Here is a 57,671-nt window from a genome sequence, read left to right on the forward strand (position 1 = left end):
CAATATTCAAAAGGACGGCGGTAAAGCTTCCGGCGACGATTCCGTTTGTGGTCAGCAGATTTAAGTAAGAAGGCAGGTGCTTAAACATATCGGGAACGACGGTTACACCGAGTCCCAATCCGACCGAACACGCAACGATCAGAAGGTTTTCCTGCTTTTTAAAGTCAATTTGACTGAGCATTTTAATGCCGTAGGAAATGACCATGCCGAACATGGCCACCATCGCGCCTCCCAGTACTGAAGACGGGATGATGGTCGTGAAGGCTGCGATTTTCGGAAAAAGGCCGAAGAGCATTAAAAGTGCGCCCGTGACACCGATGACTGCGTTTTTCTTAATCCCCGTCAGCTGCACGAGGCCGACGTTTTGGGAATAGGCCGTATACGGAAAAGCATTGAAAATGCCGCTGATGAACACCGCCAGACCTTCCGCGCGGTAGCCTTTTGCTAAATCACGTTCAGACAGGCGCCTGTTTGTCAGGTCACCGAGAGCGAAATAGACGCCGGTTGATTCAACAAGGCTGACAATGGCAACGATGGACATCGTAATAATCGGTGCCGCATGAAATGTCGGCGTCCCGAAATAAAACGGTTTAATCATTTGAATGGCGTCAGCATTCGCCACATTGTCAAATTGCACTTTTCCCATAAAATATGCGATGGCCGTCCCGATGACAATGCCGATTAAAATTGAAATGGATTTCAAAAATCCTTTTGTAAACCGATAAAGCAGCACGATAATGACGAGCACCGTAAATCCGAGGGCAAGGTTAGCCGGATCACCGAAATCCTTGCTGCCTTCCCCGCCGGCAATATGATTCATCGCGACCGGCATTAAGGTCATCCCGATAATCGTCACGACAGATCCGGTTACGACAGGCGGAAAAAAGGATACGAGCTTGCCGAAGAAAAACGACAGCAGAATGACAAGCAGCCCCGATGCCAAAATGCTTCCGTAAATGGCTGAAATTCCGTACTCCTTACCGATGGAAATAATCGGCGCTACCGCGGTGAACGTACAGCCGAGCACAACAGGCAAGCCGATGCCGAAACATTTATTCCTCCATACTTGAAGCAGCGTAGCCGCCCCGCACATAAAAATGTCAATTGATACGAGATATGTCAGCTGTTCTGCGTTCAGTCCCAATGCCGCTCCTACAATTAAAGGGACGACGACGGCGCCTGCATACATGGCAAGCACATGCTGGATACCGAGGGAAAGTGTTTTGGCATAGCCGTTTTTCATGAACGGACCTCCTGTACAAATGTCACTTTTCCGTCTTCAAGCGATTGAATTCTCGCCAGTGATTCGACCCGGCATCCTTTTTTCACCAGCTCGTCTCTTCCCGGCTGAAATGACTTTTCAATGACGATTCCGATCCCGCAAACCGCTGCGCCTGCTTGTTTTACGATGGACAAAAGTCCTTCTGCCGCCTGTCCGTTCGCTAAAAAGTCGTCAATGATTAACACGCGGTCTTCTTGCGAGAGATGATTTCCGGAGATTGCAATCTGACTTTCTGTTTTTTCGTGAAAGAATAGACGGACGCCGTCAGCAGATCATCCGTTAACGTGAGAGACTTCCTTTTTCTCGCAAAGATGACGGGAACGCCGAGTTCAAGACCGGCCATTACCGCAGGGGCAATGCCCGAAGATTCAATTGTGACGATTTTGGTTATCTCGTCTTTTTCAAAACGGCTCGCAAATTCCCGGCCGATCTGCTGCATGAGAACCGGATCAATTTGATGGTTTAAAAAAGAATCCACTTTCAGCACTTGATCAGAAAGAACGATTCCGTCTTCTGCTATTTTTCGTTTTAATGCTTCCACAATGATTACCCCCGCTTATAAAAAATAAAAAAAGCATTGCCCGCTCTCCAAAAAAAGAGCAAGCAATGCCGAATGATCTACACGTAACGGCCGAATAAAGCCGTCCCATTGCTCACTCATAGTCGGACATTTACGGTGACCGGTAGAAACTTGCGTGCCATATCCACGCGATTATATGAGTGTTCGTATGATATTAATCAAATTATAACAAGATACACTTCTTTTGCATAGTGAAATTTGAATATTTCCGAACTTTTACAAAGAATTAGTTTTCGATTATTCGTCTTTTTAGAATTTTTAGAAAAACGCCCGGTGTATGCCGGGCGTTTCGTTTATAAATATAAATTTGAATATTTGCCGACGAGATACTCAATGAGATATTGAACGTTCAATTCTTCTCCCGTTGCATCTTTTATGATATCAAGCGGCATTTTGCGTCTTCCGTGCTGATGAACCTTATCTGTCAGCCATTGTTTGATCGGCTCAAAGTCGCCCCGTTCTATTAATTGATCAAATTCAGGCAGATCCTCAAGCATGGTATGCTTCAGCTGTGCCGCATACATATATCCGAGCGCATAGGAAGGGAAATAGCCGAAATCGCCGCCCGCCCAATGTACGTCCTGCAAAATGCCTTTTGCGTCAGATGGCGGCGTAATGCCTAAATAATCATGATATTTTTGATTCCACAATGCCGGCAGTTCTTCCACTGTCACTTCATTGCTGAAAATTGCTTTTTCAATTTCATAACGGATAATAATATGAAGCGGATATGTCAGCTCATCGGCTTCAATTCGGATAAAGGACGGTTTCGCCTCGTTTACGGCGCGTACAAAATCCTCTCTTTTTACATTTTGAAATTGATCAGGTGAAGCCTCAACCATTTTTTCATAATAGGCGGTCCAGAATTGTTGATTTCTGCCGATAAAGTTTTCATAAAATAACGATTGGGATTCATGAATTCCCATGGATGCACCGTCAGATAAGTTCGTTCCGCTCAGGGCTTCGTCAATATTCTGCTCGTAGATCGCATGCCCGCATTCATGAATCGTTCCGAAAATCGCCGTGCGGAAATCGTTTTCGTCATATCTGGTCGTCACCCGCACATCGCCGCGGTTGATCGTCGTCATAAACGGATGAACCGTTTCGTCCAGGCGGCCGCCGTCAAACTCATACCCAAGTTCTTTTAAGAAATACAAGGAGAGATCTCTTTGTTTTTCTTTCGGAAACGTTTTCGTTATAAAGGAAGTGTCCGGTTTATTTCCGGATGCCGTCACTTTTTTGACAAGCGGAATGATCGCTTCCTTCAATTCAGAAAACAGCTGATCCAGCACCTTTACCGTAACGCCCGGTTCGAAAATATCGAGCAATGCGTTGTATGGATGATCTTCATAGCCCCAATACGAAATAAACCGCTTATTAAAATCAATCAGCTTCTCAAGGTACGGAGCAAACATAGAGAAATCAGAGGCTGCCCTTGCCTCCTCCCAAGCCGTTTCCGCTTTCGATGTCAAAATGACATATTCTCTATACTCATCTTCAGGTATTTTTTATTATGATCATAATCTTTTTTTGCAAGTTCCGCAGCTTTCACTGTATCTTCAGAGAGCTCTTCTGCATGCGCGAGAAGGATGTCAATCAGCTCTTTCATCCGGTCGGATGTCTGGATTTGAAAAACGTCAGCCGACAGCTGCCCGATGCTTTCCGCCCGGTCATCAGAACCTTTTTTCGGGGCTCCCGTTCTTGAGTCCCAATGCATGAGCGCAATGGCTTCTTCATAGTGGGATACTCTTTTTAACAGATCAAAAAACTCTTTTTCATATGTATGTAAATCCATATCCGTTCCCCTCCCTTTTCACTATCAATTACAGGCTAATGGAACGCCGTAATAAAGTCAACTTCCCGGATTTAAAAAAGCCGCAGGATAAGATTCCTGCAGCTTTTGTTTTTATATGATTTTCGGTGTAACAGGCAAGACCTTTTTGACTTCGGCCAGGACCCGTTCACTTTCTCCGCCCGCATAAATGGATATGGTTCCGCTGTCCTGATTAGAACGGATGAGGCGGCCGATTCCCTGCCGGACTCTCAAAAGCATGTACGGCAGATCAACTTCCTCAAACGGATCTTTTTTCGCTCCGTTTCGCTTTGCGGTAAACACAGGATCATGAGGCGGATACGGCAATGCCCAAATGGTCACATTCCGGAGCGAGTCACCGGGAATGTCAAGACCTTCCCATAAGTGGACGGAACAAAGCACGGATTCTTCATCCCGCTGGAATTTTTCGACCAGACTGCTGATCTCCTCGTCGCCTTCGTAGTAAATCGGATACGGCAGCTCCCACGCGGCAGCCTGTTCTTTAAATTCCTTCATGTCTTCAAAGGAAGGGAAAAGAACGAGAGTGCGTCCTTCATTCTCCTTAATGGTTTCAATCGTTTCGGCTGTTTTCTGCTCAGACGTCATGTCACCGTGAAGCGCAACAGACATTTGCTCCTCGTAATCGTACGGAGATTCAACGGTAAATGATAAAGGTTCACGGATTCCGAGACTGTCAGCGATATAATCAAATGAACCGCCCTCAGAAAGAGTGGCCGATGAGAAGATATAAGGAATCTTTTTAGAAAAGACCTTTTCCCCCAAAACTTCGGCTACAGTTCTCGGCATAACGACAAACGTTGAGTCTGTATCCCGCGTTTCAAGCCAGCTGATGGCATCCTTTTGATACAGCGACAGCGAATATGCCATTTGTTCGACGTATTCTTCTACGACTGACAGCTCGTACTTATCGATCGTATACATTTCCGATTCAAATACGAGCGCCTCGCCGATTTTATCGAGCAGACGGCACAGTTCGTCAGCCGCACGCTTAACACGCTGGTCGTTTTGGATGTCCAATCGGTGAGAGCCGGCGATTTCCTTCGATTCCTCTGACAGCACATAGAAAAACTCATCGTTTGCGGCAAGGGCATCTTCAATCAGTTCGGCAAATTCCTCTCTGATGTCATTTTGAAGCAGACGCTCTAAAAACAGCTCAAGCGTCGACTGCTTCACACGATACGTTAACGCTTTTTGCGCGGCGAATTCCAGCAGATGTCCTTCATCAAACACGACGGCGCTGTGATCCGGCAAAAGCGGCAGCTGCCCTTCCCTTTTGCGTGATTCTTCCGTCCATACATGCTCCATGTAGAAATCATGGGAGCAAACAATCAGATCCGTTGATTTTCTGTAATGATCTCTTGAAAGTGTTAAACCGCATCTATGTCTCATATCACATGTTAAACAATCTTGGAAGGAATCATAGCTGACGCCTGCCCACTCTTCATTTGTCAAATCAGCGTACTGTTTGCGGTCGCCGTACGGATAAAAGCGCTGCATCGCTTGTGATTCGTGTACGAATGAAGGCAGCGACTCATAAAGATCCAGCCACTTTTCATCATCAGAACGCTGCATCGTTTTCTCAAGCTTTTTCAGACACAGATACTGCTCATGGGATTTGGACAGCCGTGTATCAATCTGCAGATCCAAATGTTCTGTCAGCTTGGAAATGTCGCCTTCTTTTTTGACAAGCTGTTCTATTAACGTTTCATCGGCGCATGCGATAATGGCCGGTTTACCCGTATATCTTGCATAGCTGATGGCAAACAGCAGATACACCAGCGTTTTCCCCGTACCGACTCCTGCCTCAGCGAACATGACCTTTTTCTCTTTAAAAGCCCGTTCAAGCTGAAACGCCATAAATACCTGCTCATCCCGAAGGTCAAAGCCTTTCTCGGGAAGGATATCGTAAAACACGTCACCAATCCAATTGTTCAATTCTTCGTAAAAATTCTTTTCTTTTGTTAAAGCAAAAGGCAAACGTGATGTTGTCACCCAACTCCAACCCCTAACTATTCGGCATTCAGACCATCTATAATATCATTTAACCCTTTTCACTACAACAAAAAAACTTGGCCACGCCAAGTTTTTGTCATTACTCATTTCCGGTTAATGATATGTGTACATAGGAACGGATGGTCTGTTGAATGTGTATGTTTTACCGCATTTTCAAGTTCTTCCTGTGCGTGTGTCATGGCGGAAGGACCGAACTCCGCTCCGGCTTCCTCCAGCCGGAAAGCAGTTGCGTCTAACGCCTTTTGTATTTTACTGAAGTGCTCGCTGTTCAGCATAAAATAAGATCACCTCTCAAATAGAAATAATCATCATTCTATGCCGATGCTTCACTTTCTATACATGCCATCCTGAATGATCCGCACCTGACCTGCACAAACTACAACAGATATTCGATCGAATATCCATCTTCACAAAATTATTCTATCCGGGAGTGATGGTTACATGAGTTATAAAGATCGATTAGATCAGCATTCTGAATTGTTTCATCACAATTGGACGCGGCCGAAACGCTCTAAATCGCAGGTGAACGGCCACACCGAAATGTCCCAGACCAACATTATTTTACGGAGCAACGCAAAAGCGCACCGCTGGTAATGGCAGAATAAAACGTAAAGATGCCGGAGAAGACGCTGTTTCAGGCGTCTTCTCTTTGTTACGGCTTTTTCCGCTGCGGCCGCACTTTAGCCCAGTACTGATAATAATCCGTTTTGATAAAACCGTTAAAGAGCTTCCGTTTTTTTGTTGCTTTTCTTCCGTAGACCTCTTCAAATTGTTCATTTGACGTTAACATGTAGACAGACCATGTATCAAGAGATTCAAATGCCCGGCCCATTTCTTTATACATCTGCTCGACTTCCTTTTTTTCGCCGAGCCGTTCGCCGTACGGAGGGTTTCCGACGATAACGCCGAATTCGAGTTTCGTCGTAAAATCCTGCACTCGCATCTGCTTGCATTCGATCAGGTCCCCAAGTCCCGCTTCTTCTGCATTTTCTTTGGCGATGTTTACCATCCGGTGATCTACGTCACTGGCAAAGATCTGCAGCGGCTGATCATAGTTCGCCTTTTCTTCCACTTCAAGGCGCGCCTTGTCCCATAGTTCTTTTCCGATCCATTCCCAGTCTTCTGAAGCAAAATCACGGTTAAAACCCGGAGCAATGTTTTGCCCGATTAAAGCGGCTTCGATGGCGATCGTGCCGGAACCGCAGAACGGATCGACGAACGGACGGTCAGGCGTCCAGTTGGTTAACAGAATTAACGCGGCAGCGAGCGTTTCTTTAATCGGAGCTCCGCCCTGATCAACCCTGTATCCCCGTTTGTGAAGGCCTGTTCCTGATGAATCCAGCGTAAGCACCGCTTTATCTTTTAAAAGGGAAATCTCTACCTTATACTCGGGTCCCGTTTCTTCAATCCATTCATTTTGTTTTCCTGATTGAAGTTTCAGCTTTTCCGCTATCGCCTTTTTGACGATCCGCTGGCAGTCGGGCACACTGGCAAGCACTGATTTCACGGACTTTCCGATAACGGGGAACTTTGCGTTTTCGGGAATGTACGCGCGCCAGTCAATCGCTTTTGTTTTTCAAACAGCTCATCAAACGTTTTTGCCTGAAACTCGGCGACCTGTACTTTAATGCGGTCAGCCGTCCGCAGCCATAAGTTAGCGCGGCAGATCGCAAGCGCATCTCCTTCAAAAATGACTTTTCCGTTGTCTACTTTGCATTCATAACCTAAATCACGCACTTCTTTGGCGACGATCGCTTCAATTCCCATCGGCGCCGTCGCTATTAGTGTGTACTTCTTCATCGTATCACCCTGTCTCTTTTAAGCTTTCGTTTCATTCAAGATAAAAGCTCCCCTTTAAAGGAGAGCTCTAATTTGTCATATCAATAATGTTTAACGTTCTGTAAGCCATGTTTTGTTCCGTCGTACTGCAATCGGCTCATCACCTCGTACTCAGGCGGCAATCATCTATCTACAGAAAGTATTCTGTCCTTCTATCTGTTCAGTTCCTTCAAGAAGGTTCCCCTACCAAAATTTGGGTTTCTCGCTCGAGGGGTTTACCGCGTTCCACTCTCACCATTTCTGATGAGACTTCGTCACTGTGGCACTTTCAAGGATACTCAGCCATATCCGGAGACGTAGGCTTTTTTCCTGCCGTCAGCCTATCAAGGCTGCCCTAGCTTATTTCTTCGCTAGGCACGAACACTACGGGCATCTCAGCACCGTGCGAGCATGGACTTTCCTCTACAGATTCAAAGATCTGCAGCGATTACCCGAACGTTAAGAACACTTGTTCATTATAAAGCAACTTGTCTCATTTGACAAGTGCATCTGCCTTATTCGTCATAAAGTTTGCTGCCGAATACATGTTTCTCAAGGTTGGACAGCCTTTTCAGAATGTCAAAGTTGGTCGTATTGGACTGCACCGGCTGTTTTTTGCTTGCTTCTTCAAGCTGTTTTTTCAGCTGCAGATTTTCCTGCTGCAGTTCTTCAATTTCTTGATGAAAGGTTTCATAATCCTTAATAATCATATCTAAAAATTTGTCAACGTCTTCTTGTCTGTAACCTCTAACGCCTGTTTTAAATTCTTTTTCCAAAATGTCTTTCGCAGAAAGCTTTACTTTATCAGCAAGCATCTTTTTCACCTCATATCGTGAATCATCATGTTATATTTTATTCAGAAACACGTCCCGTTGTCAAATATTCTCTGACGTGTTATGTAAAGAAATCTTCTTCTTCAACGGCGGCACGGAGATCATCCATCGTAATCGAATAAATCGGATATCCGTCGGTTTCACGGCGTTTTTCTGCCTGCTGCAGCATATATTTCGGCGACCCTTCCACCTCCGGATCATATAAAAGCAAAAGCGCATCTGACTTTTCAATAAAGAACGCGTTTTTCTGCCGGAATTGGAGAGGACTTTCGTACGGCCGATGCGTCAGGCTCTCCTCATAATCTGCCTGAGCAAGCACCGCTTCATACATTTCTTTATTCGGCTCCTTCCACTTTTCCTCCTGGCCGTAGAAAGGCGTGATAACGGCAACCTTTAATTCCGGATACTCTTCTCTGAGATCATACGCCGTTTCTGCCGCCCAAAGCTCAGTCCCCAGCTGTCCGGATATGAGAATCCATTCCAAGCCTTCGTCAATAAAGCTTCTGAGTCTGGTTTCTATCGCCTTTTTTATATAAACAAGCGCCCGGTCATCCTGTTTAAAAATCCCGAGTTCAAACGGCTTGTACCCCGTTACGGCTAATACTTTCAATTGATCACCTGCTTAAAAAATGGGGCTCCCCATCGGGCCCCATTTTGATTTGCTGATATCCTAACCGATCTTGCTTAAGCATTCAATACTAATGATCGCAGCAAGGGCTTCCGCACTGAAAATGCTGGTGAGTTGTCGGGTCAACATTTGAAAAAGTGTGCGGATAGTAATGAACGTGCTCAAAGTTGTGGTGATTTACGTTAGTTGTATGTTGCGGATGAATATGCGGCACAACCGTGTTAGAAAAGCAATGGTGTTCACAGCAATGAGTCGGATGGACAATCGGCGGCATCACGTTTGGTCTGCAACAATGATGATGAAACATGCTAAATCCCCTCTCCATTAACTTTTATTACACTGTTAGGTTATGAAGAAAAGAGGGTGCATGTTCTAATTCAATCACCCAATTTAAAAGTGCGTCAGCAAGCTGTCTTTAAAATTCGAAAATACAAACGCAATCAAAAAAACCACGACAAAGAACAAGTAAAAAACACCTTTATACATACCAACTCTCCCCTATAAATAACTAACGCTATTTTACAAGATGCGGCACCATTCTACAACAAAATCGATGCGGATTCAGAAAAAAATATTTTTGGCGAAACAGCTCGGCTTTTGCGCTTTCCCGGGCAATATTTTAAGAGGAATATTTCCTCTTGAGCCGGGCAATTCTTACATGGAGCTTCTCGGCTTCTTTTTCCGATATTTCCCCGTCTTCTGCCGCCTGCTGTGCGGCCTGCAGAGCTTTTTTGTAATCTTTTGCATGATGCTCAAAATAGATCGCCAGCTCAACCGCTGATTGGTGTCTGCATGTGTGAAGATCAGAGCCCGTCAGTTTCTCCCAAAGGGGCACGGCGTCTTGCCTGCGGTTTTGTTTTTTATAAAGCATCGCTAAGTCAAAAAGGGCCCGATCCGAATCTTCAAAGTCTTTGCCTTGCAGCGCTTCCAGCTGCGAAACGGCGCGATCGGTTTCTTTATGAGCGATAAACCATTTCGCCATGGCGTATGCTTCCTGACGTTCTGACGTCTGATCAGAAGATGCAAAAATCTTTTTTGACATATGGATGTAAAGAGCGATGAGGGAAAGCACATCTTGTTCATTATGCGAGAGCACTCCCTTTAAAAGAGCCGGGTCCTCCGCCTTTAAAAATTGAAAATACAGCATCGGCGCCAAATAACCAGGGGTGTCTTCGTCCCTTTTAAAAGCAAGCTCTTCATTTTCAACCGTCGAAAGCGATACACGCTCTAACTTATGTTTCCAAAGCCGTCTCGCCCCGTGCAGAAGATCAAAGTGCCCGAAGTCAGGAAGTTTCGGAAGCCTGTCCCGCAGCAATGTATGCCTGGTTTTTACCTGCGGCCAGTCAAAGGCTTTTCCGTTATACGTAACAAGGGACGTAATGTCAACCTCACTTAAAAAGCTTTTGTAAAGAGCCGTCTCGTTTCCCGGTTTAGGGAGCAGATGCTGTTTAACCGCGACACGGTCTTCATACACTCTTGCATGGCCGAGCAAAAAGATCATATTGCCTGCCCCGCCGCCGAGGCCGGTCGTTTCAGTATCAAAGAAGAACAGCTGGCTTTTTTCGTATCCTTCTGCTGATAAAGTATGTGTCAAACCGCCTTTATTCCATAATGCCATGACGTCATCAAGTTCACTGAAGCTGTACCGTCCGTGGCGGTGCGAAAGCGGATAGACGGTTTCGCGGATAAGACAGTATTCATCCTCAAAAAAGAAAGGCTTCACTCCGAATGCCTCCCATTCTTCTCTAAACGGGACTTGAATATCCGGGACCGAAAGTTGTGAAGCTGCCGGCTTTTTTTCAGCTTCCGGCACATTCAGGTGGTTTTTCATCCGCTTTAATTTATTTTTCAAGGACATCTTTCGTCCCCCTTTTCTTTTACACGTAATTCAAGAGCTTGAGTATCGCTTTCTTTGCATCTATTCCTTCTATTTCGGAGCCGATGCAGGAAGGACATCCGTCTTGACATGGACATTGTCTGATCAGGCGCTCAGCCCCTTCATTGATTTCATCAAATCGCTTATATACTTCATCGGCAAGTCCGATTCCGCCCGGATAATGATCATACAGAAAGATTGTCGGAAGTCCCGTATGTGCGGCTTTGATTTGCGGCACGACATGCACGTCATTTCGGTCGCACATGACGTATACAGGCACGATATGCTGCAGGACGTGGGCAATGCCTATAAGCAGCTGTTCAAGCGTTTTTTCGCCGATCTCCGAATCCGTTTCTTTTAATTCAAGCCAGGCTGCACTGGTATGCAGTTCTTCTTCAGGAAGATGAATCGGTCCTGATCCTATATTTTCAAATGTCGTCATTTTAATTTTTTAAATATTGTCGGAAGTGCGTTCACGGTGACGTCGCCGAAATGTAAGGCCGTTTTCTTTCTGCTGTCCGTTCTGTCAATGTCCAGCACTTTCAGCTGCACCGCTAAATTGGCATCTGTATAATATTCGACATCGACCTTTCGCACGTACGCTTTTTTATGATCCCAATCAAGCTTTTCAACCTGATACTGCACCCCTTCATGAAGATAAATCGCTTCGTCATGAAGAAGCGTCATCGCGCTGAAGCGGTCCATTTCTCCGATGATTTTTACATCAGCCGTCTCTGACCGGTCAACGATGACCACGTTTTCCTGTGACGCCGAACGGAGACTGATGTTGGAGGCGGGAAAAGATTCGCTCGCCCAGTGATAGCGTTCGCGGTTTTCGTGAAGCACCCCTTCTTCCTCTAAATACTCGAGAATGTCTCTCGCATCATTTTCTCCGAATGTTTCATCGGCTCTGAAAGGCAGCTCATACGCGGCGCATTTCAGGTGATCGACCAATATAATGAGATTATCGGGATTAATCCGTGCAGATTCAGGCGAGCGTTTAAAGAAATAATCAGGATGGCGCACAATATATTGGTCAATCGGATCAGAGTTCGCCACCATCACGATAAGCGCCTCACCCTGCCGCCGTCCGGCCCGGCCCGCCTGCTGCCATGCGCTCGCGACACTGCCCGGGTACCCCGTCATCACGCAGACCTGAAGCTGGCCGATATCAACGCCGAGCTCCAGCGCGTTTGTGCTGACAACGCCGAGAATGCTGCCGTCTCTTAACCCCCGCTCTATTTCTCTTCTTTCTTTCGGAAGATATCCGCCGCGATAGCCTCTGACAGACTTCGCGCCGATTTCTTTTTTTACGATCTCCTGAATGTGGCTTAAAATAATTTCAACCCGGACACGGCTTCTGGCAAAAACAATCGTCTGGATCTTATTTTTTAAAAAAGTTTTGGCAAGTTCGTTCACTTCCACGGTGGCGCTTTTTCGAATATGCAGCGGTTTATTTACAATCGGCGGATTGTAAAAAGCAAAGTGCTTTCTTCCTGCCGGGGCACCGTTGTCGTCAATCAGGCGCACAGATTTCCCCGTCAGCTGCTCCGCCAACTCCCTCGGATTGGCGATTGTGGCGGATGTGCAGATAAATGACGGCGTGCTTCCGTAAAAAGCGCAGATTCTCATTAAACGGCGGATGACGTTCGCCACATGGCTGCCGAATACGCCGCGGTACGTATGTAATTCATCAATGACGATATATTTCAGGTTTTCAAACAGACTCACCCATTTTGTATGGTGGGGAAGAATGGCTGAATGAAGCATATCGGGATTTGTGATCACAATATGCCCTGCCTTTCTGACTTTCTGCCTGATGGCCGGAGACGTATCGCCGTCATAGGTGAAGCTTTTAATGTCCATACCCGTCTCGTCTATGATTTCATTCAGCTCGCTTTTTTGATCCTGCGCGAGCGCCTTTGTCGGAAATAAATAAAGCGCGCGGCTTGAGGCATCTTCCGCGATAGACTGAAGAACCGGAAGATTATAGCAAAGTGTTTTTCCGGAGGCCGTCGGTGTGACGGCGACAATGCTTTCTCCGTTTTGAACCGTCTGAAAAGCGGAGTATTGATGTGTAAAAAGCCGCTCGATCCCCCTCTTTTCGAGAGCAGCCCGAATGTTCGGATCTACTTGCTCCGGCATCGGCATGGTTTTCGCCTCCCGCGGTTCCTCTTCATGCCAATGCACAATATTTTCATGATTTTTTAATTCCTGAATCAGTTCGCTCAGTGATTTTTTCTTCATCGTTCACACCTCTTTATGAGGTACAGTTTACCGAATATTTGTTTGCCTGGCTAGATGAAAATCCTGCACAAGAAAAAAAGCAGGGAATCAGCCCCTGCCTACTTCATTTTTATCGTAAAAAGCTCTGTTTGTCCTTTTTTCGCTTCATTTGCGCCTGCAAATTGCAAAGGTTCTGCGGCATCGCCATTCATAATCACCATAGGGATGACGGTGCTGCTTGCTTTTTCTTTTATTAAATCCAGCCGGCACGTTAAAAGCAGATCGCCTGTTTTCACTTTGTCTCCTTCTTTTACATGCGCTTCAAAGCCTTCGCCGTTCATATTGACGGTATCCAAACCGACATGTATCAAAAGTTCCGCTCCGGAAAGGGTGCGGATGCCGACAGCATGTTTTGTATGGAACAGCTGAATCACTTCTCCCTCAACCGGTGAAACAACGTCTCCGTTTGCAGGCTCGACGGCGATCCCGTCCCCCATCATTTTTTGTGAAAATACGGGATCCGGCACTGAAGCCAAATCCATCACCGCTCCGTCAGCCGGAGAAAAAATCACTTCCTCGGCCGGCTTTTTCCGGCTGTCTCCCAATCCGAATAATTTTTTCAGCAATGTGTTGTGCTCCCCTTCCTAAATGTGAATCCGTTACCAGTTTATTCTCCACTATTTAACCATACTTTCTTTTTCCTTCAATTCTTAACCATACGGCATAACATCGCATAGTCTGTTTGTAAAAAGGCGGTGGTCATATGGATCAATCACAAAACGATAAACTTGATCCGCAAAGAAATGAGGACATCATCAGCCATGCGATGGACCAATTTTTTCACTCAGGTCCCTTCGCAGAATTGATGCAGGGTTTTCAGCACCTTGTCAATTCGGCTTTTACTGAAGCGCAAGTGACGATTGACGTCAGAGAAGAGCCGACGGGCCTCGCGGTTGATATCGGCGTTCCCGAGACGTTCCGTGACGGGGATATGCTGGTGGAAACGAAAGGGTGCTACCTTCACGTTACAATCCGCTACGATCATAAACAGGCTCATTCATCCCATGTATCTTCAAGCATGACAAGAACCGTTGTCCTCCCGTATAAGGTAAATGAAGAAGATATGGAAACATCCTGGAATGAACAGACGCTTACCCTCTTTTTCCCCAAAAAATAAGCATGAATGATGAATATCATTCATGCTTTTTATTTGAAGATACTGGTGAAGCCTTTCACCAGCGATCCGACCTGATTTACGGCGCTTACCATCTGCCCCGTTGTATCCATCATTTTATTAAAGTCAAACTGTCCGTTCGTTTTTTAAACTGGGAGAGTATGCCTGAGAATTGGGAAGACTGCTGCTGATTCGGTCTGGGAACGGGGTAAGGATTCACAAACTCCGGCTGGCCCCCGGGCATGCCTGCCTGAGGAGGAGCGGGAGCATACGGCGGCTGTATATGACCGTATTCCTGATTCGGATAAAATTGCTGCGGGTACTGCCCTTGCTGATGATATGGCGGCTGCTGCAATGGCTGTATCTGCTGCGGATACGGCGGCTGTAATGGTTGTATCTGCTGCGGGTAGAAATATCCCGCCGGCTGCTGGTACATATTTTGATATGGCTGCGCTCTCCATTGCATATGACATTCCCCCTTGTCTCTCACTAAGTTTCTGCTATATATGTATGAATTCCGCCTTGGTTATGTGCTTTGGGTGATTCTGATTTTTGTCAAATGCTGTCGAAAGTCTTAATTTTTTAAAAACAGAAAAAAGTCGAATCGTTATGTTAACATAATCTCAACATACATGAGAGGGGATGCACCATTATGAACGTATCATACTTAAGAAAGCGTTTTGCTGAAGTGAAAAAATATGAAACAGATTGTGCAGATAAACTGATGGACTTTGCAAAATTTCTCTATATTCAAGGCCATCTCACCGCAACCGAATTTCGAAACAGTATGAAGGTTCTCGAAGCAAGTGGAGCAGAAAACCCGGCGTATGAATAACATACCCGACCCCTTTATATAAAAGAAGGCAGCCGTTTTCAGCTGCCTTCTTTTTCAATTTCATCCCTTAATATACGAAGCGTATATAAAACAGATTCAGTTAAATCCCTGTATCTTTTTTTATGAATATGATGAACATATGATTGGAGCATCAGCTCCCCGAAATTTTCTGTAACGGCCTGAATTTGTGCATGATGAACGTATTTCGGACGGTTTTCCTGAATAAACGCAAGCGCTGCTTCTGTCCAAAGCGCGCAAAGCCGGTCTCTTTTTTCAACATCGGGTTTAATCGTCTCAAAAAAATCATATGAACGGCCTGACTCTTTTCCATCCTGATACCTTTTTTCGGCTTCCAGAACCGCCTCTATCATTTGTTCTGTCAGCTCCAATAACGACTGTGTCTGCAAACGGACTCACCTCAGTACATATGGTACCAAAGTTTTTGCACAAAATCAGCTTATCCGGCAGGCTCTCGGCAAATCCTTTTTACGCCGGTCAGTCAAAAACAGGTCATCAATACAAACATGAAGCTCCCGCGCCTCTTCCTCAAGACGGGAAAGTTTCTCCTGCCTGATTTCTTCTGCTTCCGCCTGACAGGATCTGACTGCTTGAGTAAGCGTCTTTTCAGCAGCAAAAATCCGGGTTTCAATATCAGAAAGCAGACGGAGAATATCAGCCTTGCTCGTGTAAACAGACATTCATGTTCCTCCCTTTTATCACTTGCGTCTCTTTCAAATATAATTCTCGTTTTCATACCGCTCTCCTCTGCACATGACAAAACTAGAAGCAGTTCGGCAAACAAACAGAGATTATCCTAAAAGGCGTGCCTTTCGACAAAAAAAGTGCCGCAAACTTTGTATGAACCGGCACGTTAATGCAAACGATACAGTTGAGGAGGTGCCGTATGAAAACGAGACCGAAAAATGCAGGTAAACAGCAAAAAACCGAAGCAAAAACAACTGATACGCTTGATAAAAAATTAGGCGGCCCAAACCGCCCTTCCACGTAACACACCAGCAGCCCGAAACCCCATCGAACGGTTTCGGGCTTTTTCATTTCTTCAGCCACTCTTTAACCGCGAAGAGCGCATGGAGCTCCCGTCTTTTCTGGAAGTACCAGTCCGTCAGTTCAAGCTGTTTCGGCATTTTCTCCTGTAAGAAAGCCCCTTTTCTTAACCTTTTTTGAAACCAATCCGCCCTTTCGCCGTCTAATGAGTGGGCAACAATGGGATAGGTTGTCCTAAGCATGGGTGATGTTCTTTTTTTGATGCCGATCATTTTCTCCATATCAAAGCGTGAACCGGTATGAGGAACGGTATTAAGAAAACGGTAAAAAGAAGCGTGAAGATCAGGGCTGAACAGAAGGCGGGCCAGCTGTTTTCCGAGCGTAATTCTCTCTTCGGTTTTTGAAAACCGTTTGACGGAAATTCCGTATAAATGTCCGTCAAATGAAGGGAATATCACCGTATTAAAGTGAAACCAATCACTTAAATAAAAAGGAATCGTGCCAAAAACATTCTTTTTAAACGAAGGATTTTGTATAATAGGTGCTTGGATAGTGTTTTGTTCATTTATAATAAGAGCATACATGAGCCGTTCCGTATCTCCGTCACGCCAAAAGCGGAACCATTCTTCCTGCATAAAAGCCGAGACGCGGAAATGAGGAAGATGACGGAAAAGAGGTTCGCCGATTTGTTTTGACCACTGGTAGACCAGAAGCTGAGGATAGGCATCAGAAAAAATCAGCCAATTCGCCCTTTCATACGAAAGGAAAAACCAGTTTTTCTGACTGCTGTCAAGGCCCTCCTGATAAAGGACGCCTCTTAAATCAGTCATCGACCAGCCCGCATTGCGGGACACAAAGGATGCCAAAAGCGGCCACTTGATCTCTGGATGGCGGTCATAATATGCTTTATAGGCATTCGTCCGGGAAATATTATCGGCATTTTTATTTTCGTCTCTTTTTCGATCAGGCGAAGAATGGCGGTTACGGTCTGTCGTTTATGCACGTTCATTCACTTCCGTCACTATTAGTTTGATAAGGAGGATGGAAAAAGTGATTCGGTACCCGAATGGAAAAACTTTTCAGCCGAACAAAACGGTTTCATCCCAAAACAGCCAGAAACGGTCTCATTCATACAGTAATCGCGGCATGACCCTCGAAGACGACCTGAATGAAACGAATAAGTATTATCTGGCTAACCAAATTGCTGTCATTCACAAAAAGCCGACACCCGTCCAGATTGTAAACGTCCACTATCCGAAAAGAAGCGCCGCAGTCATTAAGGAAGCTTATTTTAAACAGTCTTCAACAACTGACTACAACGGCATTTATAAAGGACGCTACATTGATTTCGAGGCAAAAGAAACAAAAAACAAAACGGCATTTCCCCTGCAGAATTTTCATGATCATCAGATTGAGCATATGAAGCAGGTGGTCAGGCAAGACGGCATTTGTTTTGTTATTATATCCGCTTTCGGAAAGGTTTATTTCCTCGAAGCCGACAAGCTGTTTGTCTTTTGGGAGAGAAAGGAGAAGAACGGCAGAAAATCAATTCGCAAAGACGAATTAGAAGATGCTTCCTTTCCGATTTCCCTTGGATACTCACCGAGAATTGATTATATTAGTATTATTGAACAGCTTTATTTTTCGCAGGAACAGTAGACTGAGCGAAAGGTTGATAAACGAAAGGTTGAGATGTTATGTCAGATCAATTTACGAGCCGTGAAGAACGCCGTAAGGCAAGGCAGACGAAAAGCACTAAGCCCTCTTCACCGAAAAAAGGCAAGAAACAGCGTAAAGGCGGTTTATTCAAAAAGATTGTGCTGTCCTTGGTTATTCTGTTTGTCCTTGGCATAGTCGGCGGAGCCGCGGCATTTGCCGTTTTGGTTTCCGGCGCGCCGTCTTTGGATGAAGCCAAGCTGAAAACGCCTTACTCTTCAACGATTTACGATAAAAACGGAAAAGAAATCGCGGAAGTAGGCGGTGAAAAACGAACCTACGTCCCGATTAAGGATATACCCGATGTTGTGAAAGAAGCATTTATCGCAACTGAAGACGCCCGTTTTTATAAGCACCACGGTATAGACCCGATTCGGATCGGAGGCGCTTTGGTCGCCAACTTTACGGATGGGTTCGGTTCAGAGGGAGGAAGCACAATCACCCAGCAGGTTGTGAAAAACTCGCTTTTAACCCATCAGAAAACGATTAAACGGAAAGCACAGGAAGTGTGGCTTTCCCTGCAGCTGGAGCGCCATTATTCTAAAAATGAAATCTTAGAAATGTATTTAAACAGAATTTATTTCTCACCGCGCGCCTACGGCGTCGGAAAAGCGGCTGAAGAATTCTTCGGCGTAAAAGACTTAAGCAAGCTTACGGTTGAACAGGCGGCAACGCTTGCCGGAATGCCGCAAAGCCCGACCGGATATAACCCGGTTAAAAACCCGAAGGCTTCCGAAAAACGCCGAAACATCGTTCTCAGCTTAATGGAAAAACAAGGATTCATTTCAAATGCTGAATACCAAAAAGCGAAGAAAGTGTCCATGAAAGATGAAGGCGTCGTCAGCCAAAAGGAATACGATAAAAAGGATACAAATAAATACAGCGCTTTTGTCGAAGAAGTTATGAAAGAAATTGAGACAAAAGAAAAGAAAGACGTCGATATTTCAACTGACGGACTGAAAATTTATACGACTCTTGATACGAAAGCACAAGATTATCTTGATCAATTGATGAACGGCGACACAGCCGGCTTTACCGAAGGCATGCAGGGCGGCGTCACGCTCCTTGATACGACAAACGGAGAAATCCGCGCCATCGGAGCAGGACGGAACAGAACTACCGGGGGATTCAATTATGCAACACAAGGTAAAACCCAGCCCGGTTCAACGATAAAACCGATTCTTGATTACGGCCCGGTCATTGAAAATAAAAATGGTCGACGTATGAGCAGATTGACGATTCTGCATATACGTACTCTAACGGCACACCGATCCATGATTATGACAATAGATACAGAGGCCAGATATCAATGCGAGAGGCCCTCGCAGACTCACGTAATATCCCTGCTTTAAAAGCATTCCAAGCAGTTGGAAAGGATAATGCCGTGGACTTTGCAAACGACCTGGGATTAGGTTTAAACAAAGATCAAGTATATGAGCCCTATTCTATCGGCGGTTTTGGGGATGAAAATCGCGGTGTATCTACTATGACCATGGCAGGCGCCTACAGCGCTTTCGGAAATAACGGAACGTACAATGAACCGCATGCGGTCACATCGATTGAATTTAATGACGGCACTAAGCTTGATTTAACACCGAAACCGAAAAGTGCTATGAGCGATTACACGGCATTCATGATTACCGATATGCTCAAAACAGTCGTGCAGTCAGGAACAGGCAGACTGGCTCAAGTACCGAACGTGGAAGTCGCCGGTAAAACGGGTACGACTAACTTTACTAAAGAGGACATTCAAAAATATAATATTGCTCCAGGCGGAGTTCCGGACTCCTGGTTTGTCGGATACACCCCTCAATATACTGCGGCGGTTTGGACCGGAGTTGAGTCTGGCAACAAAGCAGGCAAGAAATCACTGTCTTCTGCAGACCAGCAAGTCGCAAAACGGATTTTCCAAAAGCTGATCTCATACGTTGATGACGGTAAAGGAAGCTTCAAGCAGCCTGACAGCGTCGTAAAAGAAACAGTTGAGAAAGGCTCGAATCCTGCCGCTTTAGCCGGACCGAATACGCCGGATGATAAAAAAGTGACGGAGTACTTCGTGAAAGGAACGCAGCCAACTGCCGTTTCTAAAACGTACAAGAAAGAAAAAGCCGATAAACCGACAGGATTGCAAGTGAAATACGACAAAGATAAAAAATCATTAACCTTAAGCTGGAATTATGACGGTGATGCAACATTCAATGTCAAACAATCCGTTGACGGCGGAAGCTACAGTGACATTCAAAACAGTTCGGCAAAAGAAGCCGTCGTCTCGGATGTCACGCCAGGCTCCACATACAGCTTCCAGGTGACAGCGGAAAACGATGACGGAAAAAGCGATACGGCATCAGCATCTTTCAAAGTCCCGAAAGATGAAGAAGACGATGCGGATAAAGATAAAGCGACTGACGATGAACAGAAGACTGATGAAGATAAAGATAAGGACAAGACGCAAACCGATGATTCAAACAAAGATGACAATCAGACAGATACGTCTGACGGATCGGATCAAACACCAACTGATGACCCGGATAAAAATCAGGATCAATCCGATAAGGATCAAACAGATAACAACAATCAGAATCAGCCCGGCAACGGGACCGATAACAACGGACAGCAAGATAACGGCTCTGATAATGATTCCGATTCCGGTTCAGACGGCTCAAATAAACCTGACAGCGGTCAAACGGATAAAAACCAAGACTCATCTTCAAATATCAACGGGCAGTCCAATTCGTCAACCATCCAGTCAAATCCCGCTCATTAGCGGACGAAATCCTTCACCCCAAACAGGTGAAGGATTTTTTTCATACAAAAAAACCTCCTTATAAGAAAAGGAGGTTTTTAACATTTGTTCATGGCTTCATATTTATGATATTGCTTCTTCATCTCCGTCATCAATTCATCCAGCTGAATAAACGAGTGAAATTGAGTCGGTTTTGTTAAAATAAACGCCATTCGCTCCGCCCAATTGATCGGTTCGGCGGGAAAATGCTTTGTTTCAAGCACAGTCCAGTCGAGTGATGTGACCCGCTCCCCTGCCGTCCAATGAAAAGCGGCAATCAGACAGGCTATTCCCTTCAGCATGTCATTTTGATCACATCTCGATTTTCTTGTTTGAAAAACGGGAAGCAGCGTTTCTTTCGTTTCATTCCAAATCTGAAACAGAAACGGGACATATTCGCCCCTTTCCCTCCATGGCTGCACTGTTGGCTGACCGCTGAAATCCATATACAGCGGATGTCGGCGCAGCGCCGCTTTGATCTCGAGGCTTTCCAAGTCCGTAAGGCTGCGCAGGTATGTTTCATAGTCTGCCAGAATGTCAATCGCCGTCACCGTTTCACCAGCCCTTTTTTGTCACGCTTCTGCCCTTCTCTGCATAGCGGAAGCAAAGGACATTCCGCACAGCGGGGAGATTGCGCTTTACAATGATACCGGCCGAAAAATATTAACCTGTGATGCGTAACAGACCAATCCTCTTTCGGCACTTTTTTCATTAATGTTTTCTCTACTTCCAAAACAGAGTCCTTCCACCGGCAGATACCGAGCCGTTTAGAGACCCGCTCCACATGAGTGTCTACTGCGATCGCAGGTACGCCGAAAGCAACAGACACGACCACATTTGCCGTTTTCCGTCCGACACCCGGCAGCTTCACAAGCTCATCCCGGTCTTTCGGCACTTCTCCGCCGTACTCTTCGATGATCATTTTGCTCAGCTTTTGAATATTTTTGGCTTTATTACGGTACAGACCGATTGATTTAATATCCTGCTGGAGTTCTTCCAGCGATACGGCAAGATAATCTTCGGGCCGTTTATATTTTTGAAATAGCGTTTTTGTCACTCTGTTGACGAGAGCGTCCGTACATTGCGCGGATAATGCGACTGCCACAACCAATTCGAAAGGATTTGAATGGACAAGTTCACATTCTGCGTGCGGAAACATATCGCCGATTTTTTCAAGACAATATTCAATCTGCTTTAAATTTAACACGTTTCTCCCCTTCTCATGTTATTGTTCCAGCCAATTGTAAAAAGGCACCTGCCTCGTATACTCTTTTTGCGGATCATTTTGTTTCGTTTGAACACGCCGGAATTTTTGGCTGTGCGCCTTCGCCTGCTCAACCGTTTTGAAGCCGTTCTTTTTCCATTCAAATAAAATCCGGTCAATATAGCGAAAACTGAGTTTCCCCGATAAAACGGCTTCTTTTAAGGCGTGTTTAATCAGAATCGCATCATGCTGATCCTGATCCTGCCATATGGCCAGCGTCTCGCATTCAAGCGGCGACAGCGGTCTTCCGAACTCTTCTTCAAAGATGGTATACAGGCTTTTTTGTTCTCTTTCTGACGTTCTTTCCTGCGTTTCATTTTGAGAATGCTGCATGTAATCATACAGCTTCGCCCATAACGGTTGCAGAGAATATTTTTCAAACTTTATGCCGTTATGGTCTTCACATTCTTCAATAAACAGAAAACCTTTTTGAATAAACATTCTCAGGCAGCTTGTACATTCTTCAGCAGAGATGGACATACCTGATTGAAGTTCAAACGGCGTCGGAAAATAAGAGCCCTTTTCCAAATGCATTTTAATCTTCAAAAGCAGGATCAATTCGGTTTCATTCAGCCCGAGCTGCCGGTAATGTGTCAGCAGCAGGTTGGGAATGCTTGAAATGCCGAGTTCCTGCATATCTATAAATTGCTGTTTTTTCATCCTTACACCTCTTACTGTAAAAGGTTATCTCCGGGAGCTTTCCCCTTTACTTAGAAAAAGTCTCCCTTGCAGGAGACTTCGTTTTTCATAACTATTACGGATACAGACGGTTCAGAAGTCTCGGGAACGGAATCGTTTCACGCACGTGAGGCGCTCCGCTGATCCAAGCCACTGTCCGCTCAAGTCCGAGGCCGAAGCCGGAGTGCGGAACAGAACCGTATTGTCTGAGTTCAGCATACCATTTGTAAGCATCTGAATCCAGACCGTGTTCTTTTAATCTTTCTTCCAATAAATCCATATCATGAACGCGTTCTGAACCGCCGATGATTTCCCCGTAGCCTTCCGGAGCGATTAAGTCGGCACATAACACGACATCGTCACGATCTTTGGCAGGCTGCATATAGAACGGTTTTAATGACGTCGGGTAATGAGTGATAAACACCGGTTTGTCATAGCTTTCTGCGATCGCTGTTTCATGCGGCGCACCGAAGTCATCTCCCCACTCAATATCGTCAAAGCCTTTTTCTTTCAGGAATTCGATCGCTTTATCGTACGTAATGCGCGGGAATGGCGCTTTGATTTGTTCAAGCTTCGATGTGTCTCTTCCCAATGTGTTCAGCTCGATCTTACAATGTTCCAGCACACTTTGTACGATGTATGCAACATAATTCTCCTGAACTTCAAGGTTTTCTTCAAATTCAACAAATGCCATTTCAGGCTCAATCATCCAGAATTCGATGAGATGGCGTTTCGTTTTCGATTTTTCCGCTCTGAACGTCGGTCCGAAAGAGAATACTTTTCCGAGCGCCATTGCAGCTGCTTCCATATACAGCTGGCCGCTTTGAGACAAGAAGGCGTCTTCATCAAAATATTTCGTCGCGAACAGCTCAGTCGTGCCTTCGGGAGCGCTTCCCGTCAAAATCGGCGGATCAACTTTCACGAAGCCTTCTTTGTTGAAAAATTCATAAGTCGCACGGATGATTTCGTTGCGGATTTTCATAATTGCATGCTGGCGTTTCGAACGGAGCCATAAATGTCTGTGATCCATTAAGAATTCCGTACCGTGTTCTTTAGGCGTAATCGGATAATCAGTCGCTTCGTGAATGACTTCAATGGATGTAACAGCAAGCTCATAGCCAAGCGGTGAACGCTCGTCCTCTTTCACAATTCCTTTTACATAAAGTGACGTTTCCTGCGTCACTGATTTCGCAATTTGGAAGATGTCTTCTTCTACTTCAGCTTTGACGACAACTCCCTGAATGAAGCCGGTACCGTCTCTCAGCTGTAAAAATGCGATTTTACCGCTTGAGCGTTTATTAGCGACCCAAGCTCCAATCGTTACTTCCTCGCCTGTGTGTTTATACACTTGGTTGATTGTTGTTTTCAAACTCTTTCCCTCCAGAACAAGAAAGACATTCAGGAATCTGCCTGAATCTCTTTTTTCATCACTTTATTATACCCGTTCTACTCTAACGGGGTCAATGCAAGTGAAAAGCGGCTTTAAAAGCCGCTTTTTCAGAATCAGCTGTGTTTTTCCGTAAAGCGGCGGATTCTCTTGACCGCTTCTTCTAAAAGATCGAGTGACGTTGCGTAAGATAAGCGGACGTTGTCCGGTGAACCGAAACCCGAGCCCGGCACGATGGCGACTTTTTCTTCTTCCAGAAGCGCCTTGACGTATTCATCGACATCTTTGAATCCGCAGTTTTCTGCGGCCGCTTTGGCGTTAGGGAACAAGTAAAACGCTCCTTCAGGTTTGACACAGGTGAATCCGGGAATCTCACTGATCTGAGCGTAAATGGTATTCAGTCTGTGCTCAAATGCCTGTCTCATCTCTTCCAGCGGCTCAGCCGGCCCGTTATAGGCCGCAATGGCGCCGTATTGAGCGATGGACGTCGGATTTGATGTGCTGTGGCTTGCAAGGCTCGTCATCGCTTTAATAATCGTCTCCGAACCCGCTGTATAGCCGATCCTCCAGCCCGTCATGCTGTGAGATTTCGAAACGCCGTTAATGATGATCGTCTGCTCTTTCAATTCACTTGAAAGCTGTGCGATTGAGACGTGTTTTTTTCCTCCGTATGTAAGCTTCTCATAAATCTCGTCAGAAACGATCAGAATGCCATGCTCCAGACACACTTTTCCGAGTTCCGCAAGCTCTTCTTTCGTATACATAACACCTGTCGGGTTGCTCGGTGAATTGATAATGAGCGCTTTTGTTTTCTCGGTGATAGCCTGCTTCAGCTGCTCCGGTGAAATTTTAAACTGATTGGATTCCAGCCCTTCTGCATAGACGGGACGCCCCCCTGCCAGTTTCACCTGCTCAGGATAGCTGACCCAGTAAGGAGTCGGTATAATCACTTCATCCCCTTCATCGAGAATGACCTGAAATAATGTATACAGAGCGTGTTTCGCTCCGGTGCAGACAATGATTTCTGACGGCTTATATTCAATCCCCTGATCGTTTTTGAATTTTTTTGCGATACTGTCTTTCAAGGCCGGCAGACCGCCTGAAGGCGTATATTTTGTGTGGCCTTCATTCATGGAACGCACCGCGGCATCTATAATGTGCTGAGGCGTATTAAAATCCGGTTCTCCTGCTCCGAGGCCGATGACATCATGGCCTTCTGCTTTCAGCTCTTTCGCTTTTGCAGTAATTGCAAGTGTTGCAGACGGTGTTAATGCGGATACTCTTTTTGCCAATTTCAACTTGAACTCCCCCTAATACGTCTCACGGTGTGATGTTTTTGAGAATCTTGCCGCTTGTAAAGTCCACATAGCTAAAGCTATACTGCCCGCTTTTGTTGATATAGGTCACTTCCCATAACGGAACATTGTTTTCTCTCGCCGGGTGAACGCCATTCAGCTTGGAAACAAGCCCTTCGTCCCGAACGATCTTGGCAGCCTTGCCGCTTGAAATGCCGTCACTGGCTTTTTTTGAGAGAATTTTTGCTTTTTTGTCGGCCGGAACCCATACATACATATCTTTTCCATGTTTATCCGTTCCGGTAACAACATAATATTTCTGTTTGCCGACAAAGGTCTCCACTTTCTCAGCATCTGTCAGATTCGTTTTTCTTTAGCGGCTGCGGCAGCTGTTTCGTGGCCTTCTTCTTTTTGAGCCATTGCAGATTTAAAAATGCTGGCCGAAAATAAAAGAACTGCTAAAAAAATAATACCAAATACGGCTGTAAATATTAACGCTTTTTTTCTCATCTTTTTCACCTATGTGCGATAAATGGTGAAGACCGCTTCATTTTGATTTTCTTCGTCGAGCGCAAGGCCGAACATCAGGTTGTCCCGTTTCAAAGTCCGGTTTAATGTATCGACGATTTTATATAAATCATCTGAATGCTCCACATTAATCGTTGACAGAATTTCAATTTTGCTTTCCATTTTTATACCCTCCATCGGTCGAACAAATTTTGTTAGTCATAACGGGATGCGCCCGCGGCATAATAAAATCACAAGGCGGCATGAACCCGCTTTTACTATAAAAACAATTCCTCATCCCACACCACGAAAGCCGCGTTTATGCGGCTTTTATTCCGTTTGGCTGACATAAGCCCCGAGTTCGGCATCCGTCAGCTCCAAAAGGGATGAAGTCGGGAGCGCTTCAAGAAACAGCCGTCCGTATCCCGCCGTCTTTACACGCTGATCTAAAAGAACGATCGTTCCCTTGTCTCCCGCCGTACGGAGCAGGCGCCCGATCCCCTGTCTGAACGTTAACACGGCCTCAGGCAGGGAAATCGTCTGAAACGGATTTTTCCCCTGCTTCTTGGCAAATTCGCATTTTGCGGCGTGAAGCGGATTATCAGGCGCCCTGAAAGGAAGTCTTGCGATCATGACGGTTGACAATTCATCCCCCGGAAAATCAACACCTTCCCAGAAATGATTTGTCCCGAGCAAAATCGCCCGGCTTGCCGTTTTAAAGGTTTTCATTAATTTACCGGGACTCCCGCCTGAAATACCTTGGGCGAGAAGCTGAATGCCTGAGATCTCCATACTGAGTTTCAGTTCCTGATACACTTTTTTCAGCATATCATGAGAGGTAAACAGGACAAGGATCTTCGGCTGTTTTCCCTTTGACATGATTTCTGCATACTTGGCAATATGCTCAATGACTTCCCGCTCCCCGTCATATTTAACGGATTTCATCTCTTTCGGAATGATGACGTTCATCTGATCATCGTAAGAAAAAGGAGACGGGATGCTTTTGGTGCGCGGATAAAAATCCGCAAGTCCGAGCCTTTCAATCATATATTGAAAAGACTGCTCCACCATTAAGGTCGCTGATGTGAGCACAACGCTTTTTTTGCGGGCAAAAAACTGGTCTGCCAGCATTTCACCGGGCTCCAAAGGCTGCGCATAGATGCTGACGGCATTTTTTGCGCCCTTCGCATCAATTTCAACCCAAACGGCTTCTTTCTCATCATTTTCAAACAGCAGCCTGCTGAACGTATCGCGATATTCTTTCAGCCCCCAGATACACTTTACATATTCGCCCGCTAAAAAAGCCGCTCCGCTTTTCATCTGATCAAGCTTTTGATGTAACAGTTTCTCCTGTACGGAAAACATGTCAAGCAGCTGATCCAGCATCGCACAAAGCCGCTCCGCTCCGTCCGTTATCATGTGAAACCCTTTATCCTGGCTTTTATGATTGAGACTATAGACGAGACGGTTCAGATCGTCTTTAGGTTTTCTTCGTTTGACAAAAGAATGCACTGAACTGAAAAATGCGTCGCTTTCCGATTGAATATGCTTCATCCACTCATCGGCGTCAAAAAAACTTTCCGCCGGCAGTTCATACGTATAAAACAGTTTTCTCATCCGCTTTAACAGTCCGTGTTCCTTTAAGGTCCCGATTCGGCTGAGCTTTGTGTGCAGTCCGATGTATGAAGCTCTCTTCCCCAGGTGCTCGCTGGCGGCGCGTTCGAAATGATGCGCTTCATCAATGATGACCGTTCCGCTTGCAGGCAGTTTTTCGTTTCACTGCTTTGATCTGAAAACAGCAAAGCATGGTTTGTGATAATCAGATCTGCGGCCTGCGCTTTTTCTTTAGCCCGTTCATAAAACCCGGCAGCCGAGTCCTTCCCTTTTTTCATAAAAGAATTCTCATCGTAAGCCATGCGCTCCCACAGCAATCTGCCGCCTGATGGAAGATTCAGCTCAGCGGCGTCGCCCGTTTCAGTCTCCGTCAGCCAGACGAGAAGCTGCGCTTTCGTCAAAACGGCATCATAGTTGTCATCTTCCTCATGCAGAATATGTTCAAACTTCGGCAGGCACAGATAATGTGATTTCCCTTTTAAAATAGCGGCTTTGACCGGCCAAGGAAACATACGCTCCAAAAGCGGAAGATCTTTAGACATGATCTGCTGCTGCAAAAGAGTAGAGTACGTGCTGATAATGACGGGAGTTTGTTCCGCTTTGGCAAATAAAACAGCCGGAACGAGATAACCGATCGTTTTTCCGATGCCGGGTGCCGCTTCAATCAGCGCATGCTCCCGATTGCGGAAGGCGCCAAGCACTTCATCCATCATCGAAAGCTGTCCTTTCCGCTTTTCATAGCGGGGGATGATGCCGGACAAGATCTGTTCTTTTTCTTCGTTCCACTTTTCAAGGTCAATGGCCGCATTCACCGGACGGGAAACCGGAATGTGATCGGGCTCTTTAATTGAAAAAGAGGCGTAGGGAATGCAGCTCTTTTCTTCCGCCGGCCTGTTTTCATGTATAAAGGAATCCAAAAGCAGCGTCAAATCGCTGATAAAATGCTGTGAAAGCCTTCTAAGCTGCTTTAACGTCGGTAAAGGCAAATGTTTCAGTTTATGTAAAATGTCTAAAAAGACCAGGCCCGTAACCTCCGCATCGCTGTCTGCGCGGTGAGGGCGGTCATGAACAATATTCAGCTCTGCGCACAACTCACCGAGCTTATATCCTTCAAACCCCGGGAAAACAATACGCGAAAGCTCAACCGTATCAAGCACTTCACAATCCGGCAGCTCATAGCCCGCTTCGCTCAGTTCATGCCGGACAAATCCGAGGTCGAAATGAATATTGTGGGCAACAAAATACGCGCCGTCAAGCAGATGAAAAATCTCCTCTGCGACCGCTTCAAACGGCAGTTCATTTTCAACCATTCCGGACGAAATTCCGGTCAGCTGTTCAATAAACGGCGGGATGGCCTGATTCGGATTGATATATTTTGAAAACCGCTCAGTTATTTGTCCATTTTCAATGACAACCGCTGCGATTTGAATGATTTTATCGCCCTTTTTCGGCGAATTTCCTGTTGTTTCGACATCTATGACAACGAACCGTTGTTTGTTCATTAAAATGGACACCTCAATTCTTGCATACGAGAAAAGTGTAACACGTTTTGTTGAGAAATGGAGCGGAAAAACAGCTTTTGCCCCTAAATCTTAAAAGAAAACCCCCATGAAGGGGGCTCTTTTACAAAATCGTGTGTGCCGGCTCCTGGCCCAGCATCTGCTCGATTTTATTCTGATCATCCAGAACGGCCACCTTCGGCTGATGGCTTTTTGCTTCCTGATCAGACATCATTTGATAAGAAATAATAATGACTTTATCTCCTTCTTGGACGAGACGGGCGGCAGCTCCGTTTAAACAGATGACGCCGCTCCCCCGCTTACCGGGAATAATATACGTTTCAAGTCTCGCTCCGTTGTTATTATTCACAATCTGAACTTTTTCATTAGCGAGCATTCCGACGGCATCTAAAAGATCTTCATCAATCGTTATGCTGCCGACATAGTTTAAATTGGCTTCCGTCACGGTAGCGCGGTGCAGTTTTCCGGCCATCATAGTGCGGTACATATTATGATCTCTCCCATTCATCAATATCAATAATGATATTATCAATCAGTCTGGCTTTAGAAAATTGGACGGCGCAGGCCAGAATGACCTTGCCGTTTAATGTTTTAAGCGGAGTCAGCTCCGGATAAGCGTACAGTTCGGCATAATCAATGACGCCGCTTGTGTTTTCGATGATACCGGTGACGGTTTTTATAACGGTTTCCGGATTTCTTTCACCGTCTCTGATCAGTTCGGCACCTTGCTGCAATGCTTTATAGATCATCGGCGCTTCTTTGCGTTCCTGCTCAGTCAGATAGACGTTGCGAGAGCTTTTGGCAAGTCCGTCTTCTTCTCTGACCGTGTCCACTGCAACCAATTCGATATCCATAAAGAAATCCTCAATCAATCCGTCCACAACCGCTGCCTGCTGGGCATCTTTCAGGCCGAAGTAGGCGCGGGTCGGTTTAACGAGATTGAAAAACTTCGTCAGCACAGTGGCCACTCCGTCAAAATGGCCGACGCGGGAGGCGCCGCACAACACGTCAGTTCTCCTTTTCACTTGCACGGCAACATTTTGCTCGCCTTTATACATGTCACTTGGAGACGGCGTAAACAAAACATCTGCTCCCGCCTGTTCTGCAAGCCGGGCATCGCGCTTTAAATCTCGCGGATATGCTTCGTAATCCTCGCCCGGTCCGAATTGAGTCGGATTGACAAAGATGCTCATCACGACAATATCGTTTTCTTTGTTTGCTTTTTCAACCAGCGTCAGGTGTCCTTCATGAAGAAAACCCATTGTCGGGACGAATCCGATCGTCCGGCCTTCTGAGCGGTATTGTGCAATTAATTCTTTCAGCTGTTGAGTTTCTGTCAGTTGTTTCATCGCTTACTTTCCTCCGTACAAGCCTTGCAGCACAGTTTGGTTTATCTGAAAGGAATGCTTTTCTTCCGGGAAAACCCGTTCTTTCACATCACGGACATAATCGCTGAGGGCCGACTCAATCGTGCCGTCGATTTTGGCGTATTGCTTCACGAACTTCGGTGTTCTGTCCACGCCGTGGCCGACGATGTCATGATAGACAAGGACTTGGCCGTCCGCTTTTGAACCGGCTCCGATTCCGATGACGGGAATGGATACTTCTTCTATTATTTTAGCAGTCAGTTCAGCAGGCACACATTCAAGCACGAGCATCATCGCTCCCGCCTGCTCGCATTTGATGCTGTCTTCAATGAGCTTTTTCGCGCTTTGCTCATCTTTTCCCTGCACTTTATATCCGCCTAATACGCCGACAGACTGCGGTGTGAGGCCTAAATGGCTGACGACGGGAATTCCGCCGAGAGTCAGCGCGCGGATGGATTCGAAAACGCCGTCTCCGCCTTCCAGCTTTAACGCGTCCGCGCCGCTTTCCTGAATAATGGCCGCGGCGTTTTTCAATGTATCCTCTTTTGAAAGGTGGTAAGACATAAACGGCATGTCAGTTACGATAAACGTATTTTTCGCACCGCGTTTTACCGCTTTTGTATGGTGAATCATGTCACTGACCGTTACGCCGACGGTTGAATCGAGTCCGAGCACGACCATTCCGAGCGAATCCCCGACTAAAATCATGTCGACTCCCGCCTGTTCCGCAAGCTTTGCCTGCGGATAATCGTAAGCGGTCAGCATCACGATCGGCTCTCCGTTTTCCTTCATTTTCATGAAATCCAGTTTTGTTTTCATTCTGTTTCTCCTCCTCTAAACGGTGAGGAGATGAGCCGCCAATTCTTCGCAAGCAAAAAAGCCTTCTGTAAAATAAGAAGGATTCCCACTTGTTTAACGTTCGGCGAATGTCATCCCTCTGTCCCAGTCCTTTTTTGGATCAAGGCAGACTTTTCGTAATCTCTGTTCTGCTGATCAGGTGCAGTTCATTATGATACTGCCCATAGGAAGTATACCAAATTCACGAGGCTTGTACCAACTAAGATTAATTGAGCTCAATATCGGCAGAATAGATCTTCTTTATACCGTCTCTCGTTTCCAAAAGAAGAACTCCCTCATCATCAATGCCGAGCGATTTCCCGTAAAACGTTCCTTGCAGCGTTCTCGCTCTGAGCTCGTTCCCCAGTCCGACCGCATAGCTTTCCCATAGCAGCTTGATCGGTGTAAAGCCGTGGTTCAAGTAATCCTGATAGCGTTTTTCAAAAGTCAGCAGAATCTCTTGTATCAGACCCGCTCTGTCAATTTTTTCGCCGGCTTCCATGCTCAGGCTCGTCGCAATGTCCTGAAGCTCGCCGGGAAAATCGGTTTCCTGCTGGTTCACGTTGATGCCGATCCCGAGAATAACCGAACGGACACGGTCTTCTTCCGCCTGCAGCTCAGTTAAAATCCCGACGGCTTTTTTGCCGTGAATCATTAAATCATTCGGCCATTTAATGGCGGCCTGTACACCTGTAAAAGCCTCGATGGCCTGTACGACCGCAACGGCGGATAACAGGGTGAGCTGCGGCGTTTTTTGCAAAGGAACGTCGGGTCTCAGAATGAGGCTCATCCAAATCCCATTTTCCTCCTGTGAATGCCATACTCTGGCCATTCTTCCTCTGCCTGCCGTTTGTTTATCGGCGACTACGAGCGTCCCTTCCGGCGCGCCGTCATTGGCAAGTTCATGAGCGGTTTTTTGGGTGGACGGCAGGACGTCCCGGTAATGAAGCTGTTTGCCCAAAACCTCTGTTTTCAGCCCGAAACGGATTTCGGATTCACTGAGTTTCCCCGGTTTTTTAATGAGCCTGTACCCTTTTCGTCTGACCGCCTCAACCTCATAGCCCTCTTTGCGGAGCTCCTCTATATGTTTCCAAACGGCGGTTCTCGAGCAGCCGAGCGCGTCACTTATTTTCTGCCCGGAGATAAAGCCGTCACCCGCCTCAGAAAATAAATCAATTAATCGGGTTCTTAATGTTGATCCCATGATGCGAGCCACTCCTTTATGTCATGTTTTCGGTTAGGGAGCTTCCCTGCCAATACCGCTTCTTCAATCCGGCGAAGTTCTTCGGCCACCCATTTACCCGCGCGGCGGTTTCTGAGCTCCATCAGATCAGCGCCTGAAATGTCGAGGTCTCGAAGGCTTTTGATCGGCAGCTGCTCATACAGGCTCTGAACTTCTTTCAGCTTTTGTTCATCAATCGTCCTATGCTTTTTCAGCATCTCGATTTTAACGGCTGAAAACAGCGCCTCTCCCGCCCGGTACATCGCTTCTGCTTCCAGCTGCGCCGGATAAACGCTTATGATCTGCACCGCTTTTTTTATGACTTTTCCCGGCAGTTTCCATTGTTTTAAAAACGCCTCGGCACTTTTCGGACAAAGACCAAGAAACAATAACAGCGCTGCCCAGTGTTCTTCGCGTGCATCTAAAGAAGAAAACGGAAAGCCGCTTGCTTCAAGCATTTGCTGCTCATAACCGGAAAGGCCGGGCAGCTCTTGTATCAGACCTGTCTGCACCATCGTTCGAATCGCTTCTTGTGAGAAAGCGCCCTGCATCAGCTTTTCAAACTCGACGGTCTTTCGTTCTACTGATACATGTGCCATAAGCTCCCTGTCTTTTATGACGGCCTCTCTTGTATCTTTTTCTAAAAGAAAGCCGAGCTGACTCATAAAGCGGACGGCTCTCATCATCCGCAGAGCGTCTTCCCGAAAACGGTCTTCAGGGTTACCCACCGTACGGATCAGCTTTTGTCCGATATCATGTGCGCCTCCGAAATAATCAAGCAGCTCTCCTTCGGCAGACATCGCCATCGCATTAATCGTTAAGTCTCTCCGCTTTAAGTCTTCTGATAAAGAAGTAATGAACCGCACAGCTTCAGGGCGCCGGTAGTCCTTATATTCTGATTCGGCACGAAAAGTGGTGACTTCATAGGTTTCATCTTCCCACAGGACGATGACGGTGCCGTGCTCTTTTCCTACATCGACAGTCCGCTTAAAGAGGCGCTCCACCTCATTCGGCAAAGCGCTGGTTGCGATGTCCACATCACCTATTTTTCGTTTCATATAGCTGTCTCTGACGGCTCCCCCGACAAAGTACGCCTGATGGCCCGCCTTCATCAGATGATGAAGGATGGGGAGGGCTTTGACAAATTCCTGTTCCATAAGATCACTCCGGTCCTGCCAATTCGTCATAAATCCGTTCATACTGACTGACGATTCTTTGCGAAGAAAAGGCGGTCTCCACCATTTTCAGAGCATGATCAGTCAATCGTTTGCTGAGCTGTTTATCTTCTAAAACAGCAAGCGCTTTTTCAGATGCCGCCTGAATATCGCCGACTTCCACCAGAAAACCGCTTACTTGATCTTTAATCACTTCGGGGATGCCGCCGATATTTGTTCCGATGCACGGCACGCCGCAGGCCATCGCCTCAAGGAGGACGAGTCCGAAACTTTCTTTTTCAGACAGAAGAAGCTTAAGATCGCTGATGGAATACAGCTCTTCCACCCTGTCCTGATTTCCGAGGAGCAGCACTTGATCCTGCAGTCCGTATTTTTCGACAAGCTGCCAAGCGACGCACTTTTCCGGCCCGTCACCGACAAGCAGGAGCTTCGCCTTTGTGTTGGCTGCGATATTACGGAAAACGCGGATGACATCTTTAACACGTTTTACTTTTCTGAAGTTCGAAACATGGATGACGACCTTTTCATCCGGCAAAATACCATGTTTCTCTTTTATACTCTCTGTATTTTTCTTAAGATAAACACGTTCATCAATAAAGTTGTAGATGGTCTCAATTTTTTTATCCGGCTTAATTAAGTCATATGTTTCTCCGGCAAGCGCGGTTGATACCGCCGTCACTCTGTCGGACGCTTCGATGGCAAAACGGATTAAATCTTTTAATGACGGATCATATCCTAAAACGGTGATGTCCGTACCGTGAAGCGTCGTCACGATGCCGATGTCACGCTTGAGCATCTGCTTGGCGAGATAAGCGCATACCGCATGCGGCAGCGCATAATGCGCGTGAATGATATCAAGATTTTCCCTCGCGGCCACCTCGGCGATTTTGCTCGCCAGCGTAAGGTCATAAGGCGGATATTTAAATACCGCGTATTGGTTGACTTCCACCTCATGAAAATGAATATTCGGATGATATGTATTTAATCTGAACGGGATGCTTGATGTGATGAAATGAACCTGGTGCCCTTTTTCCGCAAGCAGCTTGCCGAGTTCCGTCGCAATAATACCCGAGCCTCCGACACTCGGGTAGCATGTAATCCCTATTTTTAATGGTCTCATTGTCCGCCCCCAAAAACATCATCATTCAAAACGGGAAGCTGTTTTGAAAAGAAGCCTTCAGCATACCCCGTCCCGGCTTCTTTGCCATACAGTCTTTCCCGCGCTTCCACCATTTCGATATAACCGTTGGTCAGCGGTGTGTTCACTGACTGCGCCGTAGGAATAAACTGGCTTTGATAGGCGTGCAGGCTTTCTTTTTTCAGATCGATGGTTTCCGTTATGTCGATTACAAAGTCCGGACGGTGAAACCCGTTGATCATATAATAGTATACGCGCTGAGCCTTATGAGCCGGCAGTTCCTGATGATCTCTGTATTTATGAATTCCCGCCGAGAACACCGCCTCTTCGACCAAAGCCGCCGCATTGCCGTGGTCAGGATGGCGGTCTTTCGGATAAGGCATGAAAACGGTTTTCGGCCGGCAGGCTCTGATGACACTGACAATCCGGCGGATGCCGTCCTCACTTTTCAAAAGCCCGCGGTCGGGAAGCGTAAGCTGGATTCTCTCTTTTACGCCGAGAATTCGTGCCGCCTCTGCCGCTTCTTCTTTTCTTATCCCTACCGTTCCGTTAGATGATAGTTCGGCCTCGGTCAAATCGCATATCACCGCGGTTTTCCCTTGAGCCGTAAATTTTGCGATCGTGCCGCCCATACCGATCTCGACATCATCACTATGGGCGCCGAACGCCAGGATATCAACGTGTTCAGACATTCGGCTCTCCTCCGCGCACAAGATTGCGGAAATCAAATGCCCCGCCGTCCAGCGTCCGGACGAGGATTTCCGCTGTTCCCATATTTGTGGCGAGCGGGATCGCGTATACGTCACACAGCCGGATCAGCGCCGAGACATCCGGTTCGTGAGGCTGCGCAGTTAACGGATCGCGCAGAAAAATGACGAGATCCAGGGCGTTTGCCGCAATCAATGCGCCGATTTGCTGATCTCCGCCGAGCGGGCCGGATTGAAAACGTTCAACGGACAATCCGGTCGCTTCCTGGATTTTTAAGCCTGTCGTACCCGTCGCGTATAACTCATGATGGCTCAATATATCTTTATATGCGGTCGTAAACTGAACCATATCCTGCTTTTTTTTATCGTGAGCAATCAAAGCAATTTTCATTGATGTTCTCCCCCTTGCCGATTCAGTCGATAATATTTTCGAGTCCGTATACAAGCTGGTCGATTTTCATCACTTGCTCCACTGACAGCTTCACTCCTGACATAAAGGAAGCCCGGTTATAGGAGTCATGGCGCAGTTTCAGCGTCTGGCCGTCCATGCCGAACATGACTTCCTGGTGGGCGATAAGGCCCGGCAGACGCACGCTGTGAAGGCGGATGCCGTTTAATTCAGCACCGCGGGCGCCCGGCAGAATTTCTTTTTCATCAGGATGGCCCTGCTGCTTTTCTGTACGGACGCTTGAAATCATTTCCGCTGTTTTCAGCGCCGTTCCGCTCGGGGCATCCAGCTTTTGATCATGATGAAGCTCAATGATTTCTACATCTTCAAAATAGTTGGCGGCCATTTGTGAGAACTTCATCATCAGCACCGCGCCCAATGCAAAATTCGGAGCGATGATAGCGCCGATTCCTTTTTCTTCAGTCAAGCCTTGAAGCTCCTCTAAATCCGCTTCAGAAAATCCGGTCGTTCCCACAACGGGGCGTACGCCGTGTTCAAGAGCGGCTTTCGTATGTTTTTTGCCGATTTCAGGCGTTGTCAAATCGATCAGCACATCCGGTTTTGTTTCTTGGAAACATGCGCGGATATCCGTATAAATAAGTGCGTCTGAATCAGCTGACATCACTTCCCGCAATGTTTGCTGATCGTATGTATGGTCAATGGCGCCGACAAGCTCAAAATGAGGCGTGCGGACGGCAAGTTTTACGGCCTCCTGGCCCATTCTGCCTCTCGGTCCGGCAATGACGACTTTAATGGTTTCATTTGACATGGTTTCTCCTACTTTCCTTCTTCTTTTCTAGTCCAGCGGTCTTTATCACGTGTATTAAATTTATGCATGACGCGGTTATGAGCTTCCTCCAATGAAATATCAAGGGAGTTGGCGAGGCAGATCAGGACGAACAGCACATCGCCCATTTCCTCTTCCATGCTTTTCTCATTTTCCGTCGTTTTCTTCGGCTTTTCCCCATAATAATGGTTGACTTCTCTTGCAAGTTCGCCCAGTTCTTCCGTGAGACGGGCCATCATGGCAAGCGGGCTGAAATAGCCTTCTTTGAATTGGCCGATATATTCATCGACCTCAGCTTGTAAGTCTTTCATCGTTTTGTCACTCACTGTGCGAATACCTCCTGTCATCTCTTCCATGTTAGCTAATTCAAGTACATTTGACAAATGTTAAAAACGGCAGTTTGCTGTTTTCTTTTGTATCCACTATAATATTTACGCAATCTTATGGAAGGAAAAGGGGTTTGATGCAATGCTTGGAGAAATCAGAATCAAAAACATTTGCTTTATTTTAATCGGCGCCGCTGTTTTTTCATTCGGACTGGTTCACTTTAATATGCAGAACAATTTGGCGGAAGGCGGATTTACCGGCATTACGCTGCTTTTATATGCGTTATTCCACATCAGCCCTTCTATTTCCAACCTGGTATTAAACATTCCTATCTTTTTCATCGGCTGGCGTATGCTCGGCCGGACGATGTTTGTCTATACCCTGATCGGCACCGTCTCTCTTTCCGTTTTTCTGAGTGTTTTTCAGCGCTACGAAATTCATATGCCGCTGTCGCATGATTTAGCGCTGGCCGCCTTGTTCGCCGGTGTTTTTATCGGCGCGGGTCTCGGCATTATTTTTAAATACGGCGGCACGACGGGCGGGGTCGATATCATCGCCAGGCTGATCAACAAATTTTTCGGAATCCCGATGGGCCGGACGATGTTTGCCTTTGACGCCTGTGTCATTCTGCTTTCTTTGTTTACGTATCTTTCTTACAAGGAAGCGATGTACACGCTTGTAGCCGTTTTTGTCGCTGCGAGATTGATTGATTTTATACAGGAAGGCGGCTATGCCGCAAAAGGGGCAACGATTATTTCTTCGAAAAACGATTTGATCCAGCAAAAAATCATTGAAGAGATGGAGCGCGGCGTCACCGTTTTAAAAGGACAGGGATCATATACAAAAGAAGACAGGGACGTTCTTTACTGCGTCGTTCCGAAAAACGAAATTGTGCTTTTGAAAAGCGTCATCACTTCCGTTGACCCGCACGCCTTTGTTGCAGTAAGCGACGTCCATGATGTGCTCGGCGAAGGATTTACGCTTGATGAAAATAAAAATCCGATCAGACGATAATAAAAAGGCGGCTTTTGCCGCCTTTACTGTTCGTGTTTCCATTTGACAACCGGTGATTTTTTCTTTTTCAATCGGCGGGCGAATGCCGGACTGACATTGAGCGTCTGCTCGACGAAGCGCTGCGGCGTCAGTGCCAGCCATTGATTTAAGGAGACGTCTTCGAAACGGTCGCTTTTGAAGATTTCCAGAAAGCGAAGCACGGTGTCACCGGTATTCTGAACATAATGTCCCATTGCAAAAGGAACATATCCTACGTCACCCGCTTGATAGTTAAATGTCCGCGCTCTTCCCTCCGCCGCAAACACCGTCATTTTCGCTTCTCCTGAAAGATAATACTGCCACTCGTCCGTATTGGGATGCCAATGCAATTCTCTCATGCCTCCGGGTTCGACCTCCACAAGAGCTGCGGCAATCGTTTTTGACACCTTAAACGTTTTTGAATCGACAATCTTTACTCTTCCCCCGCCGGTAACAAGAGGCTCCTGCCGGGAAAGCTTGTAGCTGAACGGCTCCAAAACGGGGCCTTCCGGGGAAGAAACTGCTGCCCGCTCAATAGGGGGAGGCGGTTCCAGCTGGAACATGTAACGCTCTTTCTTGTGAATGTAAGCCAGCTCATAACCCGGAACACCGAAGTTCGCCTCCAGCACGCTGCGCGGGGTATGGGCAAACCAGTCCGTTACTGAAAAGGTGCTGTTTTCTGAAAAAGAGCCGTCATCAAAGACGAGCAAAAACTCACTTCCCTGCTCTAATCCTTGAATGGAATGAGGAATGCCGGAAGGAAAATACCACAGGTCCCCTTCACTTACGTTATCAATAAAATTCCGCCCATTTTGATCGACCGCAGTTAAACGTACTCCTCCGTTAATCACATATCCCCATTCGGCTTCTTTATGCCAATGAAGCTCCCGCACAGCTCCCGGTTTCAGCCTCATGTTCACCGCCGCGATGTTTTTGGATACCGGCAGTTCCCTGACCGTCACCTCTCTGGACCATCCGCCGTCTTCAAGCCTCATATGCGTATCAGAAAATGAGAATTTCAAGTTTTGAACCGTTCCTGAATCCGTTGAAGGCGGAACGAGCATGTCAGGATTCTGGAAGTCACGCGCGAGGTTTCGCGGTCCTTCGTCAGTCGCCCCTTTTCTGCCTCTGATCGGCTGCGGGAGGTGTTTTGAAGCCAATTGCTGGATGAGTTTTTTCACTGGCTTAGCTCCTTTACAGCAATTTGTGTTTATTTAGACTTAGGATACTCACGCTTTTTCTCTTTCTTTTTTTCCGCTCTGTATTTTCGGTAGCCGACATATGTCAGCGCAGTAATAATGATACCGCCTGTTGTCAGAATGACCCAGAGCAGCGAAGGGTCAGCGTCATCCCGCTCCACCTTGTCAAAAACCCGCTTTAAATCCTGCTGCAGGAGCGTCAGACGCTCAAGCTTTGTTCCTTTTGTCATCTGCTGAAACCCTTCCTGCTCAATCACCTCGATATGTTTCGCCACCGTATCAAGCTGGCCGGCCGACACATCCATTGTCAGGCTGGGATAAATTAAATCATATAATGATATAAATTCATTCCACTTTTCATTGAAATTTTCACTTCCGTTTCCGCTGACATCTTCTTTTAAGGCGCTGAATGTCGCCATAATCGGTCTTTCAAGCGAACCCCACAGCGGATCGGAGTGGTCTTCCATCGCATCCATTACCAACCTGAACTGGGCGGCTGCACGGATTTTTTCGGTATCTGAGGCGTCTGCCTGTTTCAGGACGCGCACTAAATCATTAAAGCCCAGAGTCACCTGCCTGACTTCGGCGCCGCTCAGTGAGTTTACGTGTGTCATTTTTTCTTAAAGTAGCCAAGCACTTGCAGAGCCTCATCATACTGCGAATGCCGCGTCATTTGGAAAACGGTATCCGAAAGGTCGTTCAGTTCCTTGAGACCGCCCTCATCTTCAGCTTTGGCAGTTGTGATGAAACACATAAGAGCAAGTAAAAGACAGATCGTCAGCTTTCGTTTCATAGAGGTCCCTCCCACTCCTTCTCTTTACAGAATATGAGGAGCGGGACAAGGTTAGACCAAGATTCTATCAGTGTAAGTCAAGCTTTATCCGTCTTTTGGAAATCACCAAATAGTATGCAAGGCCGAGTGAAAATATGCTCAGCCAGAATGTAGCATACCCGACCTCTTGCATATAGTCATTGAGCATTGAGTAGCGGGGCATCATGCCGAAAAGATAATCAATGACGTCATTATGAAGCGTCCAAACAGCGGCAACGGCAAGATGCCATAACCGGAACCGAAAATACGGGCTGTATAAAACGCCTTGAACGGCCATGGCAAAATGTGAAGCAATCAGCATGTACCCTTCCCAAGGCATCTGCCCCATTTTGACCAGCACAAAGACATTCATTCCGACCGCCCACAGCCCGTATTTTACAAGGGTTACAAGAGCCAGCGCTTCAAACAGCGGCGCGTTTCTTCCCATGAGAAATGCCAGAAGCACGAACAGGAAGAAAAACGTCGCCGTCGGGCTGTCAGGCACAAATATCAGAAATCGGAACGGCGTGTCCGCAAGCTGCGGCACATACCAATAATAGCCGTACACCGTACCGATAAAATTAACGGCAAGAACAAGCAGAAGCATGCCGCGCAACCCTAAAAGATAAGAAATCCACCTCATACCATCAACTCTCAGTCCGTAAAAAGTATGTATCATGCAAAAAAAAGCTGACATCCGGTCAGCTCTTTTCATAAAAGTATATCCTGCTGTTGTCTACTTCACAATACGTTATTTCGCTGTCGTTTCAGAAATGAACTTCGCCAGCTGATCAAGCTGTTTGTCATTCCCTTTAAAAATACCGGCTGGCATCTGCCCTTTCCCTTTGACGGCGATTTTTTTAATTTCTTCCGGGCTCAGCCCGTTATCGACCAGGGACGGACCGGCGCCTCCCCCTTGAAGATTATCCCCGTGACAGGAAATACAGCCTTGTTCTTTAAATACCTTATAACCGTCTGATTCAGTATCAATGGCGGCTTCTTTTTAATTTTCCCTTGCTCCTCCGCCTTCGCCCAGTCATGTGTCGCGACTGACTGCCACGTTAAAAAGACCGTAGCGCAAAGCGCCAAAAGCATCATCCCGACGGCAACCGGACGCTTCCACGGCCTTCTTTCAGACCCCCTGTCGAGAAACGGAGCCAAAAGCAGCGACCCGAAGGCAAGCCCCGGTATAATCATCGCTCCGATAACGGTGTAGCTCCCTGCGGCATATTCATATTTTAAAAGCTGGTATAAAAATAGAAAATACCAATCCGGCAGCGGAATATACCCTGTATCCGTCGGGTCCGCCACCCGTTCCAAAGGCGGCTCGTGCACAATCGTTAAAACGAGAAATCCGACGAGGAAAACGGCTCCGACCATCCATTCTTTCAGCAGGAAGTTCGGCCAAAACGCCTCTGTCTTTCCAGGATACTCTGAATAGTCTTTCGGTATATTCGGTTTTTTTTCAGCCGGTATCCTTGAATCTCCTACAAACTTCATTCCTTTCCCCCGGTGCATGTCATCCCCTCCCTTTTATATCAGATTTGTATTAAAGCGGTCCTGAAATTCCCTGCTTGCGGATCATGACAAAGTGGGCGCCCATGAGCGCAAACAAAGCGGCAGGGAGAAAAAATACGTGAATCGCAAAAAATCTCGTCAGCGTTTGGGCGCCGACAATATCGTGGTGGCCGGCAAGAAGAGTTTTCACCTGCGCTCCGATCAATGGCGTCGCCTCCGCAATCTGAAGACCTACCTTTGTCGCAAACAGCGCCTTCATATCCCACGGAAGCAGATACCCTGTAAAACCGAGACCGAGCATCACAAAAAAGATCAGAACACCGACGATCCAGTTCAATTCCCGAGGCTTTTTATAAGCTCCCTGAAAGAAAACCCGCAGCGTATGTAAAAACATCATCACGATGACTAAACTTGCGCCCCAATGGTGCATACCCCTTACAATCTGCCCGAAAGCGACTTCATTCTGCAAATAATACACAGATTCCCACGCGTTTTTATATCCGGCACATAATACATCGTTAAAAACATCCCGGAGAGCACTTGGATAACGGTTACAAAAAACGTCAAACCGCCGAAACAATAGACAAAAGCCGAGAAATGGTGAGCGGGATTTACATGTTCCGGCACTTCATGGTCGGCGATATCCCGCCACATCGGCGTAATATCGAGACGTTCATCCACCCAGTCATAAATTTTATTCAGCATGTCACCCTTCCCCCCTAGGCTTTGCTTTTCCAAGATACAAAAAGCCGTCCTTTACTTTTTGCTCATAACGGTCAAGAGGCGCGAGCGGCGGCGTGCCCGGAACGTTCGTGCCGTCTTTTTCATACAGACCGTAATGGCAGGGACAAAAGAATTTGTTCGGATTTTTAGGATCATTGTTCCAGTTTACGGTGCAACCCAAATGCTTGCAGATCGGAGAAAGCGCTATAATTTCATCCCCATGCTTGTAAACCCAGGCTGATCTGGATTCTTCCGATTCGTACCAGGCGTCGACTTGATGAATTTTAAAGTCAAACCGCTTCGGCTCCTTCGTCAGCTCATCCACACTGACAACCTGCACCATTTTTTGATCTCCCGTCGGTTTTAATACCGGATCCAGCGCAAAACGGACCATAGGCATAAGCGCACTGGCGGCCATAAATCCCCCCACGCCGGTGAGCGCATAGTTTAAAAATTGTCTTCTTGATATATCTTGTTTTCCTCCCATCTCTTCCCCCCCTAAAGATTGACCAAAAATTAACTAAAATAGAAAATAATTCTGAGATTTGACACCCTCATAATATATGAATCTTTCAGCAAGGTCAACAGAGGCAAAACGGGTGTTTTGTAGGATGCCTGGAGTTTTTAAGAATTGTTCCACTTCTGTAACAAAACGTTCAAAATTTCTCCGCACTTGTCATCCGCTATTTTTCTCTTTAAAGAGTCTTTCATATGTTCAAACGGGACGGCAGGTATGTATATGACATCAGACCCTATTTCAGAATCCTTCCATTTTTCGTCTGCCGTCAGGAACAAGGCGTGCCGGAAGTTGGTCATCACCTCTTCTTTGAGTTTTTGAAGCAGGGCGATTTGTGATTGGTCTATATCAACATATGTATAAGAGGGGAATAAATATACCCGTCCCTTCAATTGGCGCTCAAGCTCTTCAGAAAGCAATTGGGTGCTTTCCCCCTGTTCAACGGCCTCTTTTAAGCCTCCTGAAGACGTTATGGAAATTAACGGAATGACAGCGGTATCAATGTAATCCACAGATTGTAAATAGGCATCGGCATCAGCGGCCCTCCATCTCATGTCTCGTTCCTCCTCTTTACGCAACAAGCCTTGCATATTCTGCAAGGCTGTCATTTATGTGAGCTGATTCAATTGGCGGGAAAGCTTTTCAAATGTTTCTTTGTCGTGGCGGTCCAGCGCCTCGTCGATATCTTTAAGCAGCTTTTCCCGCTGGAAAGTGGAAATGGCATGTTCTAATATTTTTTCAGCCATCCCCTGATCCTGTTTATTTTCAAACAGGTCTTTCGGCAGATGCGGATTTGATTCAAGAACAGCGGCATATTCCGGTGAGCTGTAGGCCGAACGGAAATTCAGCTGGATAAATAAATCCTGCTGTTTATTTAACCGGATGTCGTGAAAAGATTTTTCCGCGTCCGTAGTCATGACATTTTCTTTGTAAAACCTAAACGGCACCTCATCAACGCAATGAGTAGACATGATAATGCCTCTCGGGCAAAATTCGGCTTGTTCTACAAAATGGACTTTTTCCATTAATGAATCATGACTCATTAAATAATTTAAAATCCAGACGCACTCCCGGCGTTTAAGCTGATAATGATTTAAAAACCAACGGATAAAATCCTTTTTTTCATTGACAGAAACAGGGGTCTGCATGTAATTCCCTCCTCTATCGATCGTATAATCTGACATCACTTATACATTCAGCAAGCATGGTCCAAAATCCTGCTTATCTTAAAAATTCATCCTCTATCCGTAAGATTGTTTCTTCAAGCTCTTCGTTTGTTCCATCCATTGAAAGCACTTGTTTTAAAAGCGGCAGCGCTTCTTTCTGGAGACCCTCTTCCAATAAGAAGTGAGCGTATTCATATAAGAAATCCCGATCATCCTGATAATGGAGATACGCAGCTTCGAAGCTTTTTTTCGCTTCAGCGTATTGCTCAAGGCCTGTATAGGCCCCCGCCAAATACCAATTGTATTTCGGATCTTCTTCCCCGTAGCCGCGGACCTCCTGAATCAGATCAATAATCTCTTCAAAGCTTTCTTCTTTATGATAGACGGCTAAAAGCGTATGGAGCGCTTCCACGTAACCCGGATCGAGCGCCAGCGCTTCCTGAAGAAGCTTTTTGCCTTCCTCTTCGCTGCCGAGCTTTAACGCCATTTTCGCCGCATAGAGAAAAAGCTCTTTATTGTATTCATCGTAAGTAATACCTTCTTTAGCGGTTTTAATGCATCTTCATACATGCCTTCTGCCTCGTAGCTTTTTGCAAGCGGCATATAAAGTGATGAATAGGAAGGATCGAGCCCTTTTAAATCAGACAGCTGCTTGATGGCTGTTTTGACCATTCCCGCTTGATAGGCTGTGAACCCGTACCCGAAAATCGTATTCGGTTCTGTATGTTCTGCCGCCGCTTTTTCATACCATGAAATCGCTTCCTCAAATTCACCCGCCGCGCTCAATGACTCAGCCAGCCTCTGATGAACATTTACGCCGCCGATTTCGTGCCGTTCTTTTGCCGTCTCTTCATAGTAAGGAACGGCTTTTGCGTATGATCCCTGAGTGAAGTATAATTCCCCCAGAGCGAAATCAATAACTGGTTCATCTTGTAACATCGCTTTCGCCTGTAACAGCTTTTGCTCACTTACTTCAAATAAGCCCTGCATCTGATACAGATCAGCCATTAAAAGAAGGCTTTCCGCGTAAGACGGATCTTCCGGAGAAATCGTCTCCAGCACCTCAAGAGCTTTTTCTTCTTCATCAATATCTATTAACAATTCGGCGTAAAAATTCGTCAGCTCAGACTCATCCGGATAAAGGTCATGCAGATCACTGATCAGCGCTAACGCTTTTTCGGCGTTTCCCCATTCATAGTAGAGCTGGGCTGCAATGGCTTTGTCTTCGTCATGAAGCTCTGTTTCAGCTTTTGAAAGCGCTTTGAGTCCCTTTTCGGTTTCACCTGCTTCAACTAATTTTATGGCTTCTTGAATCAATGTATTCAAATCAGACCGGTCCTTTCTTTTCCTATACCTCATCAACCAAATGAAAAGGGTTTTTATTCGGGTTATTCTTATCATAATTCAGACAGGGCCTGCCCGCAAATAAGATGCTTCACCCGGCATTATAGTTTATCAGAAAATGGTTAAGAGGAAAACGGCAAAAAAGGGGACGGCATCTTTATACGCAAACAGCGCAATTTGTTCCGGCTGTTTCTGTAACGAAAACGCATTCCCCCTTTCTGTTATTTTTCTGTTTAAGACAAGCTATGTCAAAGCCCAAGATTTTATGACACATGAAGAAAAAAGCCCGAAGAACAGTCTTCAGGCTTTTTTGGCTAATTGATCTAAATGCTCAAAAAATGTCGGATATGAGACATGGATCGCCTCTGTATCACGGATGTCAATCGGCTCTTCTGTCAGGCATGAAGCGATACCGAGCATCATGCCGATGCGGTGGTCGCCGTGGCTTGACACATCGGCTCCGCCCGCAAGCGTTTTTTTGCCGTGTATTTTCATGCCGTCTTCAGTCGGTTCAATGTCTGCGCCGATTTTCCGGAGCTCTGATACGACGGTGTCGATCCGGTTCGTTTCCTTCACCTTCAGCTCCGCAGCGTCTTTAATGACAGTTGTGCCTTCAGCCTGCGTTGCCAAAAGGGCGATAATCGGGATCTCGTCAATTAAACGGGGAATGATTTCTCCGCCGATTTCTGCCGCTTTCAGAGCTGAGGTTTCAATAACCAGGTCTCCGTAAGGCTCTGCGCTGTCCGCTTCTGAAGGAATCACTTCAAGTGAAGCCCCCATTTGCTTTAAGACATCAATCATCCCCGTGCGTGTCGGGTTCAGGCCGACGTTTTTCAGCACAATCCGGCTTCCGGGAACGACAGCGCCTGCCGCGAGGAAAAAGGCCGCTGAAGAAATATCGCCAGGCACGAAAATATCGGCTCCCCGAAGCTTCTGACCGCCCGTTACGGAAGCGCTCGTCTCCGTTTCCGCAAGCTCGGCGCCAAAAGCGTTCAGCATCCGTTCCGTATGGTCTCTTGATTTATGAGGCTCAGTGACGGTCGTCATCCCTTCAGCCTGCAATCCGGCAAGCAGCACGGCAGATTTGATCTGCGCGCTTGCAACAGGGGAGACGTAATCTATGCCTTTCAATTGTCCGCCTCTTACGGATAAAGGCGTAAACCCTCCGTCCGCTCTTCCGTCAATCGCGGCTCCCATCTGTTTTAAAGGCTCCGTCACCCTCTTCATCGGGCGCTTTGCAATGCTTTCGTCACCCGCTACCGTACTGTGAAATGGGCGTCCGGCTAAAATGCCGAGCATCAGGCGGATGGTCGTGCCGGAATTTCCGACATCAAGAAGGCTGTCAGGCTCACAAAGTGCGTCAATGCCCTTTCCGTATATCGTTACATCACTTCCGTTTTGTTCAATGGAGACACCCATTTTTCTGAAGCAGGCAATGGTGCTCAGACAATCGGCTCCGGGCAAAAAGTTTTTTACCGTTGTCGTTCCTTCCGCAAGCGCTCCGAACATAACAGAACGGTGGGAGATGGATTTATCCCCCGGAATATGAATTTCACCGTTTAAAGACGTCACTTTTTCTCTTTTCAATGTTTTCCACCTCAGTCAGCGTAAAATGTGTCATATTTGGCGCGGGATTGAATGCAGGTTTCCGCGCGCTTCCGGTCATCATCAGTCTGGAAACTGATTCTGAGAATTCCGTTAATATCTTCTCTTGTTTCGATAATGCGGATGTTGGTGATACTGATTTTTTCTTCTGCCAGTATCGCCGTAATTTCCGAAATGACCCCCGGATGATCGGGAACATCGACATAAAGGTCATAAAAGGACGGGATCGCTCCTTTTTGACGGAGCGGCAGACCGTCGCGATAATCTTTCGCTTTTTTAAAATATCCGAACAGGCTGTCCGCATCTTCATTTTCTACATAAGATTCGATCGTGTCAATCTCCCGTTTCCATTCTTTGAAGCGGTCAAGCAGTTTATCTTTGTTATGAAGAAGTATGTCCCTCCACATCGCCGGACTGCTTGAGGCGATTCTGGTGATGTCCCGAAAACCGCCGGCTGCGAAACGCTTCAAAAACGGATAATCTTCTTCAGAATGATGAGCCTGATGGACGAGGCTTGCAGCAACGATATGAGGGAAATGGCTGATAACGCTCGTTACGCCGTCATGCTCCTCGGGAGTCATCTCCACAAAGTGGGCGTTTGCCGCTTTCAAGAGTTCCTTCAGATGCGTTACTGACTCTTTAGAAGTTGATTTTCCGGGTGTTAAAATGTAAAACGCATTTTCGAATAAAAATTCTTTCGCGGCAGCGGCCCCGGATTTATGAGATCCCGCCATCGGATGGCCGCCGACAAATTGATAGTGAGCTGGAAGCACTTTGTCGGCGTAGCTGACGACTTTCTGTTTCGTGCTGCCCACATCCGTAATCAGGAGTTCATGGGTGATGTCTGATGCGGCCAGCATATCGAGCATTTTCAGCGTTTGGGCGACAGGCGTGGCGATAATGACAACAGACGCTTGCTGCGCCCCTTCCGTCAATGAGCCGGCCCGCTCGTCAATAATTCCGAGCTTCAGCGCGGCAGTGAGCTGTTCTTCCGAAATATCCACACCGATAATCCGTTTATGCGGATGCTCCTTTTTGATGGCCAGTGCGATCGATCCGCCGATCAGTCCGATCCCCGCAAGCAATATAGTATCCTTCATTTCACTCATTTCCTTTTTCATCTATTTTAATAGAGCAAAGAGGTGATGCTTGATCACCTCTTATAATATTTCAGCTAAAATTGTGAGAATTTCCTCATTCTGCTCTTTCGTACCGACCGTAATCCTTAACGCTGTCGGAAATCCGAGCGCCTGTCCTGAGCGGACGATATATCCTTTTTCCAACAGGGCTTGGAACAGTTCATCCGCCGGGCGGTTAAAATCAATGAGCACAAAGTTGGTTTGTGAAGGATAACAAGTTAATCCGTGAGTTTCCGCAAAATCATAATACTGCTTAAGGCCGGCTTTATTTTTCTCGACGCATTCCTGAATAAATGTCTGGTCGTCAAGCGCTGCCAGTGCCGAAGCCTGACCGATTCTGCTCGTATTGAACGGCTCTCTCGCCGGTTCAATCTGGCGGATCAGCGCTTCGTCCGCAATGCCGTATCCGACGCGCAGCGCGGCAAGTCCGTACGCTTTAGAGAAGGTGCGGAGGATCATGACATTCGGATATTGCTTTAAAAGCGGAATGCTTTCTGGGTAATCTTCCGCCGTAACATACTCGTAGTACGCTTCATCAAGGACAACGAGTATATGCTCGGGAACTCTGTTTAAAAAGGCAATTAGTTCTTGCTCAGAAGTATATGTCCCTGTCGGATTATTGGGGTTGCATACCCATATGACTTTCGTCTCGCCGTCAATTGCTTCCAGCATCCGGTCCAAATCATGAGCGCCGTCACTGCGGAGCGGCACCTCGCGCACCTCAGCGCCTTCAATCACCGCATTGTGTCTGTATTGCGGGAAAGTCGGGGCGGCGGTAATCGTGTTTGCCTGATCATTTAATAAAGAACGGCAGATAATCTGCACTAGCTCATCAGAGCCGTTGCCGAAAATGATCGAAGATTCACTGACCTGCAGATGCTCACTGAGCCGCGTTCTCAAAGCGGCACTGTAACCGTCGGGATACAGCGCGAGCTGCTCAATCTCCCGATGCAGCGCATCTTTAGCGGCCTGTGAACAGCCGAACGGATTTTCGTTAGAAGCGAGTTTTACTACTTTTTCAAGCCCGTATTCCATTTTCACTTCTTCTATTGGTTTGCCCGGCTGATACGGTTTCAGCTGCCGCAGCTGTTCTTTAATCTGCAAATCCAGTCACCTCATTTTATACTGTACAGTCGTCCGAACGTCTTTGCGTATTCTTCAAATTCAAGAAGCGCATCAGCTCTTGTGCCGGGATTCACAAGCTTTGTTTTAAGCTCTTCAACTTTTTTGACAAGCGCGCTGCCGACAACGACACCGTCAGATATTTCATTCATCCCGTCAACCTGTTTGCGGTTTGAAATGCCAAAACCGACCGCCACCGGAACAGAGCTGAATTCTTTCACCTTACGGATGAAAGAGTATACAGACGGATCGAATTCGCTGCGTACGCCCGTCACTCCTAAAGAGGATACACAATACACAAAGCCGCAGGCCTGTTCAGTAATTATTTTCAAACGGTCTTCACTTGTCGGCGCAACCAGTGAGATATAAGCGATGTTCTCCTTTTTGCATGTCATTTGCAAAAGCGCGCTTTCCTCTAATGGAAGGTCGGGTACAAGCAGGCCGTCTATGTCGTTTTCCCGCAGTAAAGCGAAAAAGTATTCTTTTTCTAATTGTAACACAGGATTATAATACGTAAAGAGGATAATTGGAATATGAACGCCGTTTTTTTTCATTTTGCCGCCAAGTTCAATGGCTTTTACGATATTCATTCCGTTTTCCAGAGCCCGTTTTGAAGCCCGTTGTATGACGGGTCCGTCCGCAAGCGGATCTGTGTAAGGAACGCCGATTTCAAGGGCAGAAGCGCCTGCATTCTGTAATGATATTGCCAGTTCAACAGAAATGTCAGGAAGCGGATCGCCCGCTGTGATAAAAGGGATAAACAATTTTTCAGAATCTCGCAGATTAAACATGTGTCTCCACCCCGTTTTCCAAAACATTCATCAGCGTATGAACGTCTTTATCTCCTCTTCCCGACAAACTGACGAGAATGATTTTGTCTTTATCCATGTCCTTTGCCATTTCGAACGCTTTTGCCAGGGCGTGGGCAGATTCAATAGCCGGAAGAATACCTTCTGTTTCAGAAAGCAGACGTAACGCGGCAATCGCTTCATCGTCTGTCACGCTTTCGTACGTTACACGGCCGCTTTTGTGCAGATAGGCGTGCTCAGGGCCGATCCCCGGGTAATCAAGGCCTGCTGAAATGGAATACGGTTCGATAATCTGCCCGTATTTATCTTGTATTAAATAGGTCATTGATCCGTGAATCACCCCGAGCGTCCCTTTTGCGATCGTTGCCGCATGCAGCGGCGTATCAATCCCTTTTCCGGCCGCCTCGGCGCCGATCAGCTCAATATCTTCGTCTAAAAAGGCCTGAAATATGCCCATCGCATTGCTTCCGCCGCCGACACATGCAACAACCTTATCCGGGAGCGTTCCTTCAACCCGGCGGAGCTGTTCTTTCGCTTCCTCGCCGATGATTTTCTGAAATTCGCGAACGATATACGGATACGGGTGCGGACCCACTACAGAACCGATAAGATAGAAATGATCTTCACAATGCTGGACCCAATACCTGATTGCCTCATTCGTCGCATCTTTCAGCGTGCCGTTGCCGCTTGTGACCGGCACCACTTCCGCGCCGAGCAGTTTCATCCGGAATACGTTCAGCGACTGGCGCGCAACGTCTTCTTCACCCATAAAAACCGTACATTTAAAACCGAATTTTGCGGCGGCTGTCGCCGCAGCCACACCGTGCTGTCCCGCGCCGGTTTCGGCGATGATTTTCGTTTTGCCCATCTTTTTAGCAAGCAGAATCTGGCCTAACGCGTTGTTAATTTTATGAGAGCCGGTATGGTTTAAATCTTCTCTTTTCAGATAGATTTTCGCCCCTCCCAAATACTCTGACACCCTGTCTGCGAACGTTAATGCAGTCGGTCTTCCGGAGTAATCAAACAATAGTTTTTTATATTCGGCATGAAAAACGGGATCATTCTTTAATTCTGTGAAAGCCGTTTCGATTTCCTCAAGGGGCCGCATCAATGTTTCAGGGACAAATTTGCCGCCGAATTCGCCGTATCTTCCGATTTCATTTGGATATGGATACATAGTGGTTCATCCTTTCTTCTAAAAGCCGGATCAGTGTTTGATCCTTGTGTCCGTTTTTTCAATTCCGCTGGCAAGATCTATACCGCACGGACGCGATCTCAGTAAGCCGGTAATCGTCTCAGGATTAACACCGCCCGCAATAAAACAGCGCTTGCTTGCATTTTGAGCCTGCTTTCGGTACAAGGGGACACGGGCCCATGAAAACGCGATTCCCGTCCCGCCTCTCATTCCTGTCACTGAAGAATCAATGACATAGCCGTCGACAGCAGGTGCAAATTGAGCCATCTGACGGAGCGTCCCTTCCCCGTGATGGAGCGCTTTCCATATTTCCGAGCGCACAAGCGGACGGAGACGGAGGGCATCCTCAGGCGATTCATCACCGTGAAGCTGGATGACGTCAAGTGCCAGATCAGAGGCGATTTGCCCGATGTTTTCTATCGTTTCATTTACAAATACTCCGACATGTTTCTTGTCTGTCCGGACCTGCTCTTTCCATTTCCGGACCTCATCCGGCGTTACTCTCCGTTTGCTTGCGGCAAAAATAAATCCCAGATAATCCGCTTCTGAAGCTGCCGCAAGTTCGTAATCACGCTTCGATCGTATTCCGCAGTACTTTAACTCAGGCTTTTTCATATCGTCACTCCCCGAACAGTCCGCGGATCGCCTTTTGCTGCGAATCCTCTCTCATTAAGGATTCTCCGACCAATACAGCCTGCGCCCCGTGCTTGTTGACGAATTGCAGGTCAGCCAAAGAACCGATGCCGCTTTCGCTGACCAGCAGGCAGCCGTCCGGCACAAGCTGCGCTATTTTTTCCGTTTGCGAAACAGAAGTACGGAACGTTTTTAAGTCCCGGTTGTTTATGCCGAGAATGTCCGGCTGAAACACTTGTAAAATCCGTTCAAGCACAGTTTCACCATGGACTTCAACGAGAACGTCCATGCCCTTATCGCGGGCTTCCAGATAAAGCTCATGAAGCTCTGAAGGTTCCAGCGCTTCCCCGATGAGCAAAATGGCATCGGCACCGATCCTGAACGATTCCTCCACCTGAAGGGAATCAATAATAAAATCTTTTCTCAGCACGGGAAGAGACACGGTTTGTTTCACATCTGTCAGAAATTGATTTCTCCCCTGAAAAAAACGGGTATCTGTGAGAACCGAAAGGGCGTCGGCTTTAGCCGCTTCATAATCCGCCGCAATCGTTTCCGGAACAAAATGCTCTTTAATCAATCCTTTAGACGGCGAAGCTTTTTTCACTTCGGCAATCAGCCCGATAAAACGGTTCGGGTTCAGGAGCGCTTCTTTAAAGGATCTCCGTTTAATTTGACAGGTTTCCGGCAGCACGATGGATTTGATTTCTTCTTTTTTCTGCTGAATGATTTGATCAAGCATACATTTCTTCCTCTTTCTGTTTCAGACGTTCGAGCTGCTTTTTGGCATCTCCGTTTTGAATCGCTTCTAAGGCTGTTTTCGTTCCTTCTTTCAGATCGTTTGCAAGACCTGCCGTATAAATGGCCGCGCCCGCATTTAAGGCGGTAATATGCAGAGCGGATAACGGAGCTTTATTTGCAAAAATATTCTGAATGAGGAGCGCGCTTTCTTCCGATGAATTCACTTGAATATCCTTCAATGAACCTTCTGCAAAACCGAATTGTTCAGGTGAAACGGAATATTCCAGACGTTCACCGTTTTTCAGTTCAATGATATCGGTCGGTGCTGTGATGGACAGTTCATCTAATCCGTCACGCGCCGACACAAGCATGACGTGTCTGACATCAAATTGTTCCAAAGCGCTTGCCATCAGGCGCGCTTTATCAAATGAATAGACGCCGATCACCTGCCGCTTCACCTGCAGCGGGTTGCTGAGCGGGCCCAGCAGATTAAATACGGTTCGGAAGCCAAGCTCTTTTCTTGCGGCGGCGACGTGCTTCATTGACGAATGAAACAGCGGCGCAAACAAAAACCCCAATTGTTTCATTTCAATGCTGCGTTTGACGCTTTCTGGAGTGGCTTGAATGGAAACCCCCAGCTTTTCCAGCACATCCGCGCTGCCGCTTTTAGACGAAACGGAGCGATTTCCGTGCTTGGCAACTTTAGCTCCGGCGGCAGAAGCTGTAATCGCCGCTGCCGTGGATATGTTAAACGTAGAAATCCCGTCGCCGCCTGTTCCGCACGTATCAACGACATCCGCCAAGCCACCCGCCGTCTGTGCCCGCGCCCGCATCACTTTTACAAATCCGGCAAGCTCCTCCGCCGTTTCACCCCGGTGGGCTAATACCGATAAAATCCCGCCGATCTCAGACTGCGACATGTCCCCGTTCATCATCATCTCCATCAGCTTTTCAGCTTCTCCGGTTTTCAGCGTGCGGCCATTAACGCACGATTGCAGAAATTTGTTCATCCGTCTTCTCCTCCCCGCCAGAAAAGATGTCTTCTGCGATTTGAATCGTTTTTAAAAGCGCCCCCGCTTTGTTGCAGCTCTCTTCATATTCGGCTTCCGGGACCGAATCAGCGACTATTCCCGCGCCCGCCTGCACCGACGCCGTACCGTTTTTGATACTCATGGTGCGGATGGTGATACACGAATCAATTGACCCGTCAAATCCGATATAAGCAATACATCCGCCGTAGGTTTCTCTGGAAGTCGGTTCTAATTCATTTAAAAGCTGCATCGCGCGGATTTTCGGAGCGCCCGAGAGTGTTCCTGCCGGGAATGCCGACATCAGCGCATCAACCGGATGGACGCCCTGTTTTAAACGGCCGGTTACAACAGAGATGATGTGCATCACATGTGAAAAAGAAACGACCTTTGTGAATTCCGGAACGGCTACGGAACCGTACTCCGCAACTCTGCCGATGTCATTGCGCGCAAGATCGACGAGCATATAATGTTCAGCTTTCTCTTTTTCGTCATTCATCAGCTCTTTTTTCAGGCGTTCGTCCTCTTCTTTTCCGGCGCCCCTTCTTCTCGTTCCGGCAATCGGATGAATTTCCAAGTGCCTGTCATGCACGCGGATCAGACGTTCAGGCGAACTCCCGACAATGTCTCTGTCAGGCAGTTTGATATAGTACATATAAGGTGAAGGATTGATGATGCGGAGCACCCTGTACAGCTCAAATGAATGTCTGGATACCGGAATGTCAAACTTTTGCGAAAGCACCCCTTGAAAAATGTCTCCGGCTTTTATATATTCTTTCAGTTTATCGACGCCGGCCATAAACTCTTCTTTCGTATAATTGGATGTCACATCGGCAAAACTTGGCGTTTCAAATGTTTCTTTAGAAAAAAACGGCTCTTTCATATCTTTCGGTTCTGTCAAAATACCGATAAGCTTACGAAGCTCCGCGCAATTTTCTTTAAAAACGGCCCGCTTTTCTTCCTCCGTCTCCCGGCCGTTAAGCGCCGCATATTGAATGAAATGCACTTGTTTCGTTTCGTGATCGTACGCGATGATTTTCCGGCAGACAAACAGCATGCATTTTTCGAAATCTGTTTCTTTCGCGTGGCTCGGCACGGAAGGCTCAATCAAAGGAATCATGTCATAGCTCAGATAACCGACGGCCCCTCCCGAAAACGGGATATCAAGCTCGGGTGTTTTAATGCGGAAGCTTTCATTCATCCAATCAAGCACGGCTTTTAGTTCTCCGGCTTCAAACAGCGTATGCCCGTTTGGATCAGCGGCAGTGAATGTGTGATGACTCTCCTTAATCGTGATAAAAGGATCAAGGCCGATAAAAGAGTATCTCGACCAGCTTGACGACTCATCCTTGCTTTCTAAAAGATACGTAATGTTTCTGTCCAGTTTTTCAACCATCTGAATGGGTGTGATCGTGTCGACCGTAAAAGTCTCTGCGATTGGAATGGTGCGGTGTGTCAGACTGTCCTTTAAAAATAAAGAAACATCCGATTGTAAATTCATGATTCTCCTCCTTACGGTAAGGAGAATGAGATGAAGAGTGAGAGGAGTCTTGCGTATAAGAAATAAACCCAAAAGAAAGGCTTCTTTTGGGCAGAATAAAAACGTGTTTATCTCAGCTCAGCTAAACTCATTCTCTGCTACCCTATTCTAAACTCAACTGTTCAATATCTTACTTACCAGCTCTATACACACTCTTGTGTATTTCTAAGCTTTGTTTATCGTATTACATGTCAGTATTTTTTGTCAATGATAAATCCGGCCTTAACACAACGGCTTTTTCTAAATAGACATGCTTGATTTCATCCTGAGGCGTATCCGTCTGAACCGTCATCAGGACACGGATACACTTTTGCAGAGCGCCGGTGACATCCATTTCCTGCATGCACGTCACCGGGACGTACTGCCACCCGGAAAGGCGGCGGACCGCTTTTGCCGGAAATACGGAATGGATATCAGGCGTGGCGGATAACAGGATCTGCACAACGTCTTCCGGCTTGCATCCATTTTGTTCAATGATTTTTTCAAGCAGCTGCTGTGTTTTTCTAAAATTTCTTGTTCGGTGTCTTGTTCCACCGTTGTTGCTCCGCGAATGCCGCGTATCATCATGCTGTTTCCTCCATTCGCCATTTGTTCAGCAAATTTTCGAGCTCATCTTTTGAAAGCATGCAGTCCCGCGCTTCGCCTAATTCTTTTAACACGATGAACTGTGTCATGCCTCCGCGCGTTTTTTTATCATTCATCATCCGGGCGGAAAGAACCGGCGTTTCAATATCTTGTCTTATGCTTCCCGGGTAGCCGAGCCCAATCAGCCATTGTGTGAGTTCTTTCCTGTTCATCTTGCAACCCGCAACCTGTTCACTCACGTAAAGGGCAAACTGCATGCCGAGGGCGACCGCATCTCCATGTGTAATCCGGCCGTAGCCGTATTCCGCCTCAACGGCATGGCCGAGCGTATGGCCGAAATTCAGAAAAGCTCTTATCCCCTCTTCCTTTTCGTCCTCACGCACGACGGCCGATTTGATTGAAATTCCTTTATAAATCATTTCATTCAGCTCAGCGCTTGTCAGTCCTTGCAACGTATCAAACGTGAGAAGTTTTTCTAAAAAAGCATGATCGGCGATAAACGCGTGTTTGATCACTTCAGCCATGCCCGATCTCAGCTCTTGTTCCGGCAGGGTTTTCAGAAGCTCCGTATCGTAAATCACCGCTTTCGGCTGATAAAACGCGCCGATTAAGTTCTTTCCGAGTTTATGGTTGACGGCCACCTTGCCGCCGACCGCACTGTCATGGGCAAGCAGTGTCGTCGGCATTTGAATGAAATCAATTCCTCGCATAAATGTTGCTGCGCAAAAGCCGGCCAAATCACCCGTCACGCCGCCTCCGAAGGCGATCATACATGAGGAGCGGTCCATATGGAAAGCGATCGCTTCCGTTTGAATCCGTTCATACTCTTTTAGAGACTTCGCTTCTTCTCCGCTTGGAACGATTACTTTTTTCACGGGCCATGTTTCGCTTAAAAGCCGGAACATCTCATCGCCGTAAAGCCGGTCAACTTCAGCATCGATGACGAGAAGGATCTTTGTCAGCGGCCTGTTCAGTGAAGACAAAAGGGAAGCGGCCTGTTTCCTTATGCCTTCACCGATATACACGGGATATGCGGAGGAAGCTGTCCGAACCTCAAGCTCTTTCATCAGAATTCCCTCGATAGTTTTTTCATGTTTTCAACATTTTCTTTAATGCGGTCGATCTGGTCAAGCCCGAATTGTTCTACGACGGCATTTGCGATTTCCCAGGCCACTGCTGCTTCAGCCACTACGCTTGCTGCCGGAACCGCGCAGCTGTCTGAACGTTCAATGCTCGCTGTAAACGGTTCTTTCGTTTCAATGTCGACGCTTTTCAGCGGCTTATACAAAGTAGGGATCGGTTTCATAACGCCGCGGACGACAATCGGCATTCCCGTCGTCATACCGCCTTCTAATCCTCCGAGCCTGTTTGTGGCGCGTGTATAGCCTTTCTCTTCATCCCATACGATTTCATCATGAACTTCACTGCCGTTTTTGCCGGCCGCTTCAAAACCGATGCCGAACTCTACGCCTTTAAACGCGTTAATCGACAGAACGGCAGCAGCGAGCTTGCTGTCCAGCTTACGGTCATAGTGGACATAGCTTCCGACACCGACCGGCATACCTTCGACGATCACTTCAACGATTCCGCCGATCGAGTCACCGTTTGCCTTCGCTTCATCAATGGCTGCCATCATTTGACGGCCTGCTTCTTCATCGTAGCATCTGACCGGTGATTCTTCCGTTACCCGTTTGAGATCCTCAATGGATGTGTAATCGGTTTTCTCTGCTTTTACGCTGCCGATTTGCAGGACATGTCCGGCGACTTTAATGCCAAGCTCCGCTAAAATCTTTTTAGCGACGGCTCCGGCAGCCACGCGAACCGTTGTCTCACGCGCGGAAGATCGTTCTAACACATTTCTCATATCGCGGTGATTATACTTAATAGCACCGTTCAAATCTGCGTGTCCCGGTCTCGGTCTTGAAATCTGGCGTTTCATTTCACTTTCTTCTTCTTCTGTAATCGGTGCGGCGCCCATGATTTTTGTCCAGTGAGTCCAATCTTTATTTTCTACAACGAGCGCGATGGGTGAACCGAGTGTCCGGGCATGCCGCACGCCGCTTGTGATCTTCGCTCTGTCCGTTTCAATCTG

The 57,671-nt window shown here is 46.9% G+C and carries 47 protein-coding genes, 1 other RNA gene, 16 pseudogenes and 1 riboswitch (1 of these 65 running past the window's edge); of the genes and pseudogenes, 7 read left to right on the forward strand and 57 right to left on the reverse strand.

Going from position 1 to position 57,671, the window contains the following annotated elements; translation table 11 throughout:
* The 5 genes and pseudogenes from pbuX to D368_RS17495 all read right to left on the reverse strand — a co-directional run.
* On the reverse strand, positions 1–1,243 hold a 1,243-nt coding region (pbuX, locus tag D368_RS17475), incomplete at its 3' end, for a xanthine permease PbuX (RefSeq protein ID WP_486129294.1).
* A pseudogene (gene xpt, locus D368_RS17480) lies at positions 1,240–1,823 on the reverse strand (xanthine phosphoribosyltransferase). The gene pbuX and the pseudogene xpt, both read right to left, overlap by 4 nt.
* Positions 1,824–1,922: 99 nt before the next feature.
* A riboswitch (purine riboswitch) is annotated at positions 1,923–2,022 on the reverse strand.
* A gap of 133 nt (positions 2,023–2,155) precedes the next feature.
* Positions 2,156–3,657, reverse strand: a pseudogene (locus D368_RS17485) (carboxypeptidase M32).
* Positions 3,658–3,768: 111 nt separating this feature from the next.
* Entirely contained in the window at positions 3,769–5,688 is a 1,920-nt protein-coding gene (locus D368_RS17490; protein ID WP_071391708.1) for an ATP-dependent DNA helicase, read from the reverse strand.
* A gap of 104 nt (positions 5,689–5,792) precedes the next feature.
* Entirely contained in the window at positions 5,793–5,984 is a 192-nt protein-coding gene (locus tag D368_RS17495; protein WP_003153550.1) for a hypothetical protein, read from the reverse strand.
* Positions 5,985–6,150: 166 nt separating this feature from the next.
* Between D368_RS17495 and D368_RS17500 the strand changes: the two genes are divergently transcribed.
* On the forward strand, positions 6,151–6,303 hold the full coding sequence (locus D368_RS17500; RefSeq protein ID WP_003153548.1) for a YpzG family protein: 153 nt from the start codon (positions 6,151–6,153) through the stop codon (positions 6,301–6,303).
* Positions 6,304–6,361: 58 nt separating this feature from the next.
* Here the strand turns inward: D368_RS17500 and D368_RS17505 are convergent.
* From D368_RS17505 to D368_RS17545, 9 genes and pseudogenes are all read right to left on the reverse strand, one after another.
* A pseudogene (locus tag D368_RS17505) lies at positions 6,362–7,509 on the reverse strand (THUMP domain-containing class I SAM-dependent RNA methyltransferase).
* Positions 7,510–7,605: 96 nt separating this feature from the next.
* Positions 7,606–7,987, reverse strand: an RNA gene (gene rnpB / locus D368_RS17510) — RNase P RNA component class B.
* A 55-nt stretch (positions 7,988–8,042) separates the two neighbouring features.
* The gene (gpsB, locus tag D368_RS17515) at positions 8,043–8,342 is read right to left on the reverse strand and encodes a cell division regulator GpsB (protein WP_003153541.1); all 300 of its coding nucleotides are present in this window, start codon (positions 8,340–8,342) and stop codon (positions 8,043–8,045) included.
* A 79-nt stretch (positions 8,343–8,421) separates the two neighbouring features.
* A complete protein-coding gene (locus D368_RS17520) occupies positions 8,422–8,970 on the reverse strand; it encodes an SLOG family protein (RefSeq protein ID WP_014305282.1) in 549 nt (182 codons plus the stop codon).
* 88 nt (positions 8,971–9,058) lie between these two features.
* Complete coding sequence (gene cotD / locus D368_RS17525) at positions 9,059–9,295, reverse strand: spore coat protein CotD (protein WP_003153539.1); 237 nt, start codon at positions 9,293–9,295, stop codon at positions 9,059–9,061.
* Positions 9,296–9,378: 83 nt separating this feature from the next.
* Positions 9,379–9,486, reverse strand: a pseudogene (locus D368_RS17530) (hypothetical protein); the annotation flags it as partial.
* A gap of 121 nt (positions 9,487–9,607) precedes the next feature.
* Positions 9,608–10,846, reverse strand: coding sequence for a ribonuclease H-like domain-containing protein (locus tag D368_RS17535; protein ID WP_128575017.1), 1,239 nt, complete (start codon positions 10,844–10,846; stop codon positions 9,608–9,610).
* A gap of 19 nt (positions 10,847–10,865) precedes the next feature.
* Positions 10,866–13,111, reverse strand: a pseudogene (locus D368_RS17540) (DEAD/DEAH box helicase).
* A gap of 98 nt (positions 13,112–13,209) precedes the next feature.
* On the reverse strand, positions 13,210–13,716 hold the full coding sequence (locus tag D368_RS17545; protein WP_128575018.1) for a PTS sugar transporter subunit IIA: 507 nt from the start codon (positions 13,714–13,716) through the stop codon (positions 13,210–13,212).
* A gap of 137 nt (positions 13,717–13,853) precedes the next feature.
* Here D368_RS17545 and D368_RS17550 point away from each other — a divergent pair, with 137 nt between their 5' ends.
* Positions 13,854–14,267 carry an Hsp20/alpha crystallin family protein gene (locus D368_RS17550; protein WP_070082015.1) on the forward strand — a complete coding sequence of 138 codons (414 nt, stop codon included), beginning with the start codon at positions 13,854–13,856 and terminating at the stop codon, positions 14,265–14,267.
* A gap of 29 nt (positions 14,268–14,296) precedes the next feature.
* On the opposite strand, the pseudogene D368_RS17555 reads toward D368_RS17550, so the two are convergent.
* Positions 14,297–14,730 (reverse strand): annotated as a pseudogene (locus tag D368_RS17555) (YppG family protein).
* Positions 14,731–14,916: 186 nt separating this feature from the next.
* On the opposite strand from D368_RS17555, the gene D368_RS17560 reads away from it, so the two are divergent.
* Complete coding sequence (locus tag D368_RS17560; RefSeq protein WP_003153532.1) at positions 14,917–15,099, forward strand: YppF family protein; 183 nt, start codon at positions 14,917–14,919, stop codon at positions 15,097–15,099.
* Positions 15,100–15,137: 38 nt separating this feature from the next.
* Here the strand turns inward: D368_RS17560 and D368_RS17565 are convergent, their stop codons facing one another.
* Positions 15,138–15,506: a YppE family protein gene (locus D368_RS17565; RefSeq protein WP_003153529.1), complete on the reverse strand. Its 369-nt coding sequence runs from the start codon at positions 15,504–15,506 to the stop codon at positions 15,138–15,140.
* A 45-nt stretch (positions 15,507–15,551) separates the two neighbouring features.
* Positions 15,552–15,797, reverse strand: a complete 246-nt coding sequence (locus D368_RS17570) for a DUF5446 family protein (protein WP_128575019.1) — start codon at positions 15,795–15,797, stop codon at positions 15,552–15,554.
* 206 nt (positions 15,798–16,003) lie between these two features.
* Here D368_RS17570 and sspM point away from each other — a divergent pair, with 206 nt between their 5' ends.
* Positions 16,004–16,108 (forward strand): acid-soluble spore protein SspM, encoded by a 105-nt coding sequence (gene sspM, locus D368_RS17575; protein WP_003153525.1) that lies wholly within the window; start codon positions 16,004–16,006, stop codon positions 16,106–16,108.
* A 43-nt stretch (positions 16,109–16,151) separates the two neighbouring features.
* Here the strand turns inward: sspM and D368_RS17580 are convergent.
* Positions 16,152–17,113 (reverse strand): annotated as a pseudogene (locus D368_RS17580) (DUF2515 domain-containing protein).
* A 41-nt stretch (positions 17,114–17,154) separates the two neighbouring features.
* Between D368_RS17580 and recU the strand changes: the two are divergent.
* Entirely contained in the window at positions 17,155–17,763 is a 609-nt protein-coding gene (recU, locus tag D368_RS17585; RefSeq protein ID WP_003153521.1) for a Holliday junction resolvase RecU, read from the forward strand.
* A 38-nt stretch (positions 17,764–17,801) separates the two neighbouring features.
* A pseudogene (locus D368_RS17590) lies at positions 17,802–20,584 on the forward strand (PBP1A family penicillin-binding protein).
* Positions 20,585–20,661: 77 nt separating this feature from the next.
* Here the strand turns inward: D368_RS17590 and D368_RS17595 are convergent.
* From D368_RS17595 to D368_RS17680, 18 genes and pseudogenes are all read right to left on the reverse strand, one after another.
* Positions 20,662–21,153 (reverse strand): YpoC family protein, encoded by a 492-nt coding sequence (locus tag D368_RS17595; RefSeq protein ID WP_128575021.1) that lies wholly within the window; start codon positions 21,151–21,153, stop codon positions 20,662–20,664.
* Positions 21,150–21,809: an endonuclease III gene (nth, locus tag D368_RS17600; protein WP_003153517.1), complete on the reverse strand. Its 660-nt coding sequence runs from the start codon at positions 21,807–21,809 to the stop codon at positions 21,150–21,152. Before nth ends, D368_RS17595 begins: the two co-directional genes overlap by 4 nt.
* Positions 21,810–21,827: 18 nt before the next feature.
* On the reverse strand, positions 21,828–22,526 hold the full coding sequence (dnaD, locus tag D368_RS17605; RefSeq protein ID WP_003153516.1) for a DNA replication protein DnaD: 699 nt from the start codon (positions 22,524–22,526) through the stop codon (positions 21,828–21,830).
* Between the two features lie 94 nt (positions 22,527–22,620).
* Positions 22,621–23,913: an asparagine--tRNA ligase gene (gene asnS, locus D368_RS17610; protein ID WP_003153515.1), complete on the reverse strand. Its 1,293-nt coding sequence runs from the start codon at positions 23,911–23,913 to the stop codon at positions 22,621–22,623.
* 134 nt (positions 23,914–24,047) lie between these two features.
* Positions 24,048–25,229: a pyridoxal phosphate-dependent aminotransferase gene (locus tag D368_RS17615; protein ID WP_128575022.1), complete on the reverse strand. Its 1,182-nt coding sequence runs from the start codon at positions 25,227–25,229 to the stop codon at positions 24,048–24,050.
* A gap of 22 nt (positions 25,230–25,251) precedes the next feature.
* Positions 25,252–25,736, reverse strand: a pseudogene (tseB, locus tag D368_RS17620) (cell wall elongation/penicillin-binding protein regulator TseB).
* A gap of 9 nt (positions 25,737–25,745) precedes the next feature.
* Entirely contained in the window at positions 25,746–25,916 is a 171-nt protein-coding gene (locus D368_RS17625) for a YpmA family protein (protein WP_003153512.1), read from the reverse strand.
* A 147-nt stretch (positions 25,917–26,063) separates the two neighbouring features.
* Positions 26,064–28,849 (reverse strand): annotated as a pseudogene (gene dinG / locus D368_RS17630) (ATP-dependent DNA helicase DinG).
* 121 nt (positions 28,850–28,970) lie between these two features.
* On the reverse strand, positions 28,971–29,354 hold the full coding sequence (gene panD / locus D368_RS17635; RefSeq protein ID WP_003153510.1) for an aspartate 1-decarboxylase: 384 nt from the start codon (positions 29,352–29,354) through the stop codon (positions 28,971–28,973).
* A gap of 1 nt (position 29,355) precedes the next feature.
* A complete protein-coding gene (panC, locus tag D368_RS17640; RefSeq protein WP_058906142.1) occupies positions 29,356–30,216 on the reverse strand; it encodes a pantoate--beta-alanine ligase in 861 nt (286 codons plus the stop codon).
* 3 nt (positions 30,217–30,219) lie between these two features.
* A complete protein-coding gene (gene panB / locus D368_RS17645; protein ID WP_101562223.1) occupies positions 30,220–31,053 on the reverse strand; it encodes a 3-methyl-2-oxobutanoate hydroxymethyltransferase in 834 nt (277 codons plus the stop codon).
* Between the two features lie 244 nt (positions 31,054–31,297).
* Complete coding sequence (locus tag D368_RS17650; RefSeq protein ID WP_101562224.1) at positions 31,298–32,275, reverse strand: biotin--[acetyl-CoA-carboxylase] ligase; 978 nt, start codon at positions 32,273–32,275, stop codon at positions 31,298–31,300.
* Entirely contained in the window at positions 32,260–33,450 is a 1,191-nt protein-coding gene (locus tag D368_RS17655; RefSeq protein ID WP_071391700.1) for a CCA tRNA nucleotidyltransferase, read from the reverse strand. The genes D368_RS17650 and D368_RS17655 overlap by 16 nt, the downstream gene beginning before the upstream one ends.
* 4 nt (positions 33,451–33,454) lie before the next feature.
* Complete coding sequence (bshA, locus tag D368_RS17660; protein WP_020955989.1) at positions 33,455–34,588, reverse strand: N-acetyl-alpha-D-glucosaminyl L-malate synthase BshA; 1,134 nt, start codon at positions 34,586–34,588, stop codon at positions 33,455–33,457.
* A complete protein-coding gene (gene bshB1 / locus D368_RS17665) occupies positions 34,585–35,298 on the reverse strand; it encodes a bacillithiol biosynthesis deacetylase BshB1 (RefSeq protein ID WP_003153501.1) in 714 nt (237 codons plus the stop codon). Before bshB1 ends, bshA begins: the two co-directional genes overlap by 4 nt.
* Positions 35,291–35,704, reverse strand: coding sequence for a methylglyoxal synthase (gene mgsA, locus D368_RS17670; protein ID WP_003153499.1), 414 nt, complete (start codon positions 35,702–35,704; stop codon positions 35,291–35,293). Before mgsA ends, bshB1 begins: the two co-directional genes overlap by 8 nt.
* Positions 35,705–35,726: 22 nt before the next feature.
* Positions 35,727–36,530, reverse strand: coding sequence for a 4-hydroxy-tetrahydrodipicolinate reductase (gene dapB, locus D368_RS17675; RefSeq protein ID WP_071391699.1), 804 nt, complete (start codon positions 36,528–36,530; stop codon positions 35,727–35,729).
* Positions 36,531–36,538: 8 nt separating this feature from the next.
* Positions 36,539–36,874 (reverse strand): nucleotide pyrophosphohydrolase, encoded by a 336-nt coding sequence (locus D368_RS17680; protein WP_003153495.1) that lies wholly within the window; start codon positions 36,872–36,874, stop codon positions 36,539–36,541.
* A gap of 142 nt (positions 36,875–37,016) precedes the next feature.
* Here D368_RS17680 and D368_RS17685 point away from each other — a divergent pair, with 142 nt between their 5' ends.
* Positions 37,017–37,889, forward strand: a complete 873-nt coding sequence (locus D368_RS17685) for a YitT family protein (RefSeq protein WP_003153493.1) — start codon at positions 37,017–37,019, stop codon at positions 37,887–37,889.
* Between the two features lie 23 nt (positions 37,890–37,912).
* Here D368_RS17685 and D368_RS17690 read toward each other — a convergent pair whose 3' ends face one another.
* The 21 genes and pseudogenes from D368_RS17690 to aroC form a co-directional block, all read right to left on the reverse strand.
* Positions 37,913–39,088, reverse strand: coding sequence for an oxalate decarboxylase family bicupin (locus D368_RS17690; protein ID WP_101562226.1), 1,176 nt, complete (start codon positions 39,086–39,088; stop codon positions 37,913–37,915).
* Positions 39,089–39,117: 29 nt separating this feature from the next.
* Positions 39,118–39,899 (reverse strand): annotated as a pseudogene (ypjB, locus tag D368_RS17695) (sporulation protein YpjB).
* Positions 39,900–39,966: 67 nt separating this feature from the next.
* Positions 39,967–40,560 (reverse strand): lipoprotein heptaprenylglyceryl N-acetyltransferase LhaT, encoded by a 594-nt coding sequence (gene lhaT / locus D368_RS17700; RefSeq protein ID WP_199445938.1) that lies wholly within the window; start codon positions 40,558–40,560, stop codon positions 39,967–39,969.
* A 108-nt stretch (positions 40,561–40,668) separates the two neighbouring features.
* Positions 40,669–41,435, reverse strand: a pseudogene (locus D368_RS17705) (c-type cytochrome).
* Positions 41,436–41,466: 31 nt separating this feature from the next.
* Positions 41,467–42,140, reverse strand: a pseudogene (gene qcrB / locus D368_RS17710) (menaquinol-cytochrome c reductase cytochrome b subunit).
* Between the two features lies 1 nt (position 42,141).
* Positions 42,142–42,645: a Rieske (2Fe-2S) protein gene (locus D368_RS17715; protein ID WP_003153484.1), complete on the reverse strand. Its 504-nt coding sequence runs from the start codon at positions 42,643–42,645 to the stop codon at positions 42,142–42,144.
* Positions 42,646–42,782: 137 nt separating this feature from the next.
* Positions 42,783–43,229, reverse strand: coding sequence for a YpiF family protein (locus tag D368_RS17720; RefSeq protein WP_088461050.1), 447 nt, complete (start codon positions 43,227–43,229; stop codon positions 42,783–42,785).
* 54 nt (positions 43,230–43,283) lie between these two features.
* Complete coding sequence (locus D368_RS17725) at positions 43,284–43,823, reverse strand: ReoY family proteolytic degradation factor (RefSeq protein WP_003153482.1); 540 nt, start codon at positions 43,821–43,823, stop codon at positions 43,284–43,286.
* A gap of 73 nt (positions 43,824–43,896) precedes the next feature.
* Positions 43,897–45,167, reverse strand: a pseudogene (locus D368_RS17730) (tetratricopeptide repeat protein).
* 318 nt (positions 45,168–45,485) lie between these two features.
* Positions 45,486–46,772: a 3-phosphoshikimate 1-carboxyvinyltransferase gene (gene aroA, locus D368_RS17735; protein WP_071391695.1), complete on the reverse strand. Its 1,287-nt coding sequence runs from the start codon at positions 46,770–46,772 to the stop codon at positions 45,486–45,488.
* 11 nt (positions 46,773–46,783) lie between these two features.
* Positions 46,784–47,899, reverse strand: coding sequence for a prephenate dehydrogenase (locus D368_RS17740; protein ID WP_071392574.1), 1,116 nt, complete (start codon positions 47,897–47,899; stop codon positions 46,784–46,786).
* 51 nt (positions 47,900–47,950) lie between these two features.
* Complete coding sequence (gene hisC, locus D368_RS17745) at positions 47,951–49,033, reverse strand: histidinol-phosphate transaminase (protein WP_071391694.1); 1,083 nt, start codon at positions 49,031–49,033, stop codon at positions 47,951–47,953.
* Between the two features lie 11 nt (positions 49,034–49,044).
* On the reverse strand, positions 49,045–49,842 hold the full coding sequence (trpA, locus tag D368_RS17750; protein ID WP_128575023.1) for a tryptophan synthase subunit alpha: 798 nt from the start codon (positions 49,840–49,842) through the stop codon (positions 49,045–49,047).
* Positions 49,835–51,037, reverse strand: a complete 1,203-nt coding sequence (trpB, locus tag D368_RS17755; RefSeq protein WP_101562230.1) for a tryptophan synthase subunit beta — start codon at positions 51,035–51,037, stop codon at positions 49,835–49,837. The genes trpA and trpB overlap by 8 nt, the downstream gene beginning before the upstream one ends.
* A pseudogene (locus D368_RS17760) lies at positions 51,018–51,670 on the reverse strand (phosphoribosylanthranilate isomerase). Before D368_RS17760 ends, trpB begins: the two are co-directional and overlap by 20 nt.
* Before the next feature lie 4 nt (positions 51,671–51,674).
* The gene (gene trpC / locus D368_RS17765) at positions 51,675–52,427 is read right to left on the reverse strand and encodes an indole-3-glycerol phosphate synthase TrpC (protein ID WP_071391690.1); all 753 of its coding nucleotides are present in this window, start codon (positions 52,425–52,427) and stop codon (positions 51,675–51,677) included.
* Positions 52,420–53,436 (reverse strand): anthranilate phosphoribosyltransferase, encoded by a 1,017-nt coding sequence (gene trpD / locus D368_RS17770; protein WP_070082036.1) that lies wholly within the window; start codon positions 53,434–53,436, stop codon positions 52,420–52,422. The genes trpC and trpD overlap by 8 nt, the downstream gene beginning before the upstream one ends.
* Positions 53,408–54,955 carry an anthranilate synthase component I gene (gene trpE / locus D368_RS17775; protein WP_071391689.1) on the reverse strand — a complete coding sequence of 516 codons (1,548 nt, stop codon included), beginning with the start codon at positions 54,953–54,955 and terminating at the stop codon, positions 53,408–53,410. The genes trpD and trpE overlap by 29 nt, the downstream gene beginning before the upstream one ends.
* Positions 54,956–55,178: 223 nt before the next feature.
* Positions 55,179–55,561 (reverse strand): annotated as a pseudogene (gene aroH / locus D368_RS17780) (chorismate mutase).
* A complete protein-coding gene (gene aroB, locus D368_RS17785) occupies positions 55,558–56,646 on the reverse strand; it encodes a 3-dehydroquinate synthase (RefSeq protein WP_101562232.1) in 1,089 nt (362 codons plus the stop codon). The pseudogene aroH and the gene aroB overlap by 4 nt, the downstream one beginning before the upstream one ends.
* Positions 56,646–57,671, reverse strand: the 3' portion of a protein-coding gene (gene aroC, locus D368_RS17790; RefSeq protein WP_101562233.1) for a chorismate synthase. The gene runs 147 nt beyond the window's last position; only the last 1,026 of its 1,173 coding nucleotides appear in the window; the start codon falls outside the window, past its right edge — the gene reads right to left on this strand; the stop codon is at positions 56,646–56,648. Before aroC ends, aroB begins: the two co-directional genes overlap by 1 nt.

It is taken from the genome of Paenibacillus lentimorbus NRRL B-30488 (assembly GCF_000411595.1).
GTDB lineage: Bacteria > Bacillota > Bacilli > Bacillales > Bacillaceae > Bacillus > Bacillus velezensis.

Bases quoted from the DNA above. Each gene is read 5' to 3' on its own strand.
- D368_RS17495 (WP_003153550.1), bottom strand. From the start codon at position 5,984: ATGCTGAACAGCGAGCACTTCAGTAAAATACAAAAGGCGTTAGACGCA.
- D368_RS17500 (WP_003153548.1), top strand. From the start codon at position 6,151: ATGAGTTATAAAGATCGATTAGATCAGCATTCTGAATTGTTTCATCAC.
- gpsB (WP_003153541.1), bottom strand. From the start codon at position 8,342: ATGCTTGCTGATAAAGTAAAGCTTTCTGCGAAAGACATTTTGGAAAAA.
- cotD (WP_003153539.1), bottom strand. From the start codon at position 9,295: ATGTTTCATCATCATTGTTGCAGACCAAACGTGATGCCGCCGATTGTC.
- D368_RS17535 (WP_128575017.1), bottom strand. From the start codon at position 10,846: ATGTCCTTGAAAAATAAATTAAAGCGGATGAAAAACCACCTGAATGTG.
- D368_RS17550 (WP_070082015.1), top strand. From the start codon at position 13,854: ATGGATCAATCACAAAACGATAAACTTGATCCGCAAAGAAATGAGGAC.
- D368_RS17560 (WP_003153532.1), top strand. From the start codon at position 14,917: ATGAACGTATCATACTTAAGAAAGCGTTTTGCTGAAGTGAAAAAATAT.
- D368_RS17570 (WP_128575019.1), bottom strand. From the start codon at position 15,797: ATGTCTGTTTACACGAGCAAGGCTGATATTCTCCGTCTGCTTTCTGAT.
- sspM (WP_003153525.1), top strand. From the start codon at position 16,004: ATGAAAACGAGACCGAAAAATGCAGGTAAACAGCAAAAAACCGAAGCA.
- dnaD (WP_003153516.1), bottom strand. From the start codon at position 22,526: ATGAAAAAACAGCAATTTATAGATATGCAGGAACTCGGCATTTCAAGC.
- D368_RS17625 (WP_003153512.1), bottom strand. From the start codon at position 25,916: ATGGAAAGCAAAATTGAAATTCTGTCAACGATTAATGTGGAGCATTCA.
- panD (WP_003153510.1), bottom strand. From the start codon at position 29,354: ATGTACCGCACTATGATGGCCGGAAAACTGCACCGCGCTACCGTGACG.
- panC (WP_058906142.1), bottom strand. From the start codon at position 30,216: ATGAAACAACTGACAGAAACTCAACAGCTGAAAGAATTAATTGCACAA.
- panB (WP_101562223.1), bottom strand. From the start codon at position 31,053: ATGAAAACAAAACTGGATTTCATGAAAATGAAGGAAAACGGAGAGCCG.
- D368_RS17650 (WP_101562224.1), bottom strand. From the start codon at position 32,275: ATGGGATCAACATTAAGAACCCGATTAATTGATTTATTTTCTGAGGCG.
- D368_RS17655 (WP_071391700.1), bottom strand. From the start codon at position 33,450: ATGGAACAGGAATTTGTCAAAGCCCTCCCCATCCTTCATCATCTGATG.
- bshA (WP_020955989.1), bottom strand. From the start codon at position 34,588: ATGAGACCATTAAAAATAGGGATTACATGCTACCCGAGTGTCGGAGGC.
- bshB1 (WP_003153501.1), bottom strand. From the start codon at position 35,298: ATGTCTGAACACGTTGATATCCTGGCGTTCGGCGCCCATAGTGATGAT.
- mgsA (WP_003153499.1), bottom strand. From the start codon at position 35,704: ATGAAAATTGCTTTGATTGCTCACGATAAAAAAAAGCAGGATATGGTT.
- dapB (WP_071391699.1), bottom strand. From the start codon at position 36,530: ATGTCAAATGAAACCATTAAAGTCGTCATTGCCGGACCGAGAGGCAGA.
- D368_RS17685 (WP_003153493.1), top strand. From the start codon at position 37,017: ATGCTTGGAGAAATCAGAATCAAAAACATTTGCTTTATTTTAATCGGC.
- lhaT (WP_199445938.1), bottom strand. From the start codon at position 40,560: ATGAGGTGGATTTCTTATCTTTTAGGGTTGCGCGGCATGCTTCTGCTT.
- D368_RS17715 (WP_003153484.1), bottom strand. From the start codon at position 42,645: ATGGGAGGAAAACAAGATATATCAAGAAGACAATTTTTAAACTATGCG.
- D368_RS17720 (WP_088461050.1), bottom strand. From the start codon at position 43,229: ATGAGATGGAGGGCCGCTGATGCCGATGCCTATTTACAATCTGTGGAT.
- D368_RS17725 (WP_003153482.1), bottom strand. From the start codon at position 43,823: ATGCAGACCCCTGTTTCTGTCAATGAAAAAAAGGATTTTATCCGTTGG.
- D368_RS17740 (WP_071392574.1), bottom strand. From the start codon at position 47,899: ATGAGTGAAATGAAGGATACTATATTGCTTGCGGGGATCGGACTGATC.
- trpA (WP_128575023.1), bottom strand. From the start codon at position 49,842: ATGTTTAATCTGCGAGATTCTGAAAAATTGTTTATCCCTTTTATCACA.
- trpB (WP_101562230.1), bottom strand. From the start codon at position 51,037: ATGTATCCATATCCAAATGAAATCGGAAGATACGGCGAATTCGGCGGC.
- trpC (WP_071391690.1), bottom strand. From the start codon at position 52,427: ATGCTTGATCAAATCATTCAGCAGAAAAAAGAAGAAATCAAATCCATC.
- trpD (WP_070082036.1), bottom strand. From the start codon at position 53,436: ATGAACAAATTTCTGCAATCGTGCGTTAATGGCCGCACGCTGAAAACC.
- trpE (WP_071391689.1), bottom strand. From the start codon at position 54,955: ATGAATTTACAATCGGATGTTTCTTTATTTTTAAAGGACAGTCTGACA.
- aroB (WP_101562232.1), bottom strand. From the start codon at position 56,646: ATGAAAGAGCTTGAGGTTCGGACAGCTTCCTCCGCATATCCCGTGTAT.